The sequence below is a fragment of the Pacificoceanicola onchidii genome, from assembly GCF_004804335.1.
Taxonomy (GTDB): Bacteria; Pseudomonadota; Alphaproteobacteria; order Rhodobacterales; family Rhodobacteraceae; genus Pacificoceanicola; species Pacificoceanicola onchidii.
In genome coordinates this window covers 1-55,012 of the sequence record NZ_SRXY01000003.1, presented here as the reverse complement: position 1 = coordinate 55,012, position 55,012 = coordinate 1, and the positions used below count along the sequence as shown (strand labels likewise).

Sequence of the window (55,012 nt, the reverse complement as noted above, 5' to 3'; positions counted from 1 at the left end):
AGGTGCACCCTTCGATCAGCCCCTCGATGGACATTCAGGTCAGCTCCAACTTCGAGCGCGCCCTGTTTGACGCCTATGGCCGCGACGGCGGCGCGGTGGCACAGTTGATGGATGAGCTGAAATCCGGCGGCTTCAACGTCAGCCAAGGGGCGCTTCAGGCGTTGCGCGAGCATTTCGACAGCGGGCGTGTGTCCGAAGATGAGACGCTGGAGACCATCGCGCAGGCGCAAGGCACCATGGGCGAGCTGCTTTGCCCGCATTCCGCCATTGGCGTGCGTGTTGGTGAAGCGCAGCGCGATCCAAACGTGCCGATGATCACGCTGGCCACAGCGCACCCGGCGAAATTCCCCGATGCGGTGGAAAAAGCCAGCGGGTTGCGCCCGCCTCTTCCCTCGCGGATGGCGGACCTGTATGAGCGTTCGGAACGCGTGACACGGGTCCCCAATGATCTGACCGCGCTGGAAACCCTCATCACGGAGCGCCTCGCCAAGTGACCGTCCAAACTGCCACGCTGCCCAACGGCTTTCGCATCGTCACCGAAGATATGCCCGGCCTCCAATCGGTCTCGCTCGGCATCTGGGTCACGGCAGGCGGGCGGCATGAACGTCCCGAACAAAACGGCATTGCGCATTTCCTTGAGCATATGGCGTTCAAGGGCACCAAGACGCGCAGCGCGCTGCGTATTGCCGAGGAAATCGAAGACGCGGGCGGCTATATCAACGCCTACACCAGCCGCGAGGTGACGGCCTATTACGCCCGGATGCTGGCCCCTGACGCGGGGCTGGCGCTGAACGTGATCGCCGACATCCTGCGCAACCCGGTGTTTGACCCGGCAGAGATCGAAACCGAACGGCATGTGATTCTGCAGGAAATCGGCCAGGCGCATGACACGCCGGACGATGTGGTCTTTGACTGGCTGCAGGAGAAAGCCTACCCCGGTCAGGCCATCGGCCGCACGATCCTTGGCGAACAGGAGCGCGTGCGCGCGTTTCAGCGCGATGATCTCGCGCGGTTCGTGGATGAACACTACGGCCCGGACCAGCTGATCCTTTCGGCGGCCGGTTCCGTTGATCACGACGCCATTGTCGCGCAGGCCACGGCGCTGTTCGGGGACATGACCCCGCGCCAGGCCAGCGCCGCGGATGCCGCGCGGTTTGCCGGGGGCGAAAGCCGCCGGGTGAAAGACCTTGAGCAGGCGCATTGGGCGCTGGCTTTCGAAGGGCCGGGCTACCGCGATCCGTCCTTCTATAGCGCACAGATCTACAGCCTTGCGCTGGGTGGCGGCATGTCCTCGCGGTTGTTTCAGGAAATCCGCGAAAAGCGCGGTCTGTGCTACACGATCTTTGCCCAGAGCGGCGCTTATGCCGACACTGGCATGACGACGATCTACGCGGGCACCTCCGGCGAGGAAGTGGGCGATCTGGCGCATATCACCATCGACGAGATGAAGCGCGCCGCCGAGGACATGAGTCAGGTCGAGATCGACCGCGCCCGCGCGCAGATGAAAGCCGGGCTGCTGATGGGGCTGGAAAGCTCTTCGAGCCGCGCCGAGCGCATGGCGCGCATGATTCAGATCTGGGGCCGTGTGCCGCCGATCGAAGACACGGTGGCCAAGATCGACGCGGTCACGCTGGACGATGTACGCCGGTTTGCCGAGGCACAGGCGGTAAAGGCCCCGGCGGCAATGGCGCTCTATGGTCCGGTGGCGGGCGCTCCTGCTCTGTCGGAGCTGGAGGCACGACGGGTCGCATGATGCTGAGGGTGCGGCGCAAGCTGAAGCTTGAAACCGAGCGTCTGACGCTCCGCCCTCCCGTGCATTCCGATTTCACGCCGTGGTCCACCCTGCGCCGGGACAGCCGCGATTACCTGACACCGTGGGAGCCGACTTGGGCGCCCGATCACCTCTCGCGCCGGTCGTTTACCAATCGGGTCTATTGGGCCTCGCGGTCGATCAACGGATCGACGGCGGTGCCGCTGTTCCTGATCCGTCGCGAGGATGAGGCGCTGATCGGGGCGATCACGCTCGACAACATCCGCCGCGGCCCGGCGCAATCGGCCACGCTGGGCTATTGGGTCGGTGAAGCCTATGCGCGGCAGGGCTACATGTCCGAAGCGATCCGGGCCATGGTCCATCATGCGTTCGAGAAGATGGGGCTGAGCCGGATCGAAGCGGCCTGCCTGCCGGAAAACGTCCCCTCGCGCGGGCTTCTGGAACGCTCCGGCTTCAAATACGAAGGCGTGGCGCAGAGCTATTTGCAGATCAACGGGCGTTGGCGCACCCATGTGCTTTATGCCTCATTGCGCGGCGACCGGCGCGGCAAGACGGACGTGGGCCTGTCGATCTGATCCGCTCAGGCGGCCCGTGAGCAAAGAGCTTTTTGGAATCGGGGCGCGCCGCGCTATCCTTTCTTCCGTACCGGAAAAGGAGACGCCCGTGATCCGCTTCATTGCCGCCTGCCTGATTGCCCTGTCGACGCCCGCCCTCGCGCAAGACGCGCCGGAGCAGCGCCGACCGAGCCATTGTATCGCCGTCGCCAATGCCGCGCCGGGGATCCAATACCTGCACAAGGCGTCCTGGACCGATCCGATCCCGGAGTTCTCCGTGCGCATCCAATATGTGGCGCATGCCTCGTTCCTGATCCAGACGCGGGGCGGGATCAACGCGGTGACGGATTTCACCGGCTTTATTGGCAACACCAAACTGATTCCCGACGTGGTGACCATGAACCACGCGCATGACACCCATTGGACCCCCAGCCCCGATCCGGCGATCAAGCATGTGCTGCAAGGATGGGGCGAGACGCATGGGGCGGGGATCGATCATTACCTTGATCTGGGCGAGATGCTGATCCGCAACGTCTCCACCGACATTCGCAGCCAGTTCGGCGGGCGCGAGGATGAAGGCAACTCAATCTTTGTCTTCGAGGTGGAGGGGCTATGCATTGGCCATCTGGGCCACTTGCATCACGAACCGACGGCGCAGCAATACGCTGCCCTTGGCCGGGTTGATGTGCTGATGGTGCCGGTGGATGGCGGCATGACCTTGCCTTTGCCCACGGTGAAGCGCGTCGTGGAGCGGCTGCGCTCGTCCATCGTGATCCCGATGCACTGGTTCTCGGACTATGGGCTGGGGGTTTTCCTTGAAGGGATGAGCGAAAGCTATGCCATTGAGTATGTGGGGGGGCCGTCGCTGGAGGTCTCTTTGCGAGATCTGCCGTCCCGGCCCACCATCAAGGTGCTGCGCCCGGCCTGGGTGCGGGACTCCGAGTGACCGTCAGTTGCCAGCCGTCAGGAAATGAAAGGCGCAGCCGTCAGAAACCAGTTCCGGCGGCGTGACGCACAGACCCCGCGCCACCTGAAAGGCCGCGAGCACCTTGGGCACGTAATCGCGGGTTTCCGCATAGGGCGGCACGCCATTGTGGGTGCCGATGGAGTTTTCCCCGGCGTTGTACCCCGCGAGGACGAGAAGCGGATCACCTTCGAACTTCTCCATGAGGAAATCGAGGAAGGCGACGCCGCCCTTGATGTTCTGCGCCGCATCAAAGCTGTCCGTGACGCCAAAGCGTTCAGCGGTGGCGGGCATGAGTTGCATCAGCCCTTCGGCCCCTGCCCCGCTCTTGGCATCCGCCTTGCCAGCGGATTCCACCGAGATCACGGCCAAGGCAAAAGCCGGAGAGACCTTTGTGCCGATGCTGGCCATAAGAATGTCCCGGCCATGGGTCGAGGCGATGTCCTGCAAGGCTTGCAGACGCGGCGCGGCAACCGTCTGCCCCCCCGGCCCACGTGCAAGGCCATCCAGCGCAGCGGACAGGCGGCCCGGCCCGGTGGCCGACAGCTCCGGCGAGACTTTGTCCCAATACCAGGCATAACGGCCTTTGGGGGCCGCCGGTTTGGCGGGCGCGGTTTCGGCCACGCTGCTTTGCGGTTCTGCCGGTTTGGAAGGGCGCGGGGGAATCGCGGGCTCTGCGCGCGGCGCGATCTGAATCGTGATGCGTTTCTTGGTGCCCGGCGCCGGCGGTTTCACCCGTTTGGCGCTGAAACTCGGGAAAGACGACTCGGCCGCCGCGGGCGCAGCAATCGAGAGCGCGCAAATCAGCGCGACAAGGACTCTTGAGAACATGGTTTCTGCTCGCCACCATTTGTTTTTTTCTAAATATGGCACAAAACGGCGCTTTAAGCCATCAGTGTCTCCGTTCCGTCAACGCTATGGTGTAATTTACCTACACTTTGGCACAGGTTCTTAACCCTGACCCAAGGTCAGGAACAATTTAAATCTTTTACTTTCATAAGCTTAAAGAGTTTTCTGCTGAAAATTGCGAGCTTCCTCAAATCAATCCATTCCGGCCCAAATCTCGCCCCAAACGAAGGGTTAATTACCCTCATACCGCAGCGAGACGGGGCAAGTTGAGAGAGGCCCACACAACGTTCCGACGCGGTCCAAGTGAGCAAATACTTATCTACGGAGAGAGACCATGATGAACCTGATCAAAAACTTCCGCAAAGACGAAGCTGGCGCCGTGACTGTTGACTGGGTCGTTCTGACCGCAGCCGTTGTTGGCCTCGCTATCGCAGCGTACTCCACCATCGAAACCAACGCCTCCACGCTGATCACCGCTGCCGGTGGCGCCGTTGCGGCTGAAAACGACTTCTAAGTCGTTCGCGGCGTGATCGCCGCAGAAAAGCCCGGCGCGCGGGTCCAAACCTGAGACGCGCCGGCACCCCTGATATTTTTCGCCCGAAAGCGGGCAACTGGAGAAAACCAATGCTGAACATGATCAAAAACTTCCGCAAAGACGAAGCTGGCGCCGTGACTGTTGACTGGGTGGTTCTGACCGCCGCTGTTGTTGGCCTGGCAATCGCAGCCTACTCGACCATCGAGACCAACGCCTCCACCCTGATCACCGCCGCTGGTGGTGCTGTGGCAGCCGAAAACGACTTCTAAGTCTTTCTCGCTTAAGACATGACCGCAGAGCCGGTGGCTCCCATCGGCTCGCGGCATCACCACTGAGCAGGAAAGGGTAGAGGATGTTTCAGCTTTTCAAAACGTTTCGGGACGACACGTCCGGGGCCGTGACAGTTGATTGGGTTGTGATTACGGCTGCTGTTGTTGGCATGTCGGCGATCTCCTTCTTCGTGATCGAGGACAATTCAAATGCACTGATGAGCGCGGCCGGTGGTGCAATTGCTGCCGAAAACGACTTCTGACGTCGCCAGAGCTTCCTTACGCGAGAAAGGCTGAACCAGAACGGGGCAGCCTTTTTTCTTTTCCAGACAGGGGCCTGGGCCTTGGTTTACGGATTGCGAACAATTCACACAACAAACGCGCTCCGGACCTGATTTGGCCACAATCCCCGATGACAGTGGTGTCCAATACCCCGCATGCGCGGGACAGAAATTTAACCCATGAGGTAAACCATGCGACTTGTATTCGGATTGGTGTTGATCGCAGGGCTCGGGCTGGCCGGCTTTGCCGTCTACATGGCGCAGAACTACATCGGCGCCTATGAAAACGCCCTGGAAGAAGAGCGTGCCAAGGCTGTAGCTTCGATCCCGACACAGGAAATTTACATCGCCACGCGTCCGCTCGCCTTTGGTGAGCAGGTTGCCGAAGAAGATGTGATGCTGGCCCCCTGGCCCACGCAGATCCTGCCCGACGGCTACTTTGACGAAGCGAACCCATTCTTTGTTCAAGGCGAAGGCGCACGCGTTGTTGTCCGCGCCATGGAAAAGAACGAAGCGATGGTGGCTGTGAAGGTATCCGAGCCCGGCGGCGACGCTGGCCTGACTTCGCGGCTTGAAAGAGGCCAGCGCGCCTTTGCCATCAAGGTGGACGTGGCTTCCGGCGTGTCCGGCTTCCTGCGCCCCGGCGACCGCGTTGATATCTACTGGACCGGTCGTATTCCGGGCAACGATCCGAACCTGCCCGAAGGTGACGTGACCAAGCTCATCCAGACCGGCATCGGCCTGATCGCGATTGACCAGATGGCCCATTCCGACAGCCCGGACGCCACCATTGCGCGCACCGTGACCGTGGCCGCCAGCCCGCAGCAGGTTGCTGCCCTGGCACAGGCCCAGTCCACCGGCCGCCTGTCGCTCTCGCTGATGTCGCACAATGATGAGACCGTTGCAGAGGCGATCGAAGTGGACCAGCGCTCCCTGCTCGGCATTCAGAAGCAGGAGCAGCGTGCAGAGAAATCGCTCGAGGTTTGCACCATCCGCACCAATAAGGGGACTGAACGGATCGAGATCCCGATCCCCTGCGGAAACTGAGCGGATCTGAAATCACACGGTGAAGGGCGTCCCGCGCGGGCGCCCTTCTCTCTTTTGATGCGGATGAAAAAGCGCGTCTGTTGCCTGTTATCCACATAAAGCACCCCGAAGAAGTCATTGATTCTTGCTTTGAATCCCAATCTGTCGCATCCTGCGCCAAACAAGCAGGCAACAGACCTGCATTTTTGAGGCGTGATCGAAAGGCAGGTCACATGAAATATGACAGGTTTCTGAAGGCAGCCCTTTTGGGGCTGACCCTATCCGTTGGCCCGGTGGTAACATCTGCGCAGGCAGATCAACTCCGGATTGTACGGACTGGCACGGAATCGGTGCTGAGCGTTCCCATGAACAGGGCGGTTGTCGTTGAAAGCGACGTGCCCTTCGCGGAGCTCTCGATCGCCAACCCGGCCATCGCGGATATCAACTCGCTCTCGGATCGCTCGATCTACGTTCTGGGCAAAACGCCCGGCACCACGACGCTGACGATCCTCGATGCGCAGGGCAAGCTGCTGACGAACGTGGATGTGCGTGTCGCGGCGGATGTCACCGAATTCAAGGAGCGCCTGCGCCAGATCCTGCCCGAAGAGCAGATCGAGGTGCGCACCGCCAATGACGGCATCGTGCTGTCGGGCACGGTGACCTCCACGCTTAAAATGCAGCGGGCGCTGGATCTTGCGGAACGCTACGCGCCGGAACGGGTGTCAAACCTGATGAGCGTCGGCGGCATTCAGCAGGTCATGCTGAAGGTGCGCTTTGCCGAGATGAGCCGCTCTGTCGCCAAGACGCTGCGCGCGTCGATCGGCACCGGCGGATCGGTTCTTGGCGGGGATCTCGGGCTTGAGATCGGCACCGGCAACGCTGCACCGCTCGCGGATGTGGACACCATCGTCGGCAAGCTGAACCCGCAATCGGGCTCCAACGCCGCAGAGGGCGCGGTTCTCTTCGGCTTCAACGCGGGCGGGCTCGAAGTTGGCCTCCTGATCGAAGCGCTGGAACAGAAAGGCGTGGTTCGCACGCTGGCGGAACCGAACCTCGTGGCCATTTCCGGTCAGGAAGCCAAGTTCCTGGCAGGCGGCGAGTTCCCGATCCCGGTTGCCCAGCAGGGCGGCCTGATTTCCATTGAATACAAGCCCTTCGGCGTTGAACTGAACTTCATTCCGCGGGTTGTGGATGGCGATCTGATCAACCTTGAGCTTGAATCCGCGGTCTCCGCGCTCGATTTCGACAACGGCTTCCAGTTTGAAACGGTCACAGCCCCGGCGTTCCGTCGCCGCGAGGCACAAACCACCGTGGAAATGCGCGACGGCGAGAGCTTTGCCATCGCAGGCCTGCTTGAAGACGATTTCCGTGACCTCAACGGTCAGGTCCCGTGGCTCGGCGATGTGCCGGTGCTGGGCGCCCTCTTCCGCTCGGCGGAATATGTGCGCGAGCAGTCGGAACTGGTGATTATTGTAACGCCGCACCTTGTCACACCGACAAAGGGCGAAGCATTGGCACTGCCGACGGACCGTGTGCGGCCCCCGTCGGAAAAAGATCTTTTCCTCTTTGGCCGCGTGGCGTCTGACACTGCGCGCAAGAAACCCAAGGGCGCTGCAGGCGAAGTTGCCAAGCAGGACTTCAGCGGCTCCTACGGCTACGTGATGGATTAATCAGATGCGGGGACAGCACATGAGCAGGATCACCATGGCGGGCCTCACGCTTTGCGTGCTGGCCGGATGCAGCGCAACAAGCCGGGACCCGGTTTACGCATCCTTCAGCCGCGAAGCGGGATCGCTGACGGATACCGGCGATTTCGGCTATGCCACCATGAACAACACGCAGTACCAGAACGGCGAAAAACAATACGTCTACGATCTGGGCCAGCGTTTTGCGACGGAAGTGATGACCACGGTCAACTTCGCCTTCAACAGCGCCGCACTGGATGCGGGCGCGCGCGATACGCTGCGCGAGCAGGCGAACTGGATCCGGCAGTTCCCGGAAGTGCGCTTCAACGTCTACGGCCACACCGACAAGGTCGGAAACAGCCAGTATAACAAGAATCTGGGCCTCAAGCGCGCCAATGCGGTCGTGAATTACCTCGTGTCGCAAGGGGTTGAGCGTTCGCGCCTCGAAGCGCTGGTCAGCTATGGCGAAACCCAGCCGCTGATCGTCACCGAGGGCAAGGAACGCCGCAACCGCCGCACAGTGACGGAAGTCTCCGGCTTTGTCGCAGGGCATCCGACGGTGATGGACGGCAAATACGCCGAAGTGATCTATCGCGAATATGTCCGCTCGGGTGTGCCGAAGACCGGCCTGTCGGGCATCCAGGGTCAGGATTTTGTCACGGAAACCGGCGCTTCGGGCGGCAGTTGACGCGGCAAACGTAAACGCGCTGTTAACGAAAGGGTCCCTTTGCGGGCCCTTTTTTGTTGGCAAAGCGGCAGGTGCAAAAAACTCAACACATTGTTTTTCAACAAATTAACCATGAGGCCAATAAACCCTCTGTCCAGAATTACCGCACAATTTCGGCTTTTCGGCCCAAATGTTGCCGCGTTTTCCCGTCAGTTTCAGCTTCGAAGGATCAGGTGCAGACCCCGAGTCGGCACCCGCAGGGTCCGGAACTTGGGTGGTCAGATTCATGCTGGAAACGCGCTGCCCCGGGTCCGCCCTGTGACGACAACAGGACGTGAGGCACTATGACGAGTACAATTGCACCATCGACCGAGCCAGCGCCGATCGTCGCATGCACAGTGAGCCGTGACGTCCAGAATTTCGATCTTCTTATCGAAGATATGGAAACAATCCTGGGCGAAGGCTGGGGCGATCTCGGGTTTGACGAGGCCCTGCCCTTTCTGGGGCAGCCCGATGCGGCGGGCCTTGAGTTCATCGCCATGGCCATCGACGCCATCGACGAGCCGGACATCGCCGATCTTGGAGCAATCATTGCCGGAGCCAAGGCGCGCGGCGTCAAGGTGGTGCTGATCGCCGAAGACGTCACGCCAGCCGCGTTGCATCAGCTTTTGCGCACAGGGGCGGATGAATTTGTCCCCTACCCCCTTCCCGAGGGAGAGCTGGCCGCGGCGGTTGAACGCCTGCGCCGGCCCGATCCGGTCCACCTTGCAACAGAGCAGTCGCAAAGCGGCGTGAAGCTGAAAGGTGACGGCGACGGGGTACTGATCGCGGTGCAGCCGCTTGCGGGCGGCGCCGGGGCCTCGACGCTGGCCACGAACCTGGCTTTTGAACTTGCGTCCGCGGCCAAGGAAAACGGGCCGCGTGTCTGCCTGATTGATCTCGGCCTGCAGTTCGGCTCTGTCGCGACCTACCTCGATCTGCCGCGCCGGGATTCCGTTCTTGAGCTGCTGTCGGACACTGAATCCATGGATGGCGACAGCTTTGGTCAGGCGCTTGTCAGCTTTGAAGACAAGTTGCAGGTTTTCACCTCTCCGGCTGACATCCTGCCGCTCGACATGCTGACCGCGCAGGACATCCAGCGCCTTCTGGACGTGGCGCGCGAGCATTTCGATTACGTCATCGTGGACATGCCCAGCACGCTGGTGTCCTGGACCGAAACCGTGCTGACCGAAGCGCAGGTCTATTTCGCCATGGTCGAGCTGGACATGCGCTCCGCGCAGAACACGCTGCGGCTCAAGAAAGCGCTGCTGAGCGAAGACCTGCCTTTCGACAAGTTGCGCTTCATTCTCAACCGCGCCCCGAAGTTCACCGATCTTCAGGGCAAGGCGCGGGTCAAACGCATGGCCGACAGCCTTGGCATCGCGCTTGATGTGCAGTTCCCGGACGGCGGCAAGGTGGTGATGCAGGCCTGCGATCACGGCATACCGCTCGCCAATCACGCAGCGAAGAACCCGCTGCGTAAGGAAATCTCCAAGCTCGCCGCATCGCTGATCGCGCTTGGCAACTCTGATGCAGAAGCAGCCTGAGGACAGTATAAGTCATGTTTTCCCGTTATAAAAAACCTCAGATGAAGGACGCCGCGCCGGTTCAGGCCAAGGCGCCCGAAGCCGCCGCCCCGGCGGAGAAACCCAGCGCTCCGGCCGCCGCCGCGCCAAGCGTTGCGCGCAAGCCGAAGATGAAGCCCGCGCCGGCCAAGGCCGCGCCGGTCGACAAGGAAAAGAAGCGCAAGGAGCGCCTTGGTGAGGTCAAGCTGGAGCTGCACCGCTCGTTGCTTGAGAACCTGAACCTTGCCGCGCTTGACCACGCCAGCGAAAGCGAGCTGCGCGAAGAGATCACCGCCATTGCAACGGAATCGCTGCAGGAACGCGGCATCGTGCTCAACCGCGAAGAGCGGCGCGCGATGTTCAATGACCTCTATGACGAGGTGAAGGGCCTCGGCCCGCTCGAAGCGCTGCTCAAGGACGAGACCGTTTCCGATATTCTGGTCAACGGCCCACATCAGATTTTCATCGAACAGGAAGGCAAGCTGTCCCTCTCGGACATCACCTTCAAAGATGAAAAGCACCTGATGCGGATCATCGACAAGATCGTCTCCGCCGTGGGTCGCCGCGTTGATGAAAGCAACCCGTATGTTGACGCCCGTCTTCAGGACGGCTCGCGTTTCAACGCCATGGTGCCGCCCATCGCCATCGACGGCAGCCTTGTGTCCATTCGTAAATTCAAGAAGGACAAGCTGGGGATTGATGACCTGGTGCAGTTCGGGGCCTTCACCGAAGAGATGGCCGTTTATTTGCAGGCCGCGGTGGCCACGCGCCTCAACGTGATCGTCTCGGGTGGTACCGGTTCCGGTAAAACCACCACGCTCAACGCGCTGTCGAGCTTCATCGATGACAGCGAACGCATCCTGACCATCGAGGATACGGCGGAACTTCAGCTGCAACAGACCCACGTGGGCCGGATGGAAAGCCGCCCGCCGAACGTCGAAGGCAAAGGCGCTGTTACCCCGCGCGATTGTCTGAAAAACGCCCTGCGGATGCGTCCTGACCGGATCATCGTCGGCGAGACGCGTGGCGAAGAGGTTATCGACATGTTGCAGGCCATGAACACCGGCCACGACGGATCCATGACCACGATCCACGCCAACAGCGCCCGCGACGGCGTGGCGCGTCTGGAAAACATGATCGCGATGGCCGGGATCGAAATGCCGCTCAAGGCGGTGCGAAGCCAGATTTCCTCGGCTGTGAACCTGATTGTCCAGGCCAGCCGTCTACAGGACGGCTCGCGCCGGATGACGTCGATCACCGAGATCACCGGGATGGAAGGCGATGTGATTTCCATGCAGGAAATCTTCCGTTTCCAGCGTGTCGGCCTGACACCGGAGAACAAGATTATCGGTCACTTCACGGCCACGGGTGTGCGTTCACACTTCTCCGAACGCTTCCGCATGTGGGGTTATGACATCCCCGCCTCCATCTACGAACCCTTCAGACCGGAGTAACTGCCAATGCTCAGCGCAACACCGATCATTTACGGCATGATCTTCATCGCCGTTCTGGTGCTGGTCGAAGGGGTGTATCTCGTCGCCTTCGGCAAATCGATCAGCCTGAACAACAAGGTAAACCGCCGTCTCGAGATGCTCGACAAGGGCCAGGGCCGCGAAGATGTGCTTGCCAAGCTCCGCAAGGAGATGGACCAGCACATGAAGTCGCGCTCGCTGCCGCTCTATTCGATCCTGGCGGACAAGGCGCAGAAGGCGGCCATCGCCTTTACCCCGCAACAGCTCATCATGGTGATGGGCGCGGTCAGCGTCATTGCCTTTCTCGGGTTGTCGATCGGCACCGAGGCCGGTCTGGCCGTGCGTCTTCTGATGGGCGTCGCCATGGGTGTCGGCGGGGTTTACATGTGGGTCAACCACAAGGCCAAGAAGCGCCTTTCGATGATCGAAGAGCAGCTTCCCGACGCCGTGGAACTCATGGTGCGCTCCTTGCGCACCGGCTATCCCTTCACCTCCGCCATCTCCATTGTCTCGAAAGAGATCAAGGACCCGCTCGCCACCGAGTTTGGCATCATCGCTGACGAGGCCACCTATGGCCGCGACATCGGCGAGAGCCTCAAGCATATGGCCGAACGGCTGGACATGCAGGATTTGCGCTTCCTCGCCGTGGCGGTTGCGATCCAGCAGCAGGCCGGTGGTAACCTCGCCGAGATCCTCGAAGGTCTGGCCAAAGTGATCCGTGCCCGTTTCCGCCTGTTCCGCCGCGTCAAGGCGATCACCGCAGAAGCGCAATGGTCCGGCAAGTTCCTCTCGGGCTTCCCGCTGGCTGCGCTGATCTTCATCCAGGTGGCCAAACCGGATTACTACGACGAGGTGCTCGACCACCCGTGGTTCATCCCGGCCTGTTTCATCGTCTTTATCATGCTCGCGCTCAACATGATCGTCATGAAAGCGCTCGTTAACATCAAGGTCTGAGGGTTCCGCCTATGTTTGATCAACTCAACACCATGATCACCGACATGCTTGGCCCGGCTGGCCCGCTTCTGGTGGTCGCGGGTCTCGCGGTCCTGCTCATCGTCTCGACGATCCCGATGATGCTGCGCGCCAAGCCTGATCCGATGGAAAAACTGCGCCAGTCCGGCAATGACCGGATGCGGGATGAAACCCGACAGGTGCTGCGCGAGAAGAGCAAGAACGACAAGCTCAACAAATACGCGCAATTCCTTGAGCCGCAGGACGAAAAAGAGCTGTCCGACATCCGGATGAAGCTGCTTCAGGCAGGTTACCGGACCAAGGACGCGGTGCAGATTTACTACTTTGCGCAATTCGCCCTTGGCCTTGGCCTTCTGGCGGTGGGCACGGTGTACTTCCTGCTCTTCGTCGATGGCGCAACCGCGACGATGCAGCAAAAGCTCATGTATATCCTCGGCCCCGGCGCCGCCGGCTACATGGCGCCGAAATACTGGATCACCAAGCGCGTGGAAAAGCGCAAGGACGAGATCCAGTCCGGTTTCCCGGACGCGCTCGACATGATGCTGGTCTGCGTTGAGGCCGGTCAGTCCATGGACCAATCCATCGTCCGCGTCGCCAAGGAACTGCGCGCCTCCTACCCTGCCCTTGCGGATGAGTACGAAATCATCGCCCACGAGATGAAGGCCGGTAAGGACAAGACACAGGTTCTCAACGATATGTCCGAACGCTGCGGTGTGCAGGATGTCTCCAGCTTCGTGACGGTGCTGAACCAGGCCCAGACCTTTGGTACCTCGATTTCCGACGCCCTGCGCGTCTATGCCGGGGAAATGCGTGACAAAAGGGTCATGCGCGCCGAAGAAAAAGCAAACCAGTTGCCGACAAAGATGACGCTGACGACTATGATGCTGACAGTGCCGCCGCTGTTGATCATCCTTGTGGGTCCTTCGGCTGTCGGCATCTCGGAAATGGGCAGTATCGGACAATAAACCATGAGGCTGATCCAACTTGGATCCGTTCTATCGATAACGCTTCTGGCCGCCTGCTCCCCGGGCGGCCAAAAGATTCAGGAGGGGCAGGTCTACGCGCCTGCGCTTGATCCGCGCGGCGAGGCGGTTGACGGGCTGGTTGTCGGCCATCGTCTGATGGACGCGGGCGAACATGAGCTGGCGCTGGACGCTTACACGCGGGCGATCTCGACCCATGGCATGAACGCCGAAGTGCTGACCGCACTTGGCTCCGCCAACCTCGCTTTGGGCCGCCTCAATCAATCGGAAAAACTGCTGCGCAAGGCGATTGAGGCCGAAGGCGACTGGGCCGAAGCCTGGAACAATCTGGGTGTTGTGCTCATGGAGCGTGGCAAAATTGCCGAAGCCGTAGAGGTATTCCGCAGGGCCTATGCACTCGACAATGGCCAAAACGACTCAATTCGGGACAATCTGCGCTTGGCACTCGCAAAACTGGAAAATTCCAGCTATGGTGAGGCACAAGAACAAGAATTCAAACTCGTGCGGCGGGGTAGCAGCGTCTACCAGATTTCGCTGACAAACGGGTAGATCGAGGCAGAGCAGTAAAAGGACGCAGGAAAATGCGCCAATCCCTGGTTGTGACTTTCGCCGTGGCGGGCTTCGCCGCGCTTTCCGCCTGTGAAAAAGGCATCGACAAGGACGCCGTGGACCGCGAGTTTGCCGGCGTCAACGTCATCGACGAGACCAATCTCAACGACGTCATGCTGACGGTGGGGGACCCGAATGAGGCGGTCAACTACTTCCAGCGCGCCTTGTCTCAGGATCCCGGCCGGATCGATCTGATGCGCGGGCTGGCCAAATCGCTGGTCAAGGCCAAGCGCGTGACCGAGGCCAAGGTGGCCTGGGCACGGGTGGTCGATCACGACGAGGCCACCAACGATGACCGCGTGCAGCTCGCCGATGTGCTGATCCGCGCCAATGACTGGGACGCCGCCGAAAAGGTGCTCGACTCCATCCCGCCGACCCATGAGACCTACAAGCGCTACCGCCTTGAGGCGATGATCGCGGACGGCAACAAGGAATGGAAAAAGGCCGACAGCTTCTACGAAGTGGCCGTGGGCCTGACAACAACACCCGCAAACGTGTTGAACAACTGGGGGTATTCCAAGCTGACCCGAGGCGATCACGAAGAGGCGGAGCGCCTGTTCTACGACGCCATCCGCCGTGACCGGGACAACTTCACCGCCAAGAACAACCTCGTTCTCGCACGCGGCGCGCAGGGCAAATACACCCTGCCGGTGGTGCCGATGACGCAGGTCGAACGGGCGGAACTGCTGCACTCGCTCGGCCTCGCGGCAATCAAGCGCGGCGATGTGGAGATCGGCAAAGGTCTCCTGCGCGAAGCCATCGACACCCACCCCCAGCACTTCGAGGCGGCCTCGCGCTCGCTTGAGGCGCTGGAATCGACGGTCACCCGCTAAGTCCAGAGAGCGCCCATGCACATCCCGGCCTTTCAGGCGGCCCTCTTCGCGGTCTTCGTCGTGCCGATCTCGATCCTGACGTTCATGGTCGACATGCGCACCAAGAAGATCACGAACCTCACGGTCTGGGCGCTCTTCATCACCTTCGTGGTCATCGGCCTCGCCACCCTGCCCTTCATGGACTTCGTCTGGCGCTTTGCCCACTACGCGGTGATTTTTGCCTACGGGTTGCTGATGTGGTTCTTCCGCCAGATCGGCGCGGGCGACGTGAAATTCGCCGCCGTATTGGGCCTGTTCATCCATCCCGGCGACATCCGCCTGATGCTGTTTCTCGGGGCCGCTGCCATGCTCGCAGCCACGGTCACCGTGCTTCTGGCCCGCTGGACGCCGCTGCACAGACTCGCCCCGGATTGGAAAACCTGGAAAGGCTCCAGCGCCGATGACGCAACATCCGTCGGCAAAGGCAACCGCTTCACCATCCCCATGGGCACCGGCTTTGCCCTGATGCTCTCGGCCTATCTGGTGATGGGCGCTCTCTACGGCCAGTAAACCCGCCGGTTTCTTTGGGCTTCAAATACCTTGGGGGAGTCCGCAGGACGGGGACAACGTCCCCACCAAAATTTTGTACCGGCAAAATTTTTCGCCCGGACCAAAACCCGATCAGAAATCGACCGCGATCCCTTTCTTCTCCCAATCGCCATAGCGCACCGGCTCCGGCCCATCGCGCCCGCCAAGCTCCTTTGGCATGGCCGCGCGCTCTGCTTCGGCCTTCTTCCGGCGCTCTTCAGCTTCAGCAAGGGCACGCTGTGCGGCGGGGGGCAGGTCTTTGGGCGTATCAGACATCGGCTTTTCCTTGTAACGCCTCGTTGATATACGCCTCTCCCATGGCGGAGCAAGCCCGCGTCCACGTCCCGGAGCCTTCATGAGCAAAACCTTCAGCCCCGCCCGCAAGGGCGCCGTGCAAATCCTGACGCAGGTTCTGGGAGAGCAGCGCCCGCTCGGAGAGGCCGCCGCGCGGCTCGATGCCCTCGCCCCGCCAGACCGCGCCGCCGCGCAACGGCTGGCGACAGATGTGCTGCGCGGGCTTGAGCGTGCGGACCGCATCCTCAAACCGCACCTGCGCAAGACGCCGGGCCTTGTGGTGATGAACACGCTGCGGCTTGGCACGGTCGAGCTTTGCACCGGCGGGGCCGCGCATGGGGTCGTCAATGATCTGGTGAACTTCACCGCATCAGGCAAACGCACACAGCAATTCAAAGGGCTCGTCAATGCGGTCCTGCGCAAGGTGGCGGCCAAAGGCCCGGAGGACTGGCAGAAACTGCGCACCCCGCGCTTGCCGAAATGGCTGCGCGGCCCGCTGGTTGACGCTTGGGGGGCCAAGGCCGTTGCCGCGATGGAGCGCGCGCATTTCAACGGCGCGCCGCTCGATCTCACGCCACGAAGGGACGCAGCGGCTTTGGCCAAAGCCACCGGCGGCGAAGCGCTCCCCACCGGTTCCGTGCGCCTGCCCGGCGGGCAGGTCAGCGCCCTGCCCGGCTATGACGCGGGCGATTTCTGGGTGCAGGACGCCGCCGCCGCCCTGCCCGCGAAACTGCTGGGCGACGTCACCGGCAAGCGCGTTCTGGACATGTGCGCCGCGCCGGGCGGGAAAACGATGCAGCTGGCGGCCGCCGGGGCCGAGGTTACTGCGCTTGACCTGTCGGAAGCACGCCTCAAACGCGTCGAAGAAAACCTCTCCCGTACCGGCCTCAAGGCCACGCTCGTCGCAGGCGATGCCCTGACGCACACCGGCATATATGATGCCATTTTGCTGGATGCCCCCTGCTCCGCCACGGGCACGCTCCGCCGTCATCCCGATCTGCCGCATCTGCATCAGGGCGAGAAGATCGGGGAATTGATTGGCTTGCAGGAGGCCATGCTGGATCACGCCCTGAGCTTGCTCAAACCGGGCGGCACGTTGGTTTACGCCACCTGCTCGCTGATCCCCGACGAAGGCGAGTGCCAGATCGATGAAGTCTTGTTGCGCCACAAAGACGTCACCGCAGAGCCGCTGAATGCGCCGTGGATCGAAGACGCCTGGCGCAGCGACGAAGGCGGCTTGCGCCTGCGCCCGGATTACTGGCCCGATCAAGGCGGCATGGACGGGTTCTACATGGCAAAGCTGCGCAAGGCTTGAGCGCGCATCGCTGAAACCCGCGCAAGCCAGACAATGCAAGGTGACTTAACCATTCGTTAAGGATACATTGCACGCAAGAATACCCCCAGAAGGGGCGAGACAGGCGACGAGCAGGTCGCAAGACAAGAGGCGGTGACATGTCCAAGGGGCGGACCTGGCGGGCCAGACAGGCGCGTTTTCTCAATCGTTTGCACGCTTGGGCGGCGGCGCGGGCACGTCCTGCGACGGGATTTGTCTCGCAACCTGAGCCGCGCACCGTCGGATATTTCGCCAAAGGCCGCCAGATGATCGCCGGGAACGTGATGTTCGCCGGGCATCTGATGGAAGTTAAAGGCGCGATGATCTGGGATCTGGACCTGCCGGATGAGGCCTTCGAGGAGGCTTTGCACGGGTTTGCCTGGCTCGACGATCTCGCCGCTGTAGGGGATACCAAGGCCCGCAAGCTGGCGCAGGATTGGCTCTGGGGCTGGATCAAGCGGTATGGCGGCGGCACCGGTCCCGGCTGGTCGCCGGAACTTACGGGTCGGCGGGTGATCCGCTGGGTGCATCACGCGCTGTTCCTGCTGCGCGGCACCACTCCGGAACAATCGGAAGCCTATTACAAGGCGCTCTCTGCCCAGACCACCTTCCTCGCCCGCCGTTGGCAGGGGGCCAGCCCCGGCATTCCGCGCTTCGAAGCGCTGACCGGGCTGCTCTATTGCGGATTGTCGATCGAAGGCATGGAGGCGCGGGCAGAACCGGCACGCGCGGCGCTTGGGGTGGAGTGCGCGCGGCAGGTGGACGAACAGGGCGGCATTCCCACCCGCAATCCTGAAGAGCTACTGGAAGTCTTTACGCTCCTGACATGGGCGCAGGCTGCTTTGGAAGAGGTCGGCAAGGAGCCGGACCCGGCGCATCTGGAGGCCATCGCCCGCATCGCGCCGACCCTGCGCGCACTGCGCCACGCCGACGGCGGTCTGGCGCGGTTTCATGGAGGTGGACGCGGGCTGGACGGGCGGCTCGATCAGGCGCTTGCGGCCTCGGGCAACAAGAAAAGGCAGACCGAAGGGCTGGCCATGGGCTATGCCCGCATCTCTGCCGGGCGCACCTCGGTGATCGTGGATGCCGCGCCGCCGCCCTCGGGCAAAGCCTCGGCGCAGGCCCATGCGTCGACGCTGGCTTTTGAACTGACCTCCGGGCGCAGGCCGCTGATCGTCAACTGCGGCGCGGGCGAGGCCTTTGGCCCGGATTGGCGCCGTGCCGGGCGCGCCACGCCCTCCCATTCAACGCTCTGCCTTCAGGGCTACTCCAGTGCGCGGCTCGCCCCGGAACGCTGGATCGGCATCACGCGGCGCGAACTTCTGGAGGACTGCCCGAAACATGTGCCGGTGCAGCTTGACCACCTGCCGGACAGCGTGCGCATGGAAGCAGGCCACGACGGCTATGTCGCCCTTAACGGGCTGACCCACGCCCGCGCGCTGGATCTTTCGGCGGACGGGCGCGAGGTCAAAGGCGAGGACTACCTCGTGGCGCTCGACAGCGCGGCCAACAAGCGGTTCGACAAGGCGATGGATTCGGTCAAACTGGACGGATTGCCCTATGACATCCGCTTTCACCTGCACCCGGACGTGGATGTGGCGCTCGATTTGGGCGGAAATGCAGTGTCGATGGCGCTGCGATCCGGCGAGATTTGGATCTTTCGCTTCTCCGGCAAGGCCGAAATGGAGATCGAACCCTCAGTTTTTCTCGAAAAAGGCCGAATGAGGCCCCGCGCGACAAAACAGATCGTTTTATCCGGGCGCGCAATGGATTATGCGACGCGCATCCGCTGGTCTCTGGCCAAGGCGCAGGAGACGGCTTCGGCTGTCCGCGACTATGTCCGGGACGACGGCGAGATGTCGACCTGATCCGATAACCCCCAAAAGGGACCCCTGCTGCCATGACCGACCTCTATCCCGTGCGCCGCGCGTTGCTTTCCGTTTCCGACAAGACCGGCCTGACCGATCTCGCCAAGGCTCTCGCCGATCGCGGCGTGGAGCTGCTCTCGACCGGCGGTTCTGCCAAGGCCATTCGTGACGCGGGCATCGCGGTGCAGGACGTCTCTGACATCACCAACTTTCCCGAAATGATGGACGGCCGCGTCAAGACGCTGCACCCGATGGTGCATGGCGGTCTGCTGGCGCTGCGCGACAACGACGGCCATATGGCTTCTATGGAAGAGCACGGCATTGGCGGGATCGACCTTCTGGTTGTGAACCTCTACCCGTTCGAAGCCGCGTTGGCACGTGGCGCGGGCTATGACGAGATGATCGAGAACATCGACATCGGCGGCCCGGCGATGATCCGCGCGGCAGCCAAGAACCACGCCTTTGTCACCACCGTGGTCGACGTTGAGGATTATGACGCCCTGCTGGCCGAACTGGACGCAAACGACGGTCAGATCTCTTATGCTTTCCGCCAGCGCTTTGCCCAGATCGCCTATGCGCGCACCGGGGCTTATGATGCGGCTGTCTCCACTTGGATGGCGGGCGCGATTGGTGAGGAAACCCCGCGCCGCCGCGTGTTTGCAGGTACCTTGGCGCAGGGCCTGCGCTACGGCGAGAACCCGCACCAGAAAGCGGCGTTTTATGTCGATGGCTCCGAGCGTCCGGGCATTGCCAAGGCAGAGCAGCTTCAGGGCAAGGAACTGTCCTACAACAACATCAACGACACCGACGCGGCCTTTGAGCTGGTCTCCGAGTTCCTGCCCAAGGACGGCCCGGCGGTGGCGATCATCAAACATGCCAACCCCTGCGGCGTGGCGCGTGGCGAGACGCTCAAAGACGCCTATCAGAAGGCGTTCGACTGTGACCGCACCTCCGCCTTTGGCGGCATCGTGGCGCTGAACGGCACGCTGGACGCAGAAACCGCCGAAGCGATCACCGAGATCTTCACCGAGGTGGTCATCGCGCCCGCGGCAGATGAGGCCGCCAGAGAAATCTTCGCCAAGAAGAAGAACCTGCGCCTGCTGGTCACGCCGGGGCTTGCCAACACGGCAGACGCCGGTTTGTCCTACCGCCAGGTCTCCGGCGGGCTGCTGGTGCAGGACCGCGACAATGGCCAGATGGATCTGTCCGATCTCAAGGTGGTGACCAAGATCGCCCCGACCGATGAACAGATGCGCGATCTGCTGTTTGCATGGAAAGTGGCGAAACACGTCAAGTCCAACGCCATTGTCTACGTCAAGGACGGCGCCACCGTGGGCGTCGGCGCTGGCCAGATGAGCCGCGTGGACAGCGCGCTGATCGCCGCCAAGAAGGCCGAGCGCATGGCCGAGGGTCTTGGCTTGCCGCAACCGCTGACCATTGGCTCTGCCGTGGCCTCCGATGCCTTCTTCCCCTTCGCCGACGGCCTGATGGAAGCCGCCGCAGCTGGCGCGTCCTGCGTGATCCAGCCGGGCGGCTCCATGCGCGACGACGAGGTGATCAAGGCTGCCGACGAGGCGGGCCTTGCCATGGTCCTCACCGGCATGCGCCACTTCCGACACTAACGGGCGCTTGCCGGGCGGGATAACCCCTGTCCGGCAAGGCTTTTTCCGTGTTGACGCTTGCGTAAATCGGCGGGTGTGGCCATGATGTCACCAAAAAGGAAAACGGGCATGTTCAGGCTGATGAAATCAGGAGTCCTTGCGGCGGCCCTGGCCTTTGCGCCGGTCTCTGCGGTGCTGGCCCAGTCTCCTGACACCGTGCTGCGCGATCTGATCGACGGCAAGATCGTGGCCGATGATTTTGCCCCGGCTTTCCTGACCTCCGTTTCCATCGAACAGGTGCAGTCCGTGATCGGGCAGGTGCGCGATCTGATTGGCGAGCCTTTGGTCGTGGACGTGCAGGACGGCAGTTTCTACATCGAAACCCTGACCCACCGGGCGTCCGGTACGATCAAGCTTGATGATCAGGACCGGGTGATTTCGCTCTGGTTCGCCGCCCCCGAGCCGATCCCGCAGGACATGGACACCGCACTTGGCCAGCTTGCCGGGCTGTCCGATCAGGTTTCATGGCTGGTGATGCGCGACGGGCAGGTCCTGCAGGAGCACAACGCGGATATGCCCATGGCGGTCGCCTCCGCGTTCAAGATCGGTGTGATGTCGGTGCTGATGCAGGACATCAAGGCCGGTGAACGGGACTGGGATGACGTGATCACGCTTGAGGCGCGGCACAAATCGCTCCCCACCGGTCAGCTTCAGACCTTGCCGGACGGCGCGCCCGTCACGCTGCACACCGCTGCCGCGCTGATGATTTCGATCTCGGACAACACGGCGACCGACCTGCTGATGGATCTGGTTGGGCGTGATCGGGTTTCCGCCGCGCTTGGCATCGACAACGCTTTGACAACACGCGAATTCTTTGCGCTGAAGCTGAACGAAGAGGCACAGGCGGAGTGGCTTCTGGCCGCGCCCGAAGACCGCCCTGCCCTTGCCGCCTCAGCCGCCCAGACACTGCCACAGGTCGGCACCGTACCGCCCTATGTGCCGGGGCTGGAATGGGACATTCCGCTCAGCCGTCTGTGCGCGCTGATGACGCCGCTCGCGGATTTGCCTGTCATGCAGATCAACCCCGGCATCGCTGATCCCGCCAATTGGGCGCGCGTCGCCTACAAGGGCGGCTCCGAGCCCGGCGTTGCCAATTTCACCACCGCCCTGCTCGATGACGTGGGCCGGGAGGTTTGCGTTGCGGTCACCTTCAACGGCAAACAGCCCATCGACATGCTCGCCGCCGCCGCCGCTTACAAAGGTGTGTTGGCAGTTTTGCGCTGACGCGGTTCCAAACCCCATCAATCTGATATAGACCCCGCCCAAACGCGGGCGAGGCAAGGCAACAGCCGTGGCAACACAACAGGCACCATCGGGAATGAAGCTGGTCTGGTGGACCGCTTTCGTCATTTTCGTAATCGATCAGATCAGCAAGATCTGGGTTGTCCACGTGCTGGATCTCGCCACGCGGCTGAGCATCGATGTATGGCCACCGTTTCTGAATTTCCGCATGGCGTGGAACTATGGCATCAACTTTGGCCTTCTGGCCGGAGAAGCCCCCGCCACGCGCTGGATTCTCATCTCGGTTGCACTGGGAATCGTTCTGTTTGTGCTGGTCTGGATGCGCCGGGATCCGCCGAAAACACCGGGGCTGATTGCTGCGGGTTTCCTGATTGGCGGGGCCTTGGGCAACGTGATTGACCGGGTGCTCTATGGCGCGGTTGCGGACTTTCTCAACATGTCCTGTTGCGGTTTCGACAACCCGTTTGCCTTTAACGTGGCGGATGTGGCAATTTTTGCGGGTGCGCTTGGACTTGTGCTTTTTCCGGGTGCTAAAAAGGGTGCGTGACCTCGCCTTTCGGATGCGGTAAGGCTAGGCCAATTGAACGTGGAGGGTTGCGATGCGGGCTTCGCATTGTGTTGGATTGCTGGCTTTTGTTGCATTGTCTGCCTGTGGGCTTGGCAAGGACCGTGACATCACGCTTCACGACCTGCGCACCAACAGCGGCAAACCCGAAGAGTTTGCCATCACCCCGACCAAACCGCTTCAGGCGCCTGAAAACTATGCGGACCTGCCCGCCCCGACGCCGGGAGGCGCAAACCGCACCGATCAGCAGCCTTTGAAAGACGCGGTTGCAGCGCTTGGCGGACGGCCCGAGAGGCTTGATGCCGGAACCGGTGTGCCCGCGTCCGACACGGCAATCATTGGCCGCGCCAGCCGCTTTGGCCGCGATTCCGGCATTCGCGAGTCGCTCGCCGAAGAGGATCTGGCCTTCCGCAAGCGCCGTTCGCTCTTTACCTGGAGCATCATTCCGCGCGACGAATACTATCGGGCCTATCGCCGCCAGGCGCTTGACCCGTACCGCTGGCTGGAAATCTACCGCCGCGCCGGAGCACGCACCCCCGCGGCTCCGCCGGAATAACGCCGCTCACGTCAAAAACACGCCTTTTCGCAGTTCCGTGACCTTTGCGGAGCTTTTGGAAGGTTGAAGTTAACCTTTTCGCGCGTAAGTTTCCCTTAACCATAACAGGGAGTAGTACCGCGATGACGCGTCTTGCGCTGTTTTTCTTCGCATCCATGATCGCGGCCCTGCCGCTCAGGGCCGACGATCTGCCGGATCAGGTCACCACCTACAGGCTGGACAACGGCATGGATGTTGTCGTGATCGAGGATCACCGCGCGCCTGTCGCTGTGCACATGGTGTGGTATCGGGTCGGCTCTTCGGATGAACCGCGCGGCGTTTCGGGTATCGCGCATTTTCTCGAACATTTGATGTTCAAGGGCACGGATACGCTCGCGCCGGGCGAGTTTTCCAAGACCGTCGCCGCCAACGGAGGCACGGACAATGCCTTTACCAGCTTTGACTACACCGGTTATTTCCAGCGCGTCGCGGTCGACCGGCTTGACCTGATGATGCAGATGGAAGCCGACCGCATGGTCAACCTGCGCCTGCTGCCCGAGGACGTTGCCACCGAGCGCGATGTGATCCTCGAAGAGCGCAACAGCCGGGTCGAGAATGATCCGGGCGCGCTGTTCCGCGAACAGCGTCAGGCGGCGCTGTATCTGAACCATCCTTACGGAACGCCAATCATCGGCTGGCGGCATGAGATGGAACAGCTGGACCGTCAGGACGCTCTGGACTTTTATGAAGCGCATTACGCGCCGAACAACGCCATCCTGATCGTGGCCGGGGATGTGGAGCCGGAGGCCGTTCTGGCGCTGGCGAACAAGCATTATGGCCCGATCCCGGCCAAGGCGGACCTCAAGCCCCGGATGCGCCCGTCCGAGCCGCCGCAACTGGCCGAACGCCGTCTGACGTTCCGCGATCCCCGCGTGGCGCAGCCCTATGTGATCCGCGGCTATCTTGCTCCGGAGCGTGATCCCGGCGCACAGGAAAAGGCTGCGGCGCTGACCATGTTGTCGGAGCTATTGGGGGGCGGTCAGACTTCCGTGTTTTCCCAGAAACTGCAGTTTGAGCAGCAAATCGCCGTGTATAGCAGCGCCTTTTACAGTGGCACATCGCTTGACGACACGTCCTTTGGCCTTGTGGTGGTGCCCGCCCCGGGCGTGACGCTGGAAGAGGCAGAGGCGGCAATGGACAAGGCCGTGGCCGAGTTCATCGAAGAGGGTGTTGATCCCGAGGCGCTCGCCCGCATCAAATTCCAGATCAAGGCCAGCCAGATCTATGGCCGGGACAATGTGCAAAGCCTTGCGCGTAAATACGGTGGCGCGTTGACGTCCGGCCTGACGGTTGAGGACGTGCAGGCCTGGCCCGACGTGCTGCAAGCGGTCACCGAGGACCATATTCTGACCGCCGCGCGCGAGATCTTCGAAAGCAAGAATTCCGTCACCGGCTACCTGATGGGCGCCGAAAGCGTTGAGACCAAGGAGGTGACGCAATGATCCGCCTGTTCGCCCTGTGCACACTGGTTCTTGGCGCAGCCAGCACCGCCGCCCGCGCCGAGATCGACATTCAGGAGGTCACAAGCCCCGGCGGTTTCACCGCCTGGCTGGTCGAAGAGCCTTCGATCCCCTTTGTCTCGCTTGAAATCGCCTTCAAGGGCGGCGCGTCCCTGGATGCTCCGGGCAAGCGCGGCGCAATCAACATGATGACCGCGCTGCTCGAAGATGGCTCCGGCGAGATGGATGCGCGCGCCTTTACCACGGCGACGGAATCGCTCGCCGCGAGTTTTGAGTACGACGTGAGCGACGACACGCTGATCATCTCGGCCCGCATGTTGACCGAAAACCGCGATGAGGCCGCCGCCCTGCTGCGTCAATCGCTCATCGAGCCGCGCTTTGACGCGGATGCAATCGAGCGGGTCCGGGCGCAGATCATCTCCGGCATTCGGTCCGATCTGACCGATCCCGATTCCATCGCCGGGGCCGCGTGGGACGATTACCTCTTTGGCGATCACCCCTATGGCTCTGCTCTGGATGGCACGCAGGAGAGCGTTGCCGCGCTCACCCGCGATGACCTGATGGCGGCGCACAAGGCCACCATGGCCAAGGACCGCGTATACATTGCCGCCGCCGGGGATATCTCCGGAGAAGAGTTGGCTGCCCTGATGGACAGCCTCCTGTCCGATCTGCCGGACACGGGCGCGGCTCAGCCCAAGGACATCGCGGTTGAGACAACCGCTGGTGTCACGGTTGTCCCGTTCGAGACACCGCAATCGGTTGCCCTTTTCGGGCATGGCGGCATCGACCGGCACGATCCGGATTTCTTCGCGGCTTATGTGATGAACCAGATCCTCGGGGCTGGCGGGTTCGAATCGCGCCTGATGAACGAGGTGCGCGAGAAGCGCGGGTTGACCTACGGGATCTATTCCTTCCTTGCCAGCAAGGATCACGCGGATCTCTACATGGGTCAGGTTGCCTCGGCCAACGCCCGCATCGCCGAAGCCGTGCAGGTGATCGGCGACATCTGGACGGATGTGGCAAGCAATGGCGTGACGCAGGAAGAGCTCGACAGCGCCAAGACCTATCTGACCGGCGGCTATCCGCTGCGCTTTGATGGCAACGGGCGGATCGCCGGGATTCTGGTTGGCATGCAGCTGGACGATTTGGGGCTGGACTATGTAAACACGCGCAATGCAAAGGTCGATGCGGTGACGCTGGAGGACGTGAAGCGCGTCGCGGCGCGCATTCTCAAGCCTGAAGCGTTGCACTTCGTGATCGTCGGCCAGCCCGAAGGTCTGGAAAGCACCGTCGCCAACTGACCGCCGCAACGGGGACCCGCCATGATTTCCTACGTCACTGTCGGGGCTGATGACATTCCCGGAGCCAAGCGCTTCTACGCGGCGTTCCTGCCCGCGCTTGGCTATACACTCGAAGAAGGGCCGGAAGGGCTGAGCTATTGCCTGCCACAGACACCCGGTCAGCCTGCCCCGCCCGACTATTACGTCAAACCCACCTTCGACGGGCAGCCTGCCTCGGCGGGGAACGGCGCCATGGTTGCCTTTGAAGTGCGCGGGCAGGCCTTGGTGCGCAAACTGCATGCCGCCGCCCTCGCTGCCGGTGGCCACGACGAAGGCGCGCCGGGATTTCGCGCCGACTATGGCCCGCATTTCTACGTCGGCTACCTGCGCGATCCACAGGGAAACAAGATCGCGCTCTTCTCCGCTGATCCAAATGAGCCCGGTCGCGACGACTAGAGCGTCCGAACCAAAACCTGCCCAGAACCTTCCCCCGCTCAGCCAACAATCCGCCACATTGCGCAGCGATTGTTCACTGCAGAGCAATCAGGGCAGTTGTCACGCGATGAATATGCAAACCAGCGCCGTCATGGCGCCCCCCTCCCCGAAATCCTTCGCCGAGGTCGGCCTGTCGGACGTGATGATCCGCGACATCGTGCTGAAGACCCTCTTTCGCAAGAACACGAACGTTGTCACCGAACTGGCCAAGACGATCTGCCTGCCGGTGCCGATCACCCAGGAAGTGATCGACATGGCGCGCAGCCAGGGCCTTCTGGAAGCCATGGGTACGCTGGGCGCAGGCGGTGTTGTCAGCAGCGAAATGCCGTATCAGCTGACCGACAGCGGCAAGGCCCGCGCGCTCGATGCGCTGGCGCAATCGGAATACTTTGGCCCGATGCCGGTGCCGCTCGATGTCTACCGCGAGCAGGTCAAGCGCCAGTCCATCCGCAACATCCAGATCACCCGTGATCAGCTGACCGGGGCCATGGGCCATCTGATCCTTCCCGATGACCTGATTGCCAACCTTGGCCCCGCCGTTGGCTCTGGCCGCTCGATCCTGATGTATGGCCCGCCGGGCAACGGCAAGTCCTCGATCTCCAACGGCATCCGCGATGCCATGGGGGACAAGATCTATGTCCCGCGTGCCATCGAGTACTCCGGTCAGGTGATCACGGTCTACGACCCGATCGTGCATTCCAGTGCCGAGGACGACAATGCCAACAGCAGCGCGCTGCGCCGCACTGCGCGGTTCGACCGACGCTATGTGCTCTGTGCGCGGCCCACGGTGATCACCGGGGGTGAGCTTTCGCTCGACATGCTGGACCTTGTCTACAACCCCACGGCGCGCACCTACCAGGCCCCGCTGCAGCTGAAATCGACCGGCGGCATCTTTATCGTCGACGACCTTGGCCGTCAGGCAGAGCCGCCGCAGAAGCTGGTCAACCGCTGGATTGTTCCGCTGGAAGAGAACAAGGACATCCTTGCCCTGCAATCGGGTGAAAAGTTCGAAGTGCCCTTCGACACGCTGGTGATCTTCTCGACCAACTTCCACCCCAACGAGATCTTCGACCAGGCGGCGCTGCGCCGGATCTTCTTCAAGATCAAGATCGGCGGACCGTCTCAGGAAGACTTCCTGAAGATCTTTGCGCTCGTCGCGCGCAAGAAGAAGATGCAACTGGACGAGGCCAGCCTCGTGCACCTGCTGAAGAACAAATACCCGACGATCAACAACGTCTATGCCAATTATCAGCCGGTCTTCCTTGTGGATCAGATGATGTCGGTCTGCGATTTTGAAGGCCTGCCCTACAAGATGACGCCGGAGCTTGTGGATCGGGCCTGGGGCAACATGTTCGTCAAGGACGAGGTCATCGTCAAATAACAGCACAAGCGGATTGGTCTCAATTCGCCTTGAGGGCGGAGCCAACTGCTCGCGGCTCTGCCCTCACCCTTTTCCAAAACGCAACAGCGCTGCGCCGATCAGAGTGATGAAGGTCGATACCACCTTCATTAGGTCAAGCCTTTCGCGCAGGAACACCACGCCGATCAGCAGGGCAAAGATGATGCTGGTCTCGCGCAATGCCGTGACCAGCGCGATGGGGGCCTGGGTAAAGGCCCAGGTGACCAGAGCATAAGCGACGAAAGACGCGCTGCCGCCCAGCGCAAAGGCCATACGCCCCGGCCCCGCGACGTTGCGCAGCACATGCGGCGCGCGAACAGCCAGAAACAGCATCATAAGCACCCCGTTCAGAACCGCCAGCCACGCGTAGAACCCCAGCGACGTCCCCGCCACCCGCGCGCCCAGCCCGTCAACGAGGGAGTAGGACGCGATGAAGCCGCCCGTCACAAGCGCCAGCACTGCCGCACGCCCATTGCGCATGCCGTCCCGCCTGCGCACAAGCGCAAGGCTGACAATGCCGCACCCGATCACGAGAATCGCCAACAGCTCCGTCCCGCTCAGCGCCACCCCGAGAAAGCCGACCGAAACGATCGCCACGATCAGCGGGGCAGAACCGCGCGCAATCGGGTAGACTTGGGTCAGATCGCCAATCTTGTAGGACTGCAGCAGGAACAGCTGATAGCCCAGATGCAGCACCACGCCGACGGCCAGATAGGGGTAACTCTCAGCCGCAGGGGCTGACACGAAAGGCAGAAGCGGGATGGGAAAGGCCATCTGGCCAAGCACCACGGCGACCATGCTGGTGGTTTTGTCCGCGCCGCCTTTGACCAATGCGTTCCAGCTTGCATGCAGAACAGCGGCGGCAATGACGGCCAGAAAGACGAGCGATGACATCCGTTTCTCCCGGGATATGGCCGGCGCTTCGGGCGTTTGTTTCGCGCGGCGAGAACCGCAGCATGGAGAGCTCGCAAACAATGTGCAAGTCCACCGAAATTTTCGCCCGTTTTGCCCTTGACCCCTGCCTGCCGCTTCAGTAATCAGCGGCCTCACAGTGGACGGCGCGGTAGCTCAGTTGGTTAGAGCGATCGACTCATAATCGATAGGTCGGGAGTTCAAGTCTCCCCCACGCCACCACTGTTAAACTCTTCCAAAAGATGCTGGGTACAGGACGCTTCGCGCTGTGGCGCAAGTTTCGCGCGCGGATGTGCGCACCGCGATAGTGCTCCGGGATCGTCCCCGAAAGAACGACCGTCAGGTCATCAATGTTTGGAACTCACTGGCCAGCGACCCTCAGATCAGCCCCTGATCCCGCGCAATCATCGCCGCGTGGGTGCGGTTGCGCGCCTCAAGCTTGCGGCTGAGCGTTTTGACGTGCAGCTTGACCGTAACCTCCTGCAGCTCCAGATCACGGGCGATTTCCTTGTTCGCCTTGCCTGCGCAGATCCCGCGCAGCACGTCCATCTCCCGCCGGGTGAGCACGCTGCCCCCCTCTTCGCGCGAACGCATGAACTCAAGCGGGGCATAGACCTCCCCGGCGGCCATAAAACGGGCGGCGGTCAAAAGGCTCCGTGCGGCCAGTGTCTTGGGAATAAACCCCTGTGCGCCGGCCTTCAGAGCGGCGTCTGCGACGCTGGGAGACGCGGTGCCCGACAAGATTGCAACCGGACGATCCTTGTTCGCGCGGCGCATTTCCGCCAGCCCTTCGAGCCCGTTCATTCCCGGCATGGCATAGTCGAGCAGAACAAGATCAAAACTGCCCGTATTCTCCGCCGCCTGCACTGCGGCATCCAGCGTTGAGACCGTCACAACCTCTTCGATGTCGGACGCATCAAAGTAGGCCGCGATCGTGTCGCGAACCAGATCGTGATCGTCTGCAACCAGAATTCTCATGCCACCTTTACCGGCCCTTGTTTCATTAAGGGCGCTTTACCCGTTAAACCCAGTCAGCGCCATCCCCGAAGGGAGAGTCGCACTATGTCATACAAGACAATAGCACAATTCTGCCTGCAATAGCTGAACGAAAGGTATAGAAGGCCCTTGCCGCCGCCAGCTTTCGTGGACGCATGGCTTTTGAGCCGGTATCACGGTAATCTCGGATCAACGGTTCCGTGCGATAGCCCATCTGGTTACAGCCCGGTTCCGGGCCTTGTGTCCGAACCCCATGGAGGCCCATGCGCCGCGACGAAGCCAAGCCAAGCCCGGCCAAGGACGACCCGGTCGCCATGGCGCCGGCGGATCTCGAAGAGCCCACGCTGGCCCCCAGCGTGAAACCGGCGCTTGTTGTCTTCCTTATGGTGCTTTTTATCGCCTTGATCGGCGCGCTGAGCATCCATGTCACCCGGCAGCTTCAGCGGCTAGAAGATGCCGCGTCCGGGTCAGTCCTCTGGGCCCTGACACAAGCAGAGCTGGAGGCCTCCCGGCTGGAAACCGAAACGGTCCGGCACCTCGCAGCCCCGGGCAGATCGCTTGAAGATCTGCGCATCCGCTTTGACGTTTTCTTCAGCCGGATCGCGATCATCCGTGAAAATGCGAATTACGATTCATTGCGCACACTGCCGGACAGTCAGGCGGCCCTGCAACGCATCGACGCTTTCTTCGAAACCTGGGTTCCGGCGGTCGACGGGCCGGACGACGCGCTCCGCGCGCAAATCCCCGCATTTGCCGAGGCCGCAGCGGTCATGCGCGCCCAGACGCGGATCCTGTCTCTGGACGGCATCACGCGCAACGCCACGGAAAGCTCCAGCCAGCGCACAAGCATTGCCTCGACGCTGACCCGGATTGCCTGGCTCATGGCGATCCTTGTGGCGGTTCTGCTGGTGATGCTGGCCGTTCTGTTTCACTTCAACCGCACCCGGGACGCCCAGGCCCGCCGCAATACCGCGATGCGCCGCCGGTTGGAGACGATCATCGGCACTGCGCTGGACGCGGTTGTGGTGACCGACACAGAAGGGCGGATCGTCGAATTCAACGGCGCGGCTGAACATGTTTTCGGATACTCCCGCCAAGAGGCCATCGGCGCGCCGGTCGGCGATCTGATCGTTCCGCCAGAACGCCGCGAGGCCCAAACACTCGCGCGTCTGCGCTACCTGGCCGAGCCGCCGGAACAACGTCAGCCCCGTTTCGTGACCGGGATCGAGGCGATCCGCAAAAACGGTGAACGCTTCCCGGTGGAGACCTCCATTGCCAGCGCCCCAACCCCGGAGGGCGATCTGTTCATTGCTTTCCTGCGGGATATTTCCAAACGGGTCGAAGCGGAGAACGAGCTGTTGGAAGCCCGTGACAAGGCGATTGCCGGAGAGCGGTCCAAGGAACGCCTGCTGGCTGTCATGAGCCACGAGATGCGCACGCCGCTCAACGGCATTCTTGGCACGCTCGAGCTTATGGGCACCAAGGATTTCAGCGCCGATCAGGTGCGCTTCCTCGAGATTATCCGGAACTCTTCGAAAAACCTGCTGGACCAGGTGAACGACGTTCTGGACCTGTCGCGGCTCGATGCGAACAAGGTTCAGATCGACAAGCGGATTTTTGATCTCGTCGCCCTTTTCCGGGAGATCGTGGACAGCCAGTTGGGCGCTGCGGCGGCCAACGGAAACCGGCTCACGCTGGTCCCCCCCAGCCCGGCGTTGCACGAGGTCTGGTCCGATCCGGACCGGTTGCGACAAATCCTGCTGAACCTTCTGAGCAACGCGATCAAGTTTACCAAGAACGGGCAAATCTCCATTGAGATCGATTGCACCTCCGGACTGGACGAGGTCGAAATCCGAGTGACCGACAGCGGAATCGGAATCGCCGAAGCGGATCTGGAACGGATATTCGGCGACTTCATCATGCTCGATTCCTCGTACCAGCGTACAACCAAGGGCACCGGCCTTGGCCTCGGCATCGCCAAGCGCCTGGCCCGCGCGCTTGGCGGGGAACTTGGCGCGGAAAGTGAGCCGGGCGATGGCACGGTGTTCTGGCTGCGGCTGCCTTTGGACCCGCCGCCGGATCTCGATCGAACCGGTGAGACCGAAACGGGCGAGCGTCAGACAAAGGTGGCTGCAAGCGCCGCAATGTCCGCGTTGATTGTAGAGGACAACGCCGTGAACCGGCTGATCCTGCGCAGGATGCTGGAAAGCGATGGCCACAGCGTTACAGAGGCCTTCGACGGCCGCGAAGGGGTCGAGCGCGCGCGAAAGACGCGCTTTGACATCATCTTCATGGACATTTCCATGCCCGGCATGGATGGGGTGACCGCGACAAGGACCATTCGGGAAACCTGCCCGCTCAACGCCGAAACGCCGATCATCGCCACCACGGCCCATGCCCTGCCCGAGGAACAGCGGGCCTTTGCCGAAGCGGGCATGCAGACGGTTCTGCTCAAGCCACTGACCCGTCAGGCCCTGCGCCGGGCCTTTGCGGAAAGCCAGCAGACATGCGGCACTTTGCACGTGGTTCCCGGAAGACTGGATGCGCCGCTGCTTGATGGCGAGCATCTAGACGAGTTGGCCTTGCATCTCAGCCCGGAGGAGAAGAACGCCCGGTTGCAGGTTTTCCGGCAGGAGATCGAAGCGTTTCTGGAGACGGCGGATACCGCAGCAGACCCGGATCAGACCGCCCAGAGCGCCCATCGTCTGGCCGGGTCCGCCGGACTGTTCGGCGCGTTGTGCCTGGCGTCCCACTTGCAACAGATCGAAGCGCAGGTGCGCGAGGCCTCTGACGAAGAACGGCGCGGATTGACGGCAACGGCCCGCACCTGTTGGCATGAGACGGCCCGCGCCCTGAACGCCAAGACGTCACGCTCGGATGATCCGGACTGCGCCGCTGAATAGCGTTGCAAGGGCGGGTGGCGTCAGCTTTCGACCGGCTCTTTCAGAGCCAGACCGCCGATCTGCACCAGCAGATCAACCACCGTCTCGATCCCCTTGCCGTTTCTGACCTGCGCAAACAGCCACGGCCGCCCGGCCCGCATCCGGTTTGCATCCCGCTCCATGACCTCCAGCGAAGCCCCGACATAAGGCGCAAGGTCGGTCTTGTTGATCACGAGGATGTCCGACTTGGTGATCGCCGGCCCGCCCTTGCGCGGGATCTCCTCGCCCGCCGCCGTGTCGATCACGTAGATCGTCACATCCGCCAGTTCGGGGCTGAAGGTGGCAGACAGGTTGTCGCCACCGGATTCGATCAGGATCAGATCGAGATCGTCGAAGGTCTTGTTCAGTTCCGCAATGGCCGCGAGGTTGATCGAGGCATCTTCGCGAATGGCCGTATGCGGGCAGCCCCCCGTTTCGACCCCCTTGATCCGATCCAGCGGCAGAACCTGCCGCCGCATCAGCTCTTCGGCGTCTTCGCGGGTGTAGATGTCGTTGGTGACGACGGCCATGGAACAGCGGTCTTTCAGCGCCGCACAGAGCGCTGCCGTCAGGCTTGTCTTGCCAGCCCCTACAGGCCCGCCAATGCCGACCCGTAAAGGTCCGTTTACAGATGCCATGCCATCCTCCAAGTCATGAGCGGAAGACCCGCGAATAGAGTGTTTCGTGCCGCTGGCTCTGGATGTCGAGCATCGGGGCAAAACCGCCGATGTCATCAAGCTCCGCAGCCATCGCCTTGTCCGCCAGTTCTGCGCACAACGGCATAAGCGCCAGCGTGATGCGTTGTCCCTCGGTCTGGCCAAGCGGCACAAGCCGCACAGCTGCCGAGGTGAGGTTGGCGGCAAAGGACTGAAGGTAGAGCCTCAGCCCATCCCGCACCGGCAAGCCCAGCGCCTTGAACGTCGCGCCTACCGCAACCGGATAGGCCGTCTCCGGGATCTCCGCGCCCCAAACGCCGTGAACCGCCCGGGCAAAGGCCGCGCCCTGTTCCAATGTCTCGGCGCGGCGTTCGGACGAGGGACTGAGCGCAGCGGCCAGCGCCTCCAGCTCATCCAGATCGCCGCCCGTTGCGGCCTGCGCACAGAGCACCGCGTCGGACCACCCTGCCCCAAACTCAAGCGCCGTCCGTAACCAGTCTTCGGCGCTCTCGCCGCCGCTCACATGCCCGTCCTGAATGGCGGTCTCAAGCCCATGCGACCACGCAAAGGCCCCCACCGGAAAGGCCGGCGAGAAAAGCTGATGCAGGATCAGATGCGGATCAGTGGTCATGGCTGTGAGCATGGCCATCCGGGCCGTGGCTGTGGGAATGGTCATGTCCGTGGGTCCGTCCGTGGCCATAGGCACCGCCTTCGGGCGTGAACGGCTCTTCGACCTCTTCAATCCGCGCGCCCAGCCGCACCAGCATATCCGCAATCACATGATCAGGCTGGATCAACAGCCGGTTCGGCTCGATCTGACACGGCGTGTGACGGTTGCCAATGTGCCATGCCAACCGGGTCATGTCCTCCCCGCTCACGCTGAGCAGCGGCTCCGGCGCGGCCTCAACGGCAATTTCCTGCCCTTCGGTGGTGATCAGCACCCCGCCATGATCGAGCGAAGTCGTCTGCGCGAGGTCCACCAGAACCGTGCCGCCTGAGGCCAGCACCAGTACCTTGCGGCGCAAAAACCGGTCCTCATAGGTCAGGATCAGCCGATCCCCTGGCACCTTGTGACCATGCGGGTGATAGTCATGCGTTGTTTGCATCCTGGCTCCTTCACGCGGCGCGCCCTTGCGCCCTCAGTTTGTGGCCTCAATCGCCACGTAGTCATAAGTGTCCGATCCATCCGAGTAGAACGAGGTCTTCAGATAGCTCACACCAAGCTCGGGCAGATAGTGGAGCAGCTCGTAGGTCTGGCGATCTTCCTTGTCGAAATACTGCCGCACCGGCAGCACCCGATAAGCGCATGCACCAAGCGTCACGGTAATCTCGGGATCCGCCTCGAACACGTCGAGACCGGAGCTGATATCGCCACCCTCATTGAGAACCACCGGCAATTCCAGCACCTTCCCCGCCTCCGGGATCGGCATCTTTTCCGGTGTGAACTCATAACTGTAGGTGTCGCGCCCACTGGCGCTCAACGCGCCGCCTTCGGCCTCAATGTACTCAACCAGATACAGCCCGCGCGCGAGCAGAACGCGGCTGTCGAGCGCGCCGTTCTCATAGTAATGCGAGGTCACCGTGCCGGGCGTATAGCTCTTCAAGATCTCATAATGCCCGTCCTTGTCGGTCAGGCGAATGCCGGTTTTCAGATCTTCGGCCACCGGGCAAGCGGCAAAAGCGGCAGGGGCCCAGAGGGCGGCAATCAGGAAGGTCAGGCGCATTACGGTCTCCTTAAAGGGCTGGCTCAAAAGTCTTACAAGACTTTTGCAAGTTCCGTCGACGGAACTTGGCCCCTCTCCGCCGCTCAGAACAAGAAATACCGCTGCGCCATGGGCAGCACCTCGGCGGGCTCGCAGGTCAGAAGTTCACCGTTCGCGCGCACCTCATAGGTTTCCGGGTTCACCTCGATATGCGGGGTTGCGTCGTTGAGCTTGAGGTCCTTCTTGCCAATACCGCGCGTGTTCGTCACCGCCACAGTCTGTTTGGCGAGCCCAAGGCTTGCGCCGATCCCTTCCGCCTGCGCCGCTTCGGACACGAAAGTCACCGCCGAGTTCTCAACCGAACGCCCATAAGCCCCGAACATCGCCCGCGAATAGACCGGCTGAGGCGTTGGAATAGACGCATTGGGATCACCCATCTGCGCACAGACGATGGTGCCCGCCATCAAAACCATTTCCGGCTTCACTCCGAACATCGCCGGAGACCAGAGCACCAGATCAGCGCGCTTGCCCTCTTCGATCGAGCCAATCTCATGGCTGATGCCATGGGCAATCGCCGGGTTGATGGTGTATTTCGCGATGTAGCGGCGCACCCGCATGTTGTCGTTGTCGCCGGTCTCTTCGGCCAGCTTGCCACGCTGTTTCTTCATTTTGTCGGCGGTCTGCCAGGTGCGGATGATCACCTCACCGACACGGCCCATGGCCTGACTGTCCGAGGCGATGATGCTGAACGCGCCCATGTCATGCAGGATGTCTTCGGCGGCGATGGTCTCGCGGCGGATGCGGCTTTCGGCAAAGGCCACGTCTTCTGGGATCGACTTGTCGAGGTGGTGACAGACCATGAGCATGTCGAGATGCTCTTCGAGCGTGTTCACCGTGTAGGGCCGCGTCGGGTTGGTCGAGGACGGCAGGACAAACTCTTCGCCGCAGATCTTGATGATGTCCGGCGCGTGCCCTCCGCCTGCGCCTTCGGTGTGGAAGGCGTGGATGGTACGGCCCTTCATGGCCTTCACCGTGTTCTCTACAAAGCCGGATTCGTTCAGCGTATCGGTGTGAATCATGACCTGAACGTCGAGATCGTCCGCCACCGACAGGCAGCAATCAATCGCGCCGGGCGTGGTGCCCCAGTCCTCGTGCAGTTTCAGCGCGCAGGCCCCGCCCTTCACCTGCTCTTCCAGCGCGGCGGGCAGAGAGGCGTTGCCCTTGCCCGCAAAGGCGAGGTTCATCGGGAAGGCGTCCGCCGATTGCAGCATTCGTCCAATGTGCCATGGCCCCGGCGTGCAGGTTGTCGCCAGCGTGCCATGCGCCGGGCCGGTGCCGCCGCCCAGCATGGTGGTCAGGCCAGAGTGCAGAGCATCCTCGATCTGCTGCGGGCAAATGTAGTGGATGTGACTGTCGAAACCGCCCGCAGTCAGGATGCGCCCTTCCCCGGCAATCGCCTCCGTGCCCGGCCCGACGATGATATCAACGCCCGGCTGCGTGTCCGGGTTGCCTGCTTTACCGATCTTGTGAATGCGCCCGCCCTTGAGCCCCACATCCGCCTTGTAGACCCCGGTCCAGTCGACGATCAGCGCATTGGTGATGACCGTATCCACAGCGCCCTCGGCCCGCGTGGTCTGGGCCTGTCCCATGCCGTCGCGGATCACCTTGCCGCCGCCGAACTTGACCTCCTCGCCATAGATCGCCGCATTGCCGCCGGTCCCGCCGGACTGCGCCGCACCCACGGCCTCGGCGGTCAGGTCGCGCTCGACCTCGATGATCAGATCGGTGTCGGCAAGACGCAGCTTGTCACCGGTTGTGGGGCCGAACATGGCGGCGTAGTCGGCGCGCGAAATTGTGGCGGGCATGGGAAAGCTCCTGTCGGGTGGTCGTCAGACCGGCATGTCGTTGGTGTCCAGCCCGGACTTGCTTTCGGGCAAGCGCTTGGGCTGGCTGGGTTTGCGGCGCGCGCGGCTCTTGGGTTTCGGCGCGGCGGCTGCCTTGGGCACGGTCTTCACAGGGCCGCGCTCCCACCCGGCAAGGGCCAGTTGCTGCCGGACTGTCGCGTCATATACCGCCTGCGAAAACCGCAGGTTGCGCGACCACAGATCGCCGGTTGCCCGGATCATCTTGGCTGTGAAGGTCAAGGGCGTAAATGCAAACAAAAGATTTCTCCTGTCTTGAGCTTTGCTCCAAAGCGTCGTTTCAAAGGCGGTGTTTGAGCCTGCGATTGTTGGCGGCCGCCTTGCGCGCCAAAGGCTGCGCTGCGGCCAGCGTCTGCGAAGGCAAATCCTGGCCCGACAGGAAAGCCCGCTGCCAGGCCCACCCCGCCGCCAGAAAGGCTGCCGGTTTCTCAAGAACCATGCACAGCGCTTCTTCCGCGTCGGAGGGCCGAAGCCCGGCCAATCCCAGCACCCGCAGGGTTGCCACACTCTGGGAATCGAGCGTCAAAGCGGCACTCTCTCCGGCGGCGCGCAGCCACGTCTGGTAAAACGGCAAAGCCCACATGGTCACAGCGCCCCCATCACTTTTTGGTTGAAGCCGTAGATCAATCGTCCGCCAGCCACGGGGATCAACTGAACCTCCCGGGCCTGCCCCGGCTCAAACCGAACAGCAGTGCCCGCCGCAATGTCCAGACGCATGCCCTGCGCGGCGTCGCGGTCAAAATCCAGTGCCGCGTTGGATTCGGCAAAGTGGTAATGGCTGCCAACCTGCACGGGTCGATCCCCGGTATTGGCCACCATCAGGGTGATCGCCTCACGATCCGCGTTCAGCGTCAGGGTGCCCTCCGCCGGAAAAAGCTCGCCCGGGATCACTTGCCGTCCCTCGAGCGGCGCACCGCCAGACCACCGGCCAGCGCCAGCACCGCAAGCGCGCCTGCCACGGTCATCCAGCTTGCGCCATCATGCGGGTGCACATGCACGCCGGGATGAGCCAGAGCCGGCCCTGCGGTCAGAGCCATCGCTACCAAAATGCCACGCATCAACATCTCGCGTTCCTTTCCTGTTTCTTCTCTGTCCAAATATCCAAAATCACCGGATCGGGTTGTGCACCGTCACCAGTTTGGTGCCATCGGGGAAGGTTGCCTCCACCTGCACCTCGTGGATCATCTCCGGCACGCCTTGCATGCATTGCTCGCGCGTGATCACCTGCGCCCCGGCCTGCATCATGTCGGCAACCGAGCGACCGTCTCGCGCCCCTTCGACCACCGCATCGGTGATCAGCGCAATCGCTTCGGGGTGGTTCAGCTTCACGCCGCGCGCCAGACGTTTGCGGGCAACCTCGGCGGCCATAGCGATCAGCAGCTTGTCTTTTTCTCTGGGGGTCAGGTTCATGTCGTCTCGTCTCTTTCAGAGCATCCAGGGGCGGGGCAGGTCCGAGCCTGCCAGATCTTTGAGAAGCGGGATCAAGCTGCGGCGCAGGGCAAAGCCGTTCGGGGCCAGCAGGCGCAGAAAAATCAGATCATCGCTGAGGGCCGTCGCGCCCGCGGTTTCAGGCAAGGCGTCGCGCAGCGCATCCAGCCGCGCCGCCACTTCCGGGGCAGCGCAAAGGACCGAAGCCATGGCCAGCGCCCCGTTCGCGACATTGAAGCGTGAGAGCACCTCGGAAGCATCGCCATCGAGGCGTAGCCGGTCGGCAAAGACCAGTTCCCCGCCGATGCGCAGATCAATCCGATCCCGCAGGAAAAGCGATTGCACCGTCTCGCCCATTGCCTCGCGGCCAAACAGCAGCACTTCGGAGGCCAGAAGCCGCGCATCCGGCGCAAGGTCAAACGTGAGCCGCCGGTCGAGCGCGGCCCCGTCAAAGAGAATAGTCTCCTGCGGCAACCAGATCAGTTGTGCGCCGTCTCCTGCGCTGAGTTTGGTGTCGACCCGCCCCGGCGCACCGGGCGCGGCGCGGTAAATGCGCTCTCCCGCCTGCGTGGTCATCCGCAGCGACGCCCCCGGCAGGGCCTCGGCGGTCAGATCAAAGGCATCTCCGCCCGTCACCCCGCCCGATGAGTTGAGGTAGACCGCTTCCAACGCGGAACTGGCCACACGCGGGAACAACAGCTTGCTGCTGCCCGACATGGCCAGATCGCCGATGACAGAGCGCCCGTCGCGGCGTTTGGCCGTCACATGCGCCCGTCCGCGCGCGCGCTGCGGCGCGATGGGGGCGGATTGGGCCGGGGATGTCTGATCGTAAGGAATGGCGGGCTCCGGAGTCTTCGCCCAGGAGCGTCCCGCCAGCCGGTCAGAGCCTCAAGTCATCCCGCCCCTCGGAGCACGTTTTGCGCTGAAAAATCCGGCACTCCGCAGGTTTTCGCCCAAGTATCAAGCAAAATGCCTGAAAAATGGGCGGTACTGAATCAATCCAACCCTTTGGCCCGCGCCTGAACCGTGAAGCTGCAGCGATCCGGCTTCAGGTCAATCAGCGGCGTGCCGTCGAGGCAATCCAACCCGCGCACGATCAAACGCGTTCCTTCCCGCCGGATCAGCCGCACACGGGATGTTCCGATGGGATTGGGTCTGAGCGGAGAGCGCAGGGAAAACGTGCCGCGCACCGCGCCGTCCGCTTTGGGCGATTGGGTCAGCAGATCACGCCGGGCGAGGTGCAGCCAGTAGAGCACTTCCACGCTGTCGAACCTCTCCAGCCCGGCAAGCGCCGGTTCCAACTCCGGGATCGCCGTGATCGTACAGTCAGGCCCTGCTTCTGCATCGCCCTGGCGCGGACATTGCCCGCGTTCCTTGAACGGCGTGTGGATCGTGCCGATGAACGTAACCTCGGCATCAAAACCCAACGCGTTGTCCAGCACCGTCTCCCCCGCGCGCAGCATATCACGGGGGTGTGGCTTCGGCCCGCTCACAGGATCACCTGATGTTCGCGCTGGCCCGTAACCAGCGTGTCGATGGCAAAGGTCTGCCCGGCCTGCGCCTCGCCGTCTGGCGCGCCGCCTGCGGCGGAGGTGACAATAAGGCGTGTCAGCGTTGGCCCGCCAAAGGCCGGGCAGGTTGTCTGGCTGGCGGGCAGCCGGAAGGCATGTTCAAAGCCGCCATCAGGCCCATAACAGGCCACGCGCCCCGCGCCCCATTGCGCATTCCAGAAGTTGCCCTGCGCATCAACAACCGCGCCATCGGGGGTAATCCCGCCCTTGCCCAGATCAAGGAACACCTCTGGCGCTGCGTTGGGCCAGCCCTCGGCATCCAGTGCCACACGCCAGACCTTGGCCTCGGCGCTATCGGCAAAATAGGCCAGATCGCCCGACGGCGCGAAACAGATGGCGTTGGAGATGGTGATATCCGGGAACAGCTTTCGCACCTCGCCGCGATAGTAGCGGTAGATCGCGCCAAGCCCCGGCTCGGCCTCATATCCCATGGTGCCAATCCAGAAACCTCCCTGAGGGTCCGCGCGACCATCGTTGGAGCGGGTCGCGGCGTTATCCGGCTCAAGATCGGCAACGTGGGTCTGGGTCCCGTCTTTCAGGTCAAACCGGACAAGATCGCGCGCCGTCGCCACGAGCAGCGTGTCATGATCCACCCAGCCCGCAGCAGACACGGCGCGGTCAAACTGCCAGTGCCGTTCCGCCCTGCCATCCCATTCGTAAAGCCGGTGCGCTTTTATATCGAACCAGAACAGCGCCGCGCGCTCCGGGTGCCACAGCGGCCCCTCGCCCAGCGCGCAGCGGGTCTTTGAAATCACATCTGCCGCCATGCGCGCCTCCCTTGCGTTCCGACCGGTCCAGATGCCCACATCCGGGCGCGCGGAGCAAGCCCTGCCGACACTGCGCGATTTAGGGCTGGAAAATCAAAGCGATCTGGGCAACGCTCTGCCCCGCAACACTGACCCAAGAGGAACGCCCGATGACCTGCGTCTTCGTCCAGATCCGCTGCACCCCCGGCACCGCGTACCGCGTGGCCGGTGACATTGTCCTGCGCGAGATCCATTCCGAACTGTATTCGACAAGCGGCGAGTACGACCTGATGGTCAAGCTCTACATCCCCGAAGGTGAGGACGTGGGCAAATATATCAATGACCGATTGCTGGATATCACCGGCATCGAACGCACGCTGACCACGCTGACGTTCCGGGCGTTCTGAGGTCAGGCGCACAACTGGGAGAAAAACAATGAAATTTAAGACTATTATGATGGGCGCGGCCCTTGCGGCACTGGCCGCAGGCGCGCAGGCGGATGTGAAGGTGGGCATGATCACCACGCTTTCGGGCGGCGGCGCAGGGCTTGGCATCGACGTGCGGGACGGCTTCATGCTGGCGATCGAGCAATCTGGCCGCGACGACATCGAGGTGGTGATCGAGGACGATCAGCGCAAGCCGGACGTCGCCGTGCAACTGGCCGACAAGATGATCCAGTCCGAGAAGGTCGACGTGCTGACCGGCATCATCTGGTCCAACCTCGCCATGGCGGTGGTGCCTGCGGCGACGGCGCAGGGCAAGGTTTATCTGTCGCCGAACGCGGGCCCGTCTGCGCTTGCGGGCAAGGGCTGCCACAAGAACTACTTCAACGTGGCCTGGCAGAACGATGCGTTTCACGAGGCGGCCGGCGCTTATGCGGCAGGCGACGGCTCTGGCAATGCTTTCATCATGGCGCCGAATTATCCGGCTGGTAAGGATGCTCTGACCGGCTTCAAGCGCGGCTTTGGCGGCGATGTGGCGGCAGAGGTCTATACCAAGCTCGGCCAGACCGACTACGCGGCCGAGATCGCCCAGATCAAGGCTTCAGGCGCGGATGTGCTCTACTACTTCCTGCCCGGCGGCATGGGGATCTCCTTCATGAAGCAATACGCGGCTTCGGGCGCGGACATTCCCGTGATCGGCCCGGCGTTCAGCTTTGACCAGGGCATCCTCGGGGCCATTGGCGAGGCGGCTTTGGGTGTGAAAAACACGGCGCATTGGTCGAAGGATCTGGACGTGCCGGGCAACGCCGAATTCGTGGCGCGCTTTTCCGAGAAATATGGCCGCCTGCCGTCTGTCTACGCGGCGCAAGGCTTTGACACAGGGCTTTTGCTGGCCTCAGCCGTGGCAAAAGCGGATGTCAGCGACGCGGAGGCGTTCCATGGCGCTTTGAAGGCGGCGGACTTCCAGTCGGTGCGCGGGGACTTTGCCTTCGCGGAAAACCAGCACCCGATCCAGACCATCTACATGCGTGAGGTGGTCAAGGAAGGCGAGATCGTCACCAACCGTCTCGTCGGCCCGGCGGCAGAGGGGTATTCCGATCCTTATGGCGCTGAATGCAAGATGTGATCTGAAGGGGTGTCGGGGCAAAGCCCCGACCTACGGGCCGTCGGCGCGGGTTTTGTCTGTGTGACACAGAGAACATTGGCGCGGCGGTCTAGTAGGCCGGGGCTGTGCCCCGGCCCCACTTTGACTGTAACATGACCCTCCCCCTCCTCATCGAACAGGTCCTGAACGGGCTGCAAGCGGGCGTGATGCTGTTTCTCATGGCCGCCGGGCTGACGCTGATTTTTGGTGTCATGGGGTTGATCAACCTCGCCCATGGCTCGCTCTACATGATCGGCGCGTTCTTTGCCGCCGCCGTTGCTGCCTGGAGCGGGAGTTTTCTGCTGGGGCTTGTGGCGGCGCTGGCCGGGGCCGCCTTTGCCGGTGCGTTGATCGAACGGGTGGTGATACGCAGGCTTTACGGGCGGGATCACCTTGATCAGGTTCTGGCGACCTTTGCCCTGATCCTGATTTTCTCCGAAGGCACGCGCTGGCTCTTTGGGTCTTTCCCGCTGTACCTTGACGCACCGGACGCGCTCTCGAAGCCCATCGCGTTGCCTTTCGGCATTCTCTACCCTGCCTACCGGCTTGCAATCATTGGCGTGGGGCTTGCCGTGGCCCTCGGTCTGTTCTGGCTGATCGGGCGCACGCGGCTTGGCATTCGCATCCGTGCGGGCGAGAACGACCGGGAAATGATCGCGGCGCTTGGGGTCGATATTGACCGGCTCTATACAATGGTGTTTGCGCTTGGAGCGGCGTTGGCGGGCCTCGCCGGGGCGCTTGTAGGGGCCATCCAATCGGTGCAGGTGGGCATGGGCGAGCCCGTGTTGATCCTGGCTTTTGTGGTGATCGTCATCGGCGGCATCGGGTCAATCAAAGGCGCACTGATAGGCGCGTTGCTGGTTGGCCTGACGGACACGCTGGGCGGGGTTTTCCTGCCGCAGTTGTTCAAGCTGTTCATGGAACCGGCGGCGGCGACGCAGACGGGCGCATCGCTCGCGTCCATGGCGATCTACATCCTCATGGCGCTGGTGCTGATCTGGCGTCCCACGGGGTTGTTTGGAGCGCGGGCATGAGGGACCTGTGGTGCGAGCGCTTTGAGCGGGGTCTCTTTTCGGGGCGCTGCCCCGGACCCCGGGATATTTTTGGCACAAAGAAACCGGGATACCGCACATGAGCAGGGAAGCCGTGATCAATGCGGTGGTTGTTGCGGGCCTTGTCCTCGTACCGCTGTGGGCCGTTTGGGCCGATGAGCCGTTCACCATTACACTTGCGACGCGGGCGGTGGTGTTGGCGCTTGCGGCCGTTGGGCTCAATCTGGCTTTGGGGCTGGGCGGGTTGGTGAGCCTTGGGCATGCGGTGTTCTTTGGGATTGGCGGCTATGCAATGGGGGTTTTGGCCTCCCATGCGCAAAGTTATACACCTTTGATGGAGTGGCCGGTTCTGATCGAGGGCACCAAGTCCATGCCGATTATCTGGCTGGTTTCCATTGTCGCCTCAGCCCTGGTGGCGCTGGTGATCGGGTCGGTTTCGCTGCGCACGTCCGGTGTCTATTTCATCATGATCACGCTGGCTTTTGGACAGATGTTCTTTTTCTTCACCATCAGTTGGGCCGCTTATGGCGGCGAAGACGGCTTGTCGATCTATGTCCGAAACGGGTTTCCGGGGTTAAACACGCTGGTGCCGATCCAATTCTACGGGCTGTGCCTTGTGGTTCTGCTTGTGGTGCTTGTGTTTTGTTCCGCGCTTGCCCGTTCGCCCTTTGGCCTTGCTTTGAACGCGGCGCGACAAGCGCCGGAGCGGGTGCAGGCCGTGGGGCTTGATCCATTCCGCCTGCGGCTGGTGGCCTTTGTGATCAGCGGAGCGATCACCGGGCTTGCGGGGGCGCTCTTCGCGGATCTGGCGCGGTTTGTCAGCCCAACGATGTTCAGCTGGCAGCTGTCCGGCGAGATCATGGTTTTCATCATCATCGGCGGCGTGGCGCGGCTGTTCGGCCCGGTCGTGGGCGCCGTTCTGTTTGTGATGCTGGAGCATTGGCTTGGGGGCTTGAGCGACTATTGGCATGTGTTCCTGGGGCTCCTGCTCCTTGGGATCGTGCTCTTTGCCAAGGGCGGGTTGATCGGTGTGTTGGCTGGAAAGGCGCGGGCGCATGACTGAACCGGTTCTGGAGACCCGCGCGATCACCAAATCCTTTGGTGCGCTGAAGGCCTCTGATGCGGTGTCACTGGACCTGCGCCCCGGAGAGATTCACGCCATCATCGGCCCCAATGGCGCAGGAAAAAGCACGCTCATCGGGCAGATCAGCGGCGCTTTGGTGCCGGACTCGGGTGCAGTGTTTCTGGATGGGGAGGACGTCACTGCCCTGCCGCCGCAGGTCCGCGCGCGCAAAGGTCTGGCGCGGTCGTTCCAGATCAGTCAATTGGCAATGGAAGACTCGGTTTTGCAGAACGCCCTGCTCGGCGCTTTGGGCGCGGGCGGCTCGCCGTGGCGGTTCTTTCGGCCTGCGCTCTCGGACCGACCCCTACGAGAACGGGCTGAGGCGGCTTTGGCTCGCGTGGGTCTGACCGAACAGGCCGCGCGTGTCACCGCAGAGCTGTCGCACGGGCAAAGGCGGCTGTTGGAAGTGGCCGTGGCGCTGACCATGGCTCCCAAGGTATTTGTCATGGATGAGCCGATGGCCGGACTGGGGACCGAGGGCAGCGCCGCGCTGACCCGGCTTTTGGATCAGTTGCGCCATGAGGCCCCGATCCTGTTGGTGGAGCACGACATGGACGCGGTCTTTGCCCTCGCGGACCGGATCAGCGTGCTGGTCTATGGCCGGGTGATCGCAACCGGGACGGTCGAAGAAATCCGCGCCAACCGGGCCGTGCAGGACGCCTACCTGGGGGGCGAGACATGAGTCTTCTGACGGTCCGAGGATTGGAGGCGCGCTATGGCGCGTCGCAAGCGCTGTTCGGCGTTGATCTGGAGATTGACGAGGGCGAGGTGCTGGCGCTCATGGGCCGCAATGGCATGGGCAAGTCGACAACCGTCAAATGCCTGTGCCGGATGATGGTCTCTTCCGGAGACTTGCGGTTTGCCGGACAGGACCTGCACGGCTTGCGCGCGCATCAGGCAGGGCGGCTCGGGATAGGCCTTGTGCCGGAGGGGCGGCGCTGTTTCGCAGACCTCACCGTGCTTGAAAACCTTGTGGCAGCCGCGCGGCCCGGTCATTGGGATGCAGAGCGCGTTGGCGCGTTGTTTCCACGCCTGACGGAGCGGCAAGGTCAGATTGCCCGCAGCCTGTCGGGCGGCGAGCAGCAGATGCTCGCCATCGGGCGGGCACTGATGACCAACCCGCGCCTGCTCGTGCTGGATGAAGCGACAGAAGGGCTTGCGCCGATTGTGCGGCAGGAGATCTGGGCCGCGCTGACGAAGCTCAAGGCAGAGACCGGCATGGCAATGCTCATCATCGACAAATCGCTCTCCGAGATCAGCGCCGTGGCGGATCGGGCGGTGATCCTTGAGCGCGGCAAATCAGTTTGGACCGGGGAGCCGGAGGGGATCTCCGGAGAGATCGCGGAGCGGTATTTGGGGGTTTGAGGACGCGCTACACCGCCAGCAATGCCTCATCGAACCAGACATCCTCGTAACTTGGGGTCACAAGGAAACGCCACCCCGGCGCAAGTCCGAGATACGGCATCAACAGCGGTAGACCCTCCGCGATATGTGAAACATGGCAAGGTTCGAAAAAGTCAGGCGCTTCGGAGAGCTCCGAACCACCCCAAAGGAACCAGCCGCTGTTGCTTCCCGCCACCGGGTGACGCAGGCCATTCAGAGGCATTTCAAACTGCCACGCGGTTTTTGCAACGCCGACAAAGCTCGCCATAGCGGTTTCGACAAAGGGGCTTTCCCAGCGGGCGCATATCTCTCTTTGTTGTTTGACCCACATGACCGGTCTCCAAACTCATCACGCGTGACGCGACCTTGGTATGGCAGGGCGCTGCTGTCCAGCGTTTGGCACAATCGAGCTGGGATCCGGAGCCAATTCGAAATTTTCCCACCTCTCAACCATGGACATTCCCGCGTCCGCACGGCATCCCGTTAGCACTAACAGGAGGGCCACAGTCTGATCGCAGACCCAGCGCAGGCGGCCTTCCGCGACCAGAAGGACATGCCGCAATGAAGATCGCTCTGATCGGCGTGGGCAAGATTGCCCTCGACCAGCACGTGCCCGCGATTGCCGGGAGTGAGGATTGGGAGCTGGCCGCGACCTGCTCGCGGCATGGCTCTGTACCCGGCGTTCCGGCGTTCACCGATTTGGACACCATGCTGGCCGCGCATCCGGACATTGAAACCGTCTCGCTCTGCATGCCGCCGGTGCCCCGGTTTGACTTCGCCGCCAAAGCCATCGCGGCGGGGCGCAATGTGATGCTCGAAAAGCCGCCCGGCGCGTCTTTGGCAGAGTGTCATGCGCTGGAAGCCATGGCGCGCGCCGCCGGGGTCAGTCTCTTTGCCACATGGCATTCGCGCGCTGCGGACAAGGTGCAGGGTGCCAAGGCGTGGCTTCAGGACAAGTCCATCACCCGTGCCCATGTCACATGGCGCGAGAGCGTGCGCAAATGGCATCCCGGTCAGGATTGGGTGTTTGAGCCGGGCGGCATGGGTGTGTTTGATCCCGGCATCAACGGGCTGAGCATTCTCACGGAAATCCTCCCTGCCCCGGTGCATCTGCGCTCTGCGACACTGGCATACCCTGAAAACCGGCAGACGCCGATTGCGGCGCGGCTCTCTTTCACCGGCAACACCTCCGCCGAGTTTGATTGGCGCGAAGAGGATCGGGATGTCTGGGATATCGAGGTGGACACACCAGACGGCACGCTTGCCCTGCGCGATGGCGGCGCGCGGATGGAGATCGACGGCGCTGACCATGACGACGGTCAACCGGCGCTTGGCGAATACCCCCGTCTTTATGTGCAAATGGCGGATCTGGTGCGGGCCGGAGCCATCGACATGGATCTCAGCCCGCTAGTGCATGTGGCGGACGCCCATATGCTCGGGCGGCGGGAGACAGTCGAGCCATTTGATTTCTGAAAACGGGCCGGGCGCGGCAAGGGCCACGCAGAGCGGCGGGCTTTTTTGCAGACTGGCGTAATCGATTACAAACCTATACCTCTAACCACGAAGCCGAGCCACAGGTGGAGCAAACACCGCTTGAAGTGCCTCGCCAGCGACAAAGCCTCTGCCCGGCGGTCCGGGAAAGTGGCGCGCGACACGGGAGATTAACAAATGACGTTCAAACCGCATGGCAAACACCTGATTGCGGGCGACTGGGTCGCCTCCGAGCAGACTTTCCTGTCCGAGCCATCCTCCGGCGCGGCGCACGCCTTTTCCGTCGGCACGCCGGACTTGGTAAATCAGGCCTGCGAGGCCGCTGAAGAGGCCTTCTGGACTTTCGGCTATAGCAGCCGTCAGACGCGCGCAGACTTTCTGAACGCCATCGCGGATGAGATCGAAGCGCGCGGCGATGCCATCACCCAGATCGGCTGCGAGGAAACCGGCCTGCCGGAGGCACGCCTGCAAGGCGAGCGCGGCCGCACGACCGGCCAGCTTCGGCTCTTTGCATCGCACATTCTGAGCGGTGATTATCTTGACCGCCGCCATGACGCCGCCCTGCCCGATCGTGCGCCCCTGCCCCGGCCTGATCTCAAGATGGTGCAACGCCCGATCGGCCCGGTCGCCGTCTTTGGCGCGTCCAACTTTCCTTTGGCCTTCTCCACGGCGGGGGGCGACACGGCCGCTGCTTTGGCCGCTGGCTGTCCTGTTGTAGTCAAAGGTCACTCCGCCCACCCCGGCACCGGTGAAATCATTGCAGAGGCCATCCATGCAGCGATTGAAAAGACCGGCGTGCCGAAAGGCGTGTTCTCGCTAATCCAGGGCGGCAAACGCGACGTGGGCACCACCCTTGTGCAGCATCCGCTGATCAAAGCCGTCGGCTTTACCGGATCGCTGGGCGGGGGCCGCGCCCTGTTCGACCTGTGCGCGCAGCGCCCGGAGCCGATCCCCTTCTTTGGCGAGCTAGGCTCCGTCAATCCAATGTTCATCCTGCCGGACGCACTCAAGACGCGCGGCGCACAGATCGGCACCGGCTGGGCCGGATCGCTCACCATGGGTGCGGGACAGTTCTGCACCAATCCCGGCATTGCCGTGGTTCAGAAAGGCGCGGAGGGCGATGCTTTTGTCTCTGCCGCGGCAGAGGCGCTCAAGGGCGTTCAGACCCAATGTATGCTCACCGATGGCATCGCACAGGCCTACAAGGACGGCAAAAGCCGCTTTGACGGGCGCAATGCGGTAGAGCCGGTTCTGGTGACGGACAGCGAAGGGCGCAATGCCTCGCCCAACCTCTATCAGACCGATGCGGGAAATTACCTGCAGGATCATGCGCTTGGCGAAGAGGTCTTTGGCCCGCTCGGCCTCGTGGTTCGGGTCGAAAACCCCGATGAGATGGAGACGCTCGCGCGCGGTTTCGAAGGGCAACTCACCTGCACCCTGCACATGGACGCAGGCGACACGGCGCTTGGCCAGCGCCTGATGCCGATTCTGGAACGCAAGGCCGGACGCATTCTGGTCAACGGCTTTCCGACCGGCGTCGAAGTGGCCGACAGCATGGTACACGGCGGCCCCTACCCCGCCTCTACCAACTTTGGCGCCACTTCCGTTGGCACGCTGTCGATCCGCCGTTTCCTGCGCCCCGTGTGCTATCAGAACCTGCCGGACGCGCTCCTGCCTGCCGATCTCACCTGACCAATCCGCTGAAGTAGAGGACCACACAATGAGCATGATGGCCAAAGTGACCGCGCTTGTCGGCGGCACCGTTGCCCTTGTCCGCAGCATCGGCGCGCCCCGCCATCAGGCTTTCGGCGCGGCGCCCGACATCCCCGAAGCCCGTTCACAGGGTATCATGACGCTGAAAATGCCGGTGGCCGAAGGCTGGAAAGATGGCCATCTGCCCACCTGTGCGCCGGGCCTGAAGGTCAACGCCTTTGCCTCCGGCCTTGATCATCCGCGCTGGATCGAGGTGCTGCCCAATGGCGATGTTCTGGTGGCCGAATCCAAGGAAGAACCCGGCCCGCCCAAAACCCTGATGGACCGCGCCGCGCAGGCCACCATGAAACGCGTGAAGGCCATCGGCAAAAGCGCCAACCGCGTCACCCTCTGGCGCGACGCGGATGGCGATGGCGTGGCCGAAATCCGCGAGGTGTTTGTCGAGAATCAGAACCAGCCCTTCGGCATGGCACTGGTGGACGAGCGCTTCTACCTGGGCAACACGGATGGCATTCGCGTGTTCAACTACACCCCCGGACAGCCGCTGGCCGGGGACGGCACACCGCTGGTCTCGTTCAAGCCGCACGGTCACTGGACCCGCAGCCTCATTGCCTCTCCTGATGGCACAAAAATTTACGCCGGTGTCGGCTCGCTTTCCAATATTGGCGATCAGGGCATGGAGGCCGAGGAAGGCCGCGCCGCGATCTGGGAGCTAGACATCGCCACCGGCAAGGCCCGCATCTTTGCCTCTGGCCTGCGCAATGCTGTCGGCACGGCCTGGGAGCCTGAGACAGGCAAGCTGTGGACCGTGGTCAACGAACGCGACGGCCTCGGGGACGAAACACCGCCCGACTACCTGACATCCGTGGAAGACGGCGGTTTCTACGGCTGGCCCTATTGCTACTGGGACCGGATCGTGGATGACCGTGTGCCGCAGGATCCCGAAAAGGTCGCCAGCGCCACAACGCCCGACTACGCGCTCGGCGGGCACACGGCCTCGCTCGGCCTGTGCTGGATGCCAGAAGGCACCCTGCCCGGCTTTGGAAACGGCATGGTGATCGGCCAGCACGGATCGTGGAACCGCTCGAAATTGAGCGGCTACAAGCTGATCTTCATCCCGTTCGAGAACGGCAAACCCAGCGGCCCCGCGCGCGATATCCTGTCCGGTTTCCTGTCAGAGGACGAAAAGCTCGCCTATGGTCGCCCGGTTGGCGTGACACTCGGCGCGGACCGCAAATCGCTGCTCATGGCAGACGACGTGGGCGACATCATCTGGCGGGTCACAGCGGCCGATTGACCGCCCTCCCGCGCAACCCGCCCCCCTGGCAACGGCGGAACGCCGCTGCATATGTGCGCTTTTGTGGTCCGTATGCAGCGGGACCGGGTCTATGACCGGGCCAGACAGGGAAATTTTCAAAATATCCTCAGAGGCTTAAACGCCGCCGCCCAAGAATTTGCAAAGCTGCGTTTTTTGCCTTGTGCAGCCGTTGCTTGGATGGTTATACCCGTCGGCGGAGACGTGGCCGAGTGGTCGAAGGCGCTCCCCTGCTAAGGGAGTAGGCGGGAAACCGTCTCGAGGGTTCGAATCCCTTCGTCTCCGCCATAAACCTCAATAAAAACAGATACATGAAGAAAACCGCCCCCTGCGGGGCGATGTTCTAGTTTTCGCGAAACTTCCCAGAACATCGTGGGAACTCGCACCACGTTTTGGCAAGAAATTGGCAAAACGGATTCTACGGATTTCGCTTTCAGAACAGCCCTGCTGGAGTCTCAGTCTTGCTGACTATCAATTCCCTGCGTCTGCCGCCCCCACCTTCACGCGATACTGTGTAGGTCAATCGAACCTCATCAATCACAGCCCATTCGAAAAGACTTCGTATCTCAGGCGTGTCGTTAATCGACAGTACAAACTCGCCCTGGCTCGACTTAAGCAGATCAGCCATCAGAGTGAACTGATCGCGAGAAAATGCGTCACCGTAGTCTTGCTCGTTTCCGAAGTATGGCGGGTCAAGATAGAACAGTGTGTTCCGCCCGTCATAGCGCGCCAGAATGTCGGCCCAGTCCAAGTTCTCGAAAACGACACCGGACAGCCGCTCGTGTGCAGCCTCCAAATGCTTGGCGATCTGCGTAATATCAAACCGGCTAGGACGATCCACCGCTACTCCGAAGACACCATCCACTTTGCCACCGAATGCCTGTCGCTGCAGATAGAGAAAACGCGCCGCGCGCTCCAGGTCGGTGAGTGTGGACGGATCGCACTTCCGAAGCCTCTCAAACTCGCGACGGCTGGATACCTGATACTTCAGCGTATCCATGAACTGCGGATAGTGTCTCTGTAGGATACGAAACAGGTTGATGATCTCGCCATTGGCGTCGTTGATCACCTCGACCTTGGGTCGGTAGGCGCGCCGCAAAAACACGCCACCCATACCAACAAATGGCTCGACATAGGTTTGATGGGGAATCCGCTCTATGCGCTCGATAAGCGTTTTTGCGAGCTTCGACTTACCGCCCATCCACGGGGCGACTGGCGCAGCAGCGCCTACGTACTGTTGTGTCATGATTTTTCATTAGTAAGGTCGCCTTGCTCACGTGAGCATGGGCGACGATTCTGATGAATGTTCGTCGGCGGGGGTCATTTGACCGTGGACCCCGTGGTGGGTGGTGTTGGCGCACCACCTGCCCCCAAAATTGGAAACGTTCCTCCTACTACCTGCTACCACCCGGCGATTAAGTTCGAGGCACGCCCACTTTCTGAAGAACTCTTTTTGTTCAGCTCCGCCCGCCTCGATGCGCTGGCGGAGGTATGCTCCGCACAGCGGGCTTTCGCATAAACCCTCGCCGCACAGCCGCGAGCGACGGTTTCGTCAATCCGTTCCTGATCTTGCAGGGTGAGCCCCTGAGCACCCGGAAGCGCATCACCGATAGCTTGGCTCAGACCGGGCACATTTCCCGGTGTCGAACTGAAACACCCCGCCAGCGTCAACACACTCGCGGCGGCCAAGATCAGCCTGGATCGCTTGCCCAACAGCTTTTGCATTCTCCGCCTCCACTTCTGCTTCGTGATCCGCGCGACCGGACTGGTGCAGCCACAGCCCCGCGCCAATGAGGGCGATCAACAGACCGCCCAAGACTGCCAGCCTGATCATACGGACGCACCGATCAGACAAAGGTCCCGCTCTTCCGCCCGGCGGCGCACAAGGCCGCGCAGGACGCGGCCTCCGGCCTTGTTCCACCAGGTCAGCGCCTCGCACCCGCCTGCAATGTCACCCGCGTTCAGGCGGCGCGTCGCGGTGCTTTTCCCTGCCCCGGCTACGCCCACGTTATAGGCCAGCGACCCATAGGCGGCGGCTCGCGTCGGTGGCAGGCGCGCGGAGATGGTCTCAGGCAAGAAGTAGCCATGCAGCCCGGTCCGATAGCTGACCAGCTCACGTTCCAGCATCGCGCGGCATTCCGCTTCGGTATAGCGGTCGCCCAGCTTGACGCCCTTGGTTTCGCCATAGCAGACGGTCGGGATACCCACGGGATCGAGATAAGCCTCAAGCCGCAACCCTTCCCATTTGGCGACCAGCGGGAAAGCGTGATCGAGGAAGGCTTGCGTGGCATCGGGGCTGGCCTCTGCCTCGATCGGCTGGGCCTCTGTACGCTCGATCGCGCTCGGCTCCTGAGACATCCAGATCCCGCCGCCAAGCAAGGCAATCAAAGCGATCAGCCCAACCCACGGCGGGCTGTGGAAGGTGTTCCGATCCTTCGGATGCTCGATCCCCTGGCGCAAGACGCGCCCGAAAACGCCGTAAGCAAAACAGGCCATCGACAGCCAAAACCAGACGCGCGGGTTCGTATCGACGCCTGTGATCCAATAGATCACATCGCCCAACCAGAGGACGACAATTCCGAGATAGATTGCCCACATCGAATGGGACCGCGCCGCGATGGCGCGGGCATTGGGTACAAGTTTCATGGCTTCCTCCATAAAAAAGCCCGCTCTGAGGCGGGCAAAACGGTCAGTTTTGGTTCAAATCACTTCGGCCAGAGGTTTAACCCCTTGAGCGCGGCGACTGCCGCTCCGGCCAGCACGATCAGCCCACCGAAGGCTTTCAGGAACGCGATCAACCGGCGCTGCGTCCGATAGGCGAGAAGGATTTCCCTCAGCGTTGTGCCATCCCGAACGATGTCGCGCAGCAGATCGCGTTCCTTCTTGTCCTGGAACATCTCCGCCAAGGAGAGCAGCGTTCTGCGCTCCGCATCCGAGAACGGATTCTCCGACGTTGTTTCACTCATTGCCTGTCCTCTTCCTTTGAAACCCGCTCAAGTCGCAGGGTCGATTTGTTGCCCGATAAGAATGCCGCCTTCGAGAAAGACGCGAAGGTTTGCCGTGTCCCAGATCTGATAGGACGCCACCTTTCCAACCTCGAAAGCCGCCATTTGCGCGGCGCTCACGTTGAAGAGCCAAAGGCCGTCGCCGCTGTGCACCCCGGTGACCTCGACGTCGGCAGCACCGCCTTTGGAGCGACGGATGCGCATAACGAAGTCACCGGCTGTAACGGCAACCCCCGCCCCGTCTTGGGCCAGCATTTCAAAGGGCAGCGCTTCACCTTTGGTGTAGTCCTCGATGTCATAGCGTTCCGACATTTGCCGTCGCCCTCCATGTTCTGGCGCGCCCGGTGGCCGCATGTTTCAAAGCAGTGCCGGTGGCCATGTGTGTGGCCGCCTTCCCAACCGGCCCCTCGAACCCCGATGGATCAGGTTCCGGCGCGGGGTCTTCCAAAGGCGTGAGCAGAAAGGTGGACGTGAACCACGTCTTCGGGTTCGCGATCCCTGTGGCAAAGTCTGCTGGCGCATACGCCCCGGTGTCGCGCGTGATCTGCCCGGTGCAGGCGACCAGATCATACGTGCTGTCCTGCCCGATCACGGTTTGCGCGCTCAGCTCGGGATGGCTCAGATCCCGACTGCCGGTCTGGTGAACCAAAGCGGCACCGACCACCACCAAAGAGCCGTCCCGCGTCACGTCCACCGTTGAGGCCGCAATCGGATTGTTGCCACCGGCCTTCACAACAGCGAACGAAACCGCTTCGACGCCGCGATAAGCCCGGATATTGAAGCCGGTTGTGTGACCGCTGTAGACCGCACCGCTAAAGGTCAGCTCTGCCGGAACGCTGGCGCCAATGGTCAAAACGCCTACCGCACCGACAGTATCGACAACGCCATTGGAATGAATGTTCCGAACTGCATCATCCACATCCGTGACAATGTCGAAGTTGCGTTGGGTGTTCGCCCCGCCGAACCACTGGATCAGCAGAACGTCACCGGCCTGCAGGGGCAAGGCGGAGATGTCGGCCGTCTTGCCGGTCCCCGCCTGTGCCACTTCACCCAAGTAGGTGATCGCCATCAGGGATAGCTGCCCAGATCGAGCGCCGTCGCATCCCCAAAGCCACGCCCGCCTTCACCAAAGAAGGCCGTGTAAGCTGCCTGATCCGCCGCCAGCAGTTCCGCATAGCTCATGCCGGACGCGGCAACGTCGATCAGATGGTACTGGTAGAGAATGAAGCTCTGACCATCATCGGAGCGCAGGCTGTTGTAGGGCGGGACGTTCCCCCAGAACGCCTGGTAGATTGCGTTCAGGCTCGCATTGGCGTTCGGCGATCCGCTCCACCCGCTGGAGTTCAGGGCCTTCTGGCGCGGCCCTGTTGTGTTGTTCAGAGAACCAAGCAAAAGGCGGTTTGTGGCAAAGGCCGCCGTGTTGCCCATGCCGGTGAAGTAGAGGTTTGTCGTGGCCGTCGCCACGCGGGTCACGTCAGCCCAGACAAACATGGCGACCTCGCGCCCCGGATTGTTCGCAAGGTAGTCGCGGATTGCGTCCGCCCCGTAGATCCCGGCGCGGTGTCCGCCCTGCGACGTGCGGCTGACGACGCCATGCAGCGCCCCGTTTGTGGTCCGCTCGAAGGCCCCTTCTGCTCCGGTGAAGGTGTTTTCGA

62 protein-coding genes and 2 tRNA genes (1 of these 64 cut by a window edge) are annotated in these 55,012 nt (G+C 62.2%); 39 read left to right on the top strand and 25 right to left on the bottom strand.

What is annotated here, in order from left to right:
- The 4 genes from thrC to E4662_RS08465 form a co-directional block, all read left to right on the top strand.
- Positions 1–494, top strand: partial view of a threonine synthase gene (thrC, locus tag E4662_RS08480; protein WP_136441117.1) — the final stretch only. The gene continues 895 nt to the left of window position 1, outside the view; the window shows 494 of its 1,389 coding nt (coding positions 896–1,389); the start codon falls outside the window, past its left edge; it ends in the stop codon at positions 492–494.
- Complete coding sequence (locus E4662_RS08475) at positions 491–1,753, top strand: M16 family metallopeptidase (RefSeq protein WP_136441116.1); 1,263 nt, start codon at positions 491–493, stop codon at positions 1,751–1,753. Before thrC ends, E4662_RS08475 begins: the two co-directional genes overlap by 4 nt.
- Entirely contained in the window at positions 1,753–2,346 is a 594-nt protein-coding gene (locus E4662_RS08470) for a GNAT family N-acetyltransferase (RefSeq protein ID WP_136441646.1), read from the top strand. The genes E4662_RS08475 and E4662_RS08470 overlap by 1 nt, the downstream gene beginning before the upstream one ends.
- Before the next feature lie 88 nt (positions 2,347–2,434).
- Complete coding sequence (locus E4662_RS08465; protein WP_240705152.1) at positions 2,435–3,271, top strand: MBL fold metallo-hydrolase; 837 nt, start codon at positions 2,435–2,437, stop codon at positions 3,269–3,271.
- A gap of 3 nt (positions 3,272–3,274) precedes the next feature.
- Here the strand turns inward: E4662_RS08465 and E4662_RS08460 are convergent, their stop codons facing one another.
- Positions 3,275–4,120 carry a lytic transglycosylase domain-containing protein gene (locus E4662_RS08460; RefSeq protein ID WP_136441115.1) on the bottom strand — a complete coding sequence of 282 codons (846 nt, stop codon included), beginning with the start codon at positions 4,118–4,120 and terminating at the stop codon, positions 3,275–3,277.
- 352 nt (positions 4,121–4,472) lie between these two features.
- On the opposite strand from E4662_RS08460, the gene E4662_RS08455 reads away from it, so the two are divergent.
- The 13 genes from E4662_RS08455 (at position 4,473) to E4662_RS08395 (ending at position 15,623) form a co-directional block, all read left to right on the top strand.
- Entirely contained in the window at positions 4,473–4,652 is a 180-nt protein-coding gene (locus tag E4662_RS08455) for a Flp family type IVb pilin (protein ID WP_136441114.1), read from the top strand.
- A 110-nt stretch (positions 4,653–4,762) separates the two neighbouring features.
- Entirely contained in the window at positions 4,763–4,942 is a 180-nt protein-coding gene (locus tag E4662_RS08450) for a Flp family type IVb pilin (RefSeq protein ID WP_136441113.1), read from the top strand.
- An 83-nt stretch (positions 4,943–5,025) separates the two neighbouring features.
- Complete coding sequence (locus E4662_RS08445; protein WP_136441112.1) at positions 5,026–5,205, top strand: hypothetical protein; 180 nt, start codon at positions 5,026–5,028, stop codon at positions 5,203–5,205.
- Positions 5,206–5,415: 210 nt separating this feature from the next.
- Entirely contained in the window at positions 5,416–6,270 is an 855-nt protein-coding gene (gene cpaB / locus E4662_RS08440; RefSeq protein ID WP_136441111.1) for a Flp pilus assembly protein CpaB, read from the top strand.
- Positions 6,271–6,482: 212 nt separating this feature from the next.
- On the top strand, positions 6,483–7,919 hold the full coding sequence (locus tag E4662_RS08435) for a type II and III secretion system protein family protein (RefSeq protein WP_136441110.1): 1,437 nt from the start codon (positions 6,483–6,485) through the stop codon (positions 7,917–7,919).
- Between the two features lie 19 nt (positions 7,920–7,938).
- Positions 7,939–8,622: an OmpA family protein gene (locus E4662_RS08430; protein ID WP_240705151.1), complete on the top strand. Its 684-nt coding sequence runs from the start codon at positions 7,939–7,941 to the stop codon at positions 8,620–8,622.
- A 323-nt stretch (positions 8,623–8,945) separates the two neighbouring features.
- Positions 8,946–10,187 carry a CpaE/TadZ family protein gene (locus E4662_RS08425; RefSeq protein ID WP_136441108.1) on the top strand — a complete coding sequence of 414 codons (1,242 nt, stop codon included), beginning with the start codon at positions 8,946–8,948 and terminating at the stop codon, positions 10,185–10,187.
- Between the two features lie 14 nt (positions 10,188–10,201).
- The gene (locus tag E4662_RS08420; RefSeq protein WP_136441107.1) at positions 10,202–11,659 is read left to right on the top strand and encodes a TadA family conjugal transfer-associated ATPase; all 1,458 of its coding nucleotides are present in this window, start codon (positions 10,202–10,204) and stop codon (positions 11,657–11,659) included.
- A gap of 6 nt (positions 11,660–11,665) precedes the next feature.
- Positions 11,666–12,631 (top strand): type II secretion system F family protein, encoded by a 966-nt coding sequence (locus E4662_RS08415; protein WP_136441106.1) that lies wholly within the window; start codon positions 11,666–11,668, stop codon positions 12,629–12,631.
- Positions 12,632–12,642: 11 nt separating this feature from the next.
- Entirely contained in the window at positions 12,643–13,614 is a 972-nt protein-coding gene (locus E4662_RS08410; RefSeq protein WP_136441105.1) for a type II secretion system F family protein, read from the top strand.
- 3 nt (positions 13,615–13,617) lie between these two features.
- The gene (locus tag E4662_RS08405; protein ID WP_136441104.1) at positions 13,618–14,181 is read left to right on the top strand and encodes a tetratricopeptide repeat protein; all 564 of its coding nucleotides are present in this window, start codon (positions 13,618–13,620) and stop codon (positions 14,179–14,181) included.
- A gap of 32 nt (positions 14,182–14,213) precedes the next feature.
- Positions 14,214–15,074 carry a tetratricopeptide repeat protein gene (locus tag E4662_RS08400; protein ID WP_136441103.1) on the top strand — a complete coding sequence of 287 codons (861 nt, stop codon included), beginning with the start codon at positions 14,214–14,216 and terminating at the stop codon, positions 15,072–15,074.
- Positions 15,075–15,089: 15 nt separating this feature from the next.
- A complete protein-coding gene (locus E4662_RS08395) occupies positions 15,090–15,623 on the top strand; it encodes a prepilin peptidase (protein ID WP_136441102.1) in 534 nt (177 codons plus the stop codon).
- Positions 15,624–15,734: 111 nt separating this feature from the next.
- Here E4662_RS08395 and E4662_RS08390 read toward each other — a convergent pair whose 3' ends face one another.
- Positions 15,735–15,917 (bottom strand): DUF1674 domain-containing protein, encoded by a 183-nt coding sequence (locus tag E4662_RS08390; protein WP_136441101.1) that lies wholly within the window; start codon positions 15,915–15,917, stop codon positions 15,735–15,737.
- A 79-nt stretch (positions 15,918–15,996) separates the two neighbouring features.
- Here E4662_RS08390 and E4662_RS08385 point away from each other — a divergent pair, with 79 nt between their 5' ends.
- The 10 genes from E4662_RS08385 (at position 15,997) to E4662_RS08340 (ending at position 27,815) form a co-directional block, all read left to right on the top strand.
- The gene (locus tag E4662_RS08385) at positions 15,997–17,250 is read left to right on the top strand and encodes an RsmB/NOP family class I SAM-dependent RNA methyltransferase (protein WP_136441100.1); all 1,254 of its coding nucleotides are present in this window, start codon (positions 15,997–15,999) and stop codon (positions 17,248–17,250) included.
- Between the two features lie 137 nt (positions 17,251–17,387).
- Entirely contained in the window at positions 17,388–19,136 is a 1,749-nt protein-coding gene (locus tag E4662_RS08380; RefSeq protein ID WP_136441099.1) for a heparinase II/III family protein, read from the top strand.
- A gap of 32 nt (positions 19,137–19,168) precedes the next feature.
- Positions 19,169–20,758: a bifunctional phosphoribosylaminoimidazolecarboxamide formyltransferase/IMP cyclohydrolase gene (purH, locus tag E4662_RS08375; RefSeq protein ID WP_136441098.1), complete on the top strand. Its 1,590-nt coding sequence runs from the start codon at positions 19,169–19,171 to the stop codon at positions 20,756–20,758.
- Between the two features lie 108 nt (positions 20,759–20,866).
- Positions 20,867–22,021 (top strand): serine hydrolase, encoded by a 1,155-nt coding sequence (locus tag E4662_RS08370; RefSeq protein WP_168797936.1) that lies wholly within the window; start codon positions 20,867–20,869, stop codon positions 22,019–22,021.
- A 94-nt stretch (positions 22,022–22,115) separates the two neighbouring features.
- Positions 22,116–22,586, top strand: coding sequence for a signal peptidase II (gene lspA / locus E4662_RS08365; RefSeq protein ID WP_136441644.1), 471 nt, complete (start codon positions 22,116–22,118; stop codon positions 22,584–22,586).
- 52 nt (positions 22,587–22,638) lie between these two features.
- Entirely contained in the window at positions 22,639–23,160 is a 522-nt protein-coding gene (locus E4662_RS08360) for a DUF3035 domain-containing protein (RefSeq protein ID WP_136441096.1), read from the top strand.
- A gap of 122 nt (positions 23,161–23,282) precedes the next feature.
- Positions 23,283–24,641, top strand: a complete 1,359-nt coding sequence (locus E4662_RS08355) for a M16 family metallopeptidase (RefSeq protein ID WP_136441095.1) — start codon at positions 23,283–23,285, stop codon at positions 24,639–24,641.
- Positions 24,638–25,960: a M16 family metallopeptidase gene (locus E4662_RS08350; protein WP_136441094.1), complete on the top strand. Its 1,323-nt coding sequence runs from the start codon at positions 24,638–24,640 to the stop codon at positions 25,958–25,960. The genes E4662_RS08355 and E4662_RS08350 overlap by 4 nt, the downstream gene beginning before the upstream one ends.
- 21 nt (positions 25,961–25,981) lie before the next feature.
- Positions 25,982–26,395, top strand: a complete 414-nt coding sequence (locus E4662_RS08345; RefSeq protein ID WP_136441093.1) for a VOC family protein — start codon at positions 25,982–25,984, stop codon at positions 26,393–26,395.
- Positions 26,396–26,501: 106 nt separating this feature from the next.
- Positions 26,502–27,815 carry an ATPase gene (locus E4662_RS08340; RefSeq protein ID WP_136441092.1) on the top strand — a complete coding sequence of 438 codons (1,314 nt, stop codon included), beginning with the start codon at positions 26,502–26,504 and terminating at the stop codon, positions 27,813–27,815.
- A gap of 63 nt (positions 27,816–27,878) precedes the next feature.
- Here E4662_RS08340 and E4662_RS08335 read toward each other — a convergent pair whose 3' ends face one another.
- A complete protein-coding gene (locus tag E4662_RS08335) occupies positions 27,879–28,727 on the bottom strand; it encodes a DMT family transporter (RefSeq protein ID WP_136441091.1) in 849 nt (282 codons plus the stop codon).
- Between the two features lie 163 nt (positions 28,728–28,890).
- On the opposite strand from E4662_RS08335, the gene E4662_RS08330 reads away from it, so the two are divergent.
- Positions 28,891–28,967, top strand: a tRNA-Met gene (locus tag E4662_RS08330).
- 156 nt (positions 28,968–29,123) lie between these two features.
- Here the strand turns inward: E4662_RS08330 and E4662_RS08325 are convergent.
- On the bottom strand, positions 29,124–29,723 hold the full coding sequence (locus tag E4662_RS08325; RefSeq protein WP_136441090.1) for a response regulator transcription factor: 600 nt from the start codon (positions 29,721–29,723) through the stop codon (positions 29,124–29,126).
- A 281-nt stretch (positions 29,724–30,004) separates the two neighbouring features.
- Between E4662_RS08325 and E4662_RS08320 the strand changes: the two genes are divergently transcribed.
- Positions 30,005–32,644, top strand: a complete 2,640-nt coding sequence (locus E4662_RS08320) for a hybrid sensor histidine kinase/response regulator (protein WP_136441089.1) — start codon at positions 30,005–30,007, stop codon at positions 32,642–32,644.
- A 20-nt stretch (positions 32,645–32,664) separates the two neighbouring features.
- Here the strand turns inward: E4662_RS08320 and ureG are convergent, their stop codons facing one another.
- From ureG to E4662_RS08255, 13 genes are all read right to left on the bottom strand, one after another.
- A complete protein-coding gene (gene ureG / locus E4662_RS08315; RefSeq protein WP_136441088.1) occupies positions 32,665–33,300 on the bottom strand; it encodes an urease accessory protein UreG in 636 nt (211 codons plus the stop codon).
- Between the two features lie 13 nt (positions 33,301–33,313).
- Positions 33,314–33,994 carry an urease accessory protein UreF gene (locus E4662_RS08310; RefSeq protein ID WP_420819261.1) on the bottom strand — a complete coding sequence of 227 codons (681 nt, stop codon included), beginning with the start codon at positions 33,992–33,994 and terminating at the stop codon, positions 33,314–33,316.
- Positions 33,939–34,424 (bottom strand): urease accessory protein UreE, encoded by a 486-nt coding sequence (locus tag E4662_RS08305; RefSeq protein WP_136441087.1) that lies wholly within the window; start codon positions 34,422–34,424, stop codon positions 33,939–33,941. The genes E4662_RS08310 and E4662_RS08305 overlap by 56 nt, the downstream gene beginning before the upstream one ends.
- 33 nt (positions 34,425–34,457) lie before the next feature.
- The gene (locus E4662_RS08300) at positions 34,458–35,042 is read right to left on the bottom strand and encodes a hypothetical protein (RefSeq protein ID WP_136441086.1); all 585 of its coding nucleotides are present in this window, start codon (positions 35,040–35,042) and stop codon (positions 34,458–34,460) included.
- An 83-nt stretch (positions 35,043–35,125) separates the two neighbouring features.
- Positions 35,126–36,886 carry an urease subunit alpha gene (ureC, locus tag E4662_RS08295; RefSeq protein ID WP_136441085.1) on the bottom strand — a complete coding sequence of 587 codons (1,761 nt, stop codon included), beginning with the start codon at positions 36,884–36,886 and terminating at the stop codon, positions 35,126–35,128.
- 24 nt (positions 36,887–36,910) lie between these two features.
- Positions 36,911–37,183, bottom strand: a complete 273-nt coding sequence (locus tag E4662_RS08290; RefSeq protein ID WP_136441084.1) for a hypothetical protein — start codon at positions 37,181–37,183, stop codon at positions 36,911–36,913.
- Between the two features lie 40 nt (positions 37,184–37,223).
- Positions 37,224–37,532, bottom strand: coding sequence for a hypothetical protein (locus tag E4662_RS08285; RefSeq protein WP_136441083.1), 309 nt, complete (start codon positions 37,530–37,532; stop codon positions 37,224–37,226).
- The gene (locus tag E4662_RS08280) at positions 37,529–37,834 is read right to left on the bottom strand and encodes an urease subunit beta (protein WP_136441082.1); all 306 of its coding nucleotides are present in this window, start codon (positions 37,832–37,834) and stop codon (positions 37,529–37,531) included. The genes E4662_RS08285 and E4662_RS08280 overlap by 4 nt, the downstream gene beginning before the upstream one ends.
- Positions 37,831–38,001 carry an LPXTG cell wall anchor domain-containing protein gene (locus tag E4662_RS08275; protein WP_206080277.1) on the bottom strand — a complete coding sequence of 57 codons (171 nt, stop codon included), beginning with the start codon at positions 37,999–38,001 and terminating at the stop codon, positions 37,831–37,833. The genes E4662_RS08280 and E4662_RS08275 overlap by 4 nt, the downstream gene beginning before the upstream one ends.
- A 49-nt stretch (positions 38,002–38,050) precedes the next feature.
- A complete protein-coding gene (locus E4662_RS08270; RefSeq protein WP_136441081.1) occupies positions 38,051–38,353 on the bottom strand; it encodes an urease subunit gamma in 303 nt (100 codons plus the stop codon).
- A 15-nt stretch (positions 38,354–38,368) separates the two neighbouring features.
- On the bottom strand, positions 38,369–39,136 hold the full coding sequence (locus E4662_RS08265) for an urease accessory protein UreD (RefSeq protein ID WP_136441080.1): 768 nt from the start codon (positions 39,134–39,136) through the stop codon (positions 38,369–38,371).
- Positions 39,137–39,366: 230 nt separating this feature from the next.
- A complete protein-coding gene (tsaA, locus tag E4662_RS08260) occupies positions 39,367–39,834 on the bottom strand; it encodes a tRNA (N6-threonylcarbamoyladenosine(37)-N6)-methyltransferase TrmO (protein WP_136441079.1) in 468 nt (155 codons plus the stop codon).
- A gap of 26 nt (positions 39,835–39,860) precedes the next feature.
- Positions 39,861–40,709 (bottom strand): SMP-30/gluconolactonase/LRE family protein, encoded by an 849-nt coding sequence (locus E4662_RS08255; protein ID WP_136441078.1) that lies wholly within the window; start codon positions 40,707–40,709, stop codon positions 39,861–39,863.
- A gap of 149 nt (positions 40,710–40,858) precedes the next feature.
- Between E4662_RS08255 and E4662_RS08250 the strand changes: the two genes are divergently transcribed.
- The 6 genes from E4662_RS08250 (at position 40,859) to E4662_RS08225 (ending at position 45,815) form a co-directional block, all read left to right on the top strand.
- Positions 40,859–41,095, top strand: a complete 237-nt coding sequence (locus E4662_RS08250; protein WP_136441077.1) for an Lrp/AsnC ligand binding domain-containing protein — start codon at positions 40,859–40,861, stop codon at positions 41,093–41,095.
- A 28-nt stretch (positions 41,096–41,123) separates the two neighbouring features.
- On the top strand, positions 41,124–42,257 hold the full coding sequence (locus E4662_RS08245; protein WP_136441076.1) for an ABC transporter substrate-binding protein: 1,134 nt from the start codon (positions 41,124–41,126) through the stop codon (positions 42,255–42,257).
- A gap of 131 nt (positions 42,258–42,388) precedes the next feature.
- Positions 42,389–43,309, top strand: a complete 921-nt coding sequence (locus E4662_RS08240) for a branched-chain amino acid ABC transporter permease (protein ID WP_136441075.1) — start codon at positions 42,389–42,391, stop codon at positions 43,307–43,309.
- A gap of 97 nt (positions 43,310–43,406) precedes the next feature.
- Positions 43,407–44,390 (top strand): branched-chain amino acid ABC transporter permease, encoded by a 984-nt coding sequence (locus E4662_RS08235; RefSeq protein WP_136441074.1) that lies wholly within the window; start codon positions 43,407–43,409, stop codon positions 44,388–44,390.
- Positions 44,383–45,132 (top strand): ABC transporter ATP-binding protein, encoded by a 750-nt coding sequence (locus tag E4662_RS08230; protein WP_136441073.1) that lies wholly within the window; start codon positions 44,383–44,385, stop codon positions 45,130–45,132. The genes E4662_RS08235 and E4662_RS08230 overlap by 8 nt, the downstream gene beginning before the upstream one ends.
- Positions 45,129–45,815, top strand: a complete 687-nt coding sequence (locus tag E4662_RS08225) for an ABC transporter ATP-binding protein (protein WP_136441072.1) — start codon at positions 45,129–45,131, stop codon at positions 45,813–45,815. Before E4662_RS08230 ends, E4662_RS08225 begins: the two co-directional genes overlap by 4 nt.
- 7 nt (positions 45,816–45,822) lie before the next feature.
- Here the strand turns inward: E4662_RS08225 and E4662_RS08220 are convergent, their stop codons facing one another.
- Complete coding sequence (locus tag E4662_RS08220; RefSeq protein ID WP_136441071.1) at positions 45,823–46,164, bottom strand: immunity protein Imm33 domain-containing protein; 342 nt, start codon at positions 46,162–46,164, stop codon at positions 45,823–45,825.
- A gap of 230 nt (positions 46,165–46,394) precedes the next feature.
- On the opposite strand from E4662_RS08220, the gene E4662_RS08215 reads away from it, so the two are divergent.
- The 4 genes from E4662_RS08215 to E4662_RS08200 all read left to right on the top strand — a co-directional run bounded on the left by E4662_RS08215 (position 46,395) and on the right by E4662_RS08200 (position 50,640).
- Positions 46,395–47,306, top strand: a complete 912-nt coding sequence (locus tag E4662_RS08215; RefSeq protein WP_136441070.1) for a Gfo/Idh/MocA family protein — start codon at positions 46,395–46,397, stop codon at positions 47,304–47,306.
- Between the two features lie 195 nt (positions 47,307–47,501).
- Entirely contained in the window at positions 47,502–49,016 is a 1,515-nt protein-coding gene (locus E4662_RS08210; RefSeq protein WP_136441069.1) for an aldehyde dehydrogenase (NADP(+)), read from the top strand.
- Between the two features lie 28 nt (positions 49,017–49,044).
- Positions 49,045–50,334 (top strand): PQQ-dependent sugar dehydrogenase, encoded by a 1,290-nt coding sequence (locus tag E4662_RS08205; RefSeq protein ID WP_136441068.1) that lies wholly within the window; start codon positions 49,045–49,047, stop codon positions 50,332–50,334.
- Between the two features lie 216 nt (positions 50,335–50,550).
- Positions 50,551–50,640: transfer RNA gene (locus E4662_RS08200), tRNA-Ser, on the top strand.
- A gap of 145 nt (positions 50,641–50,785) precedes the next feature.
- Here E4662_RS08200 and E4662_RS08195 read toward each other — a convergent pair.
- From E4662_RS08195 to E4662_RS24040, 7 genes are all read right to left on the bottom strand, one after another.
- Positions 50,786–51,598: a DNA adenine methylase gene (locus tag E4662_RS08195; RefSeq protein ID WP_136441067.1), complete on the bottom strand. Its 813-nt coding sequence runs from the start codon at positions 51,596–51,598 to the stop codon at positions 50,786–50,788.
- 357 nt (positions 51,599–51,955) lie between these two features.
- Positions 51,956–52,186 (bottom strand): hypothetical protein, encoded by a 231-nt coding sequence (locus E4662_RS24045; protein ID WP_168797935.1) that lies wholly within the window; start codon positions 52,184–52,186, stop codon positions 51,956–51,958.
- The gene (locus tag E4662_RS08185) at positions 52,183–52,998 is read right to left on the bottom strand and encodes a lysozyme (RefSeq protein WP_136441066.1); all 816 of its coding nucleotides are present in this window, start codon (positions 52,996–52,998) and stop codon (positions 52,183–52,185) included. Before E4662_RS08185 ends, E4662_RS24045 begins: the two co-directional genes overlap by 4 nt.
- A gap of 59 nt (positions 52,999–53,057) precedes the next feature.
- Positions 53,058–53,318 (bottom strand): hypothetical protein, encoded by a 261-nt coding sequence (locus tag E4662_RS08180; protein ID WP_136441065.1) that lies wholly within the window; start codon positions 53,316–53,318, stop codon positions 53,058–53,060.
- Positions 53,319–53,345: 27 nt separating this feature from the next.
- Positions 53,346–53,669: a hypothetical protein gene (locus E4662_RS08175; RefSeq protein WP_136441064.1), complete on the bottom strand. Its 324-nt coding sequence runs from the start codon at positions 53,667–53,669 to the stop codon at positions 53,346–53,348.
- Positions 53,653–54,426: a hypothetical protein gene (locus E4662_RS08170; protein ID WP_136441063.1), complete on the bottom strand. Its 774-nt coding sequence runs from the start codon at positions 54,424–54,426 to the stop codon at positions 53,653–53,655. Before E4662_RS08170 ends, E4662_RS08175 begins: the two co-directional genes overlap by 17 nt.
- On the bottom strand, positions 54,426–55,012 hold a 587-nt coding region (locus E4662_RS24040; protein ID WP_168797934.1), incomplete at its 5' end, for a hypothetical protein. The genes E4662_RS08170 and E4662_RS24040, both read right to left, overlap by 1 nt.

Coding starts and splice junctions, on each gene's coding strand:
- E4662_RS08470 (WP_136441646.1), top strand. CDS start 1,753: ATGCTGAGGGTGCGGCGCAAGCTGAAGCTTGAAACCGAGCGTCTGACG.
- E4662_RS08460 (WP_136441115.1), bottom strand. CDS start 4,120: ATGTTCTCAAGAGTCCTTGTCGCGCTGATTTGCGCGCTCTCGATTGCT.
- E4662_RS08455 (WP_136441114.1), top strand. CDS start 4,473: ATGATGAACCTGATCAAAAACTTCCGCAAAGACGAAGCTGGCGCCGTG.
- E4662_RS08450 (WP_136441113.1), top strand. CDS start 4,763: ATGCTGAACATGATCAAAAACTTCCGCAAAGACGAAGCTGGCGCCGTG.
- E4662_RS08445 (WP_136441112.1), top strand. CDS start 5,026: ATGTTTCAGCTTTTCAAAACGTTTCGGGACGACACGTCCGGGGCCGTG.
- cpaB (WP_136441111.1), top strand. CDS start 5,416: ATGCGACTTGTATTCGGATTGGTGTTGATCGCAGGGCTCGGGCTGGCC.
- E4662_RS08435 (WP_136441110.1), top strand. CDS start 6,483: ATGAAATATGACAGGTTTCTGAAGGCAGCCCTTTTGGGGCTGACCCTA.
- E4662_RS08430 (WP_240705151.1), top strand. CDS start 7,939: ATGAGCAGGATCACCATGGCGGGCCTCACGCTTTGCGTGCTGGCCGGA.
- E4662_RS08425 (WP_136441108.1), top strand. CDS start 8,946: ATGACGAGTACAATTGCACCATCGACCGAGCCAGCGCCGATCGTCGCA.
- E4662_RS08420 (WP_136441107.1), top strand. CDS start 10,202: ATGTTTTCCCGTTATAAAAAACCTCAGATGAAGGACGCCGCGCCGGTT.
- E4662_RS08415 (WP_136441106.1), top strand. CDS start 11,666: ATGCTCAGCGCAACACCGATCATTTACGGCATGATCTTCATCGCCGTT.
- E4662_RS08410 (WP_136441105.1), top strand. CDS start 12,643: ATGTTTGATCAACTCAACACCATGATCACCGACATGCTTGGCCCGGCT.
- E4662_RS08405 (WP_136441104.1), top strand. CDS start 13,618: ATGAGGCTGATCCAACTTGGATCCGTTCTATCGATAACGCTTCTGGCC.
- E4662_RS08400 (WP_136441103.1), top strand. CDS start 14,214: ATGCGCCAATCCCTGGTTGTGACTTTCGCCGTGGCGGGCTTCGCCGCG.
- E4662_RS08395 (WP_136441102.1), top strand. CDS start 15,090: ATGCACATCCCGGCCTTTCAGGCGGCCCTCTTCGCGGTCTTCGTCGTG.
- E4662_RS08390 (WP_136441101.1), bottom strand. CDS start 15,917: ATGTCTGATACGCCCAAAGACCTGCCCCCCGCCGCACAGCGTGCCCTT.
- E4662_RS08385 (WP_136441100.1), top strand. CDS start 15,997: ATGAGCAAAACCTTCAGCCCCGCCCGCAAGGGCGCCGTGCAAATCCTG.
- E4662_RS08380 (WP_136441099.1), top strand. CDS start 17,388: ATGTCCAAGGGGCGGACCTGGCGGGCCAGACAGGCGCGTTTTCTCAAT.
- purH (WP_136441098.1), top strand. CDS start 19,169: ATGACCGACCTCTATCCCGTGCGCCGCGCGTTGCTTTCCGTTTCCGAC.
- E4662_RS08370 (WP_168797936.1), top strand. CDS start 20,867: ATGTTCAGGCTGATGAAATCAGGAGTCCTTGCGGCGGCCCTGGCCTTT.
- lspA (WP_136441644.1), top strand. CDS start 22,116: ATGAAGCTGGTCTGGTGGACCGCTTTCGTCATTTTCGTAATCGATCAG.
- E4662_RS08360 (WP_136441096.1), top strand. CDS start 22,639: ATGCGGGCTTCGCATTGTGTTGGATTGCTGGCTTTTGTTGCATTGTCT.
- E4662_RS08355 (WP_136441095.1), top strand. CDS start 23,283: ATGACGCGTCTTGCGCTGTTTTTCTTCGCATCCATGATCGCGGCCCTG.
- E4662_RS08350 (WP_136441094.1), top strand. CDS start 24,638: ATGATCCGCCTGTTCGCCCTGTGCACACTGGTTCTTGGCGCAGCCAGC.
- E4662_RS08345 (WP_136441093.1), top strand. CDS start 25,982: ATGATTTCCTACGTCACTGTCGGGGCTGATGACATTCCCGGAGCCAAG.
- E4662_RS08340 (WP_136441092.1), top strand. CDS start 26,502: ATGAATATGCAAACCAGCGCCGTCATGGCGCCCCCCTCCCCGAAATCC.
- E4662_RS08335 (WP_136441091.1), bottom strand. CDS start 28,727: ATGTCATCGCTCGTCTTTCTGGCCGTCATTGCCGCCGCTGTTCTGCAT.
- E4662_RS08325 (WP_136441090.1), bottom strand. CDS start 29,723: ATGAGAATTCTGGTTGCAGACGATCACGATCTGGTTCGCGACACGATC.
- E4662_RS08320 (WP_136441089.1), top strand. CDS start 30,005: ATGCGCCGCGACGAAGCCAAGCCAAGCCCGGCCAAGGACGACCCGGTC.
- ureG (WP_136441088.1), bottom strand. CDS start 33,300: ATGGCATCTGTAAACGGACCTTTACGGGTCGGCATTGGCGGGCCTGTA.
- E4662_RS08310 (WP_420819261.1), bottom strand. CDS start 33,994: ATGACCATTCCCACAGCCACGGCCCGGATGGCCATGCTCACAGCCATG.
- E4662_RS08305 (WP_136441087.1), bottom strand. CDS start 34,424: ATGCAAACAACGCATGACTATCACCCGCATGGTCACAAGGTGCCAGGG.
- E4662_RS08300 (WP_136441086.1), bottom strand. CDS start 35,042: ATGCGCCTGACCTTCCTGATTGCCGCCCTCTGGGCCCCTGCCGCTTTT.
- ureC (WP_136441085.1), bottom strand. CDS start 36,886: ATGCCCGCCACAATTTCGCGCGCCGACTACGCCGCCATGTTCGGCCCC.
- E4662_RS08275 (WP_206080277.1), bottom strand. CDS start 38,001: ATGCGTGGCATTTTGGTAGCGATGGCTCTGACCGCAGGGCCGGCTCTG.
- E4662_RS08270 (WP_136441081.1), bottom strand. CDS start 38,353: ATGAACCTGACCCCCAGAGAAAAAGACAAGCTGCTGATCGCTATGGCC.
- tsaA (WP_136441079.1), bottom strand. CDS start 39,834: ATGCTGCGCGCGGGGGAGACGGTGCTGGACAACGCGTTGGGTTTTGAT.
- E4662_RS08255 (WP_136441078.1), bottom strand. CDS start 40,709: ATGGCGGCAGATGTGATTTCAAAGACCCGCTGCGCGCTGGGCGAGGGG.
- E4662_RS08250 (WP_136441077.1), top strand. CDS start 40,859: ATGACCTGCGTCTTCGTCCAGATCCGCTGCACCCCCGGCACCGCGTAC.
- E4662_RS08245 (WP_136441076.1), top strand. CDS start 41,124: ATGAAATTTAAGACTATTATGATGGGCGCGGCCCTTGCGGCACTGGCC.
- E4662_RS08240 (WP_136441075.1), top strand. CDS start 42,389: ATGACCCTCCCCCTCCTCATCGAACAGGTCCTGAACGGGCTGCAAGCG.
- E4662_RS08235 (WP_136441074.1), top strand. CDS start 43,407: ATGAGCAGGGAAGCCGTGATCAATGCGGTGGTTGTTGCGGGCCTTGTC.
- E4662_RS08230 (WP_136441073.1), top strand. CDS start 44,383: ATGACTGAACCGGTTCTGGAGACCCGCGCGATCACCAAATCCTTTGGT.
- E4662_RS08225 (WP_136441072.1), top strand. CDS start 45,129: ATGAGTCTTCTGACGGTCCGAGGATTGGAGGCGCGCTATGGCGCGTCG.
- E4662_RS08220 (WP_136441071.1), bottom strand. CDS start 46,164: ATGTGGGTCAAACAACAAAGAGAGATATGCGCCCGCTGGGAAAGCCCC.
- E4662_RS08215 (WP_136441070.1), top strand. CDS start 46,395: ATGAAGATCGCTCTGATCGGCGTGGGCAAGATTGCCCTCGACCAGCAC.
- E4662_RS08210 (WP_136441069.1), top strand. CDS start 47,502: ATGACGTTCAAACCGCATGGCAAACACCTGATTGCGGGCGACTGGGTC.
- E4662_RS08205 (WP_136441068.1), top strand. CDS start 49,045: ATGAGCATGATGGCCAAAGTGACCGCGCTTGTCGGCGGCACCGTTGCC.
- E4662_RS08195 (WP_136441067.1), bottom strand. CDS start 51,598: ATGACACAACAGTACGTAGGCGCTGCTGCGCCAGTCGCCCCGTGGATG.
- E4662_RS24045 (WP_168797935.1), bottom strand. CDS start 52,186: ATGATCAGGCTGGCAGTCTTGGGCGGTCTGTTGATCGCCCTCATTGGC.
- E4662_RS08185 (WP_136441066.1), bottom strand. CDS start 52,998: ATGAAACTTGTACCCAATGCCCGCGCCATCGCGGCGCGGTCCCATTCG.
- E4662_RS08180 (WP_136441065.1), bottom strand. CDS start 53,318: ATGAGTGAAACAACGTCGGAGAATCCGTTCTCGGATGCGGAGCGCAGA.
- E4662_RS08175 (WP_136441064.1), bottom strand. CDS start 53,669: ATGTCGGAACGCTATGACATCGAGGACTACACCAAAGGTGAAGCGCTG.
- E4662_RS08170 (WP_136441063.1), bottom strand. CDS start 54,426: ATGGCGATCACCTACTTGGGTGAAGTGGCACAGGCGGGGACCGGCAAG.